At 70.1% G+C, this 57671-nt stretch carries 51 protein-coding genes and 1 tRNA gene; 38 read left to right on the top strand and 14 right to left on the bottom strand.

Going from position 1 to position 57671, the window contains the following annotated elements; all coding sequences use genetic code 11:
- The 7 genes from tmk to ricT all read left to right on the top strand — a co-directional run.
- The coding region (gene tmk / locus AB0K37_RS10580) for a dTMP kinase (RefSeq protein ID WP_363977919.1) at positions 1 to 1349 on the top strand (1349 nt) is incomplete at its 5' end.
- A gap of 19 nt (positions 1350 to 1368) precedes the next feature.
- Entirely contained in the window at positions 1369 to 2508 is a 1140-nt protein-coding gene (locus AB0K37_RS10585; RefSeq protein ID WP_363977922.1) for a DNA polymerase III subunit delta', read from the top strand.
- 134 nt (positions 2509 to 2642) lie between these two features.
- A complete protein-coding gene (locus tag AB0K37_RS10590) occupies positions 2643 to 4358 on the top strand; it encodes a S8 family serine peptidase (RefSeq protein WP_363977925.1) in 1716 nt (571 codons plus the stop codon).
- Between the two features lie 99 nt (positions 4359 to 4457).
- On the top strand, positions 4458 to 4937 hold the full coding sequence (locus tag AB0K37_RS10595; RefSeq protein ID WP_363977927.1) for a low molecular weight protein-tyrosine-phosphatase: 480 nt from the start codon (positions 4458 to 4460) through the stop codon (positions 4935 to 4937).
- Complete coding sequence (locus AB0K37_RS10600) at positions 4924 to 5778, top strand: fructosamine kinase family protein (RefSeq protein WP_363977930.1); 855 nt, start codon at positions 4924 to 4926, stop codon at positions 5776 to 5778. The genes AB0K37_RS10595 and AB0K37_RS10600 overlap by 14 nt, the downstream gene beginning before the upstream one ends.
- Positions 5779 to 5881: 103 nt before the next feature.
- On the top strand, positions 5882 to 6865 hold the full coding sequence (locus tag AB0K37_RS10605; RefSeq protein ID WP_363977933.1) for a hypothetical protein: 984 nt from the start codon (positions 5882 to 5884) through the stop codon (positions 6863 to 6865).
- A gap of 49 nt (positions 6866 to 6914) precedes the next feature.
- Positions 6915 to 7748, top strand: a complete 834-nt coding sequence (gene ricT, locus AB0K37_RS10610) for a regulatory iron-sulfur-containing complex subunit RicT (protein WP_363978052.1) — start codon at positions 6915 to 6917, stop codon at positions 7746 to 7748.
- Between the two features lie 131 nt (positions 7749 to 7879).
- On the opposite strand, the gene AB0K37_RS10615 is transcribed toward ricT, so the two are convergent.
- Positions 7880 to 9025 (bottom strand): hypothetical protein, encoded by a 1146-nt coding sequence (locus AB0K37_RS10615; protein WP_363977936.1) that lies wholly within the window; start codon positions 9023 to 9025, stop codon positions 7880 to 7882.
- A gap of 236 nt (positions 9026 to 9261) precedes the next feature.
- Between AB0K37_RS10615 and AB0K37_RS10620 the strand changes: the two genes are divergently transcribed.
- Positions 9262 to 9936 carry a S1 family peptidase gene (locus tag AB0K37_RS10620; protein ID WP_363977939.1) on the top strand — a complete coding sequence of 225 codons (675 nt, stop codon included), beginning with the start codon at positions 9262 to 9264 and terminating at the stop codon, positions 9934 to 9936.
- Here AB0K37_RS10620 and AB0K37_RS10625 read toward each other — a convergent pair.
- Positions 9933 to 11330, bottom strand: a complete 1398-nt coding sequence (locus AB0K37_RS10625) for an MFS transporter (RefSeq protein WP_363977942.1) — start codon at positions 11328 to 11330, stop codon at positions 9933 to 9935. The two genes, AB0K37_RS10620 and AB0K37_RS10625, sit on opposite strands and share 4 nt — an antisense overlap.
- A gap of 136 nt (positions 11331 to 11466) precedes the next feature.
- On the opposite strand from AB0K37_RS10625, the gene AB0K37_RS10630 reads away from it, so the two are divergent.
- Entirely contained in the window at positions 11467 to 12294 is an 828-nt protein-coding gene (locus AB0K37_RS10630) for a GNAT family N-acetyltransferase (RefSeq protein ID WP_363977946.1), read from the top strand.
- A gap of 2 nt (positions 12295 to 12296) precedes the next feature.
- Here the strand turns inward: AB0K37_RS10630 and AB0K37_RS10635 are convergent, their stop codons facing one another.
- From AB0K37_RS10635 to AB0K37_RS10645, 3 genes are all read right to left on the bottom strand, one after another.
- Positions 12297 to 13379: an acyl-CoA desaturase gene (locus AB0K37_RS10635; RefSeq protein ID WP_363977949.1), complete on the bottom strand. Its 1083-nt coding sequence runs from the start codon at positions 13377 to 13379 to the stop codon at positions 12297 to 12299.
- A gap of 10 nt (positions 13380 to 13389) precedes the next feature.
- Positions 13390 to 14481, bottom strand: coding sequence for a ferredoxin reductase (locus AB0K37_RS10640; protein WP_363977952.1), 1092 nt, complete (start codon positions 14479 to 14481; stop codon positions 13390 to 13392).
- A gap of 225 nt (positions 14482 to 14706) precedes the next feature.
- Positions 14707 to 15441 carry a DUF427 domain-containing protein gene (locus tag AB0K37_RS10645; RefSeq protein ID WP_363977955.1) on the bottom strand — a complete coding sequence of 245 codons (735 nt, stop codon included), beginning with the start codon at positions 15439 to 15441 and terminating at the stop codon, positions 14707 to 14709.
- 92 nt (positions 15442 to 15533) lie between these two features.
- On the opposite strand from AB0K37_RS10645, the gene AB0K37_RS10650 reads away from it, so the two are divergent.
- From AB0K37_RS10650 to AB0K37_RS10665, 4 genes are all read left to right on the top strand, one after another.
- Positions 15534 to 16673 carry an efflux RND transporter periplasmic adaptor subunit gene (locus AB0K37_RS10650; protein ID WP_363977958.1) on the top strand — a complete coding sequence of 380 codons (1140 nt, stop codon included), beginning with the start codon at positions 15534 to 15536 and terminating at the stop codon, positions 16671 to 16673.
- A complete protein-coding gene (locus AB0K37_RS10655) occupies positions 16670 to 17428 on the top strand; it encodes an ABC transporter ATP-binding protein (protein ID WP_363977961.1) in 759 nt (252 codons plus the stop codon). Before AB0K37_RS10650 ends, AB0K37_RS10655 begins: the two co-directional genes overlap by 4 nt.
- A complete protein-coding gene (locus AB0K37_RS10660; RefSeq protein ID WP_363977964.1) occupies positions 17425 to 18666 on the top strand; it encodes an ABC transporter permease in 1242 nt (413 codons plus the stop codon). The genes AB0K37_RS10655 and AB0K37_RS10660 overlap by 4 nt, the downstream gene beginning before the upstream one ends.
- 1049 nt (positions 18667 to 19715) lie before the next feature.
- Positions 19716 to 19925 (top strand): hypothetical protein, encoded by a 210-nt coding sequence (locus AB0K37_RS10665; protein WP_363977967.1) that lies wholly within the window; start codon positions 19716 to 19718, stop codon positions 19923 to 19925.
- A 995-nt stretch (positions 19926 to 20920) separates the two neighbouring features.
- On the opposite strand, the gene AB0K37_RS10670 is transcribed toward AB0K37_RS10665, so the two are convergent.
- A complete protein-coding gene (locus AB0K37_RS10670; RefSeq protein ID WP_363977970.1) occupies positions 20921 to 22408 on the bottom strand; it encodes an MDR family MFS transporter in 1488 nt (495 codons plus the stop codon).
- A 106-nt stretch (positions 22409 to 22514) separates the two neighbouring features.
- Here AB0K37_RS10670 and AB0K37_RS10675 point away from each other — a divergent pair, with 106 nt between their 5' ends.
- From AB0K37_RS10675 to AB0K37_RS10685, 3 genes are all read left to right on the top strand, one after another.
- Positions 22515 to 23207, top strand: coding sequence for a TetR/AcrR family transcriptional regulator (locus AB0K37_RS10675; RefSeq protein ID WP_363977973.1), 693 nt, complete (start codon positions 22515 to 22517; stop codon positions 23205 to 23207).
- Between the two features lie 92 nt (positions 23208 to 23299).
- Positions 23300 to 24781, top strand: coding sequence for an alpha/beta hydrolase (locus tag AB0K37_RS10680; RefSeq protein WP_363977975.1), 1482 nt, complete (start codon positions 23300 to 23302; stop codon positions 24779 to 24781).
- A gap of 64 nt (positions 24782 to 24845) precedes the next feature.
- Positions 24846 to 24921, top strand: a tRNA-Thr gene (locus tag AB0K37_RS10685).
- A 152-nt stretch (positions 24922 to 25073) separates the two neighbouring features.
- On the opposite strand, the gene AB0K37_RS10690 is transcribed toward AB0K37_RS10685, so the two are convergent.
- Positions 25074 to 26381: an IS256 family transposase gene (locus AB0K37_RS10690; RefSeq protein ID WP_363977978.1), complete on the bottom strand. Its 1308-nt coding sequence runs from the start codon at positions 26379 to 26381 to the stop codon at positions 25074 to 25076.
- A complete protein-coding gene (locus AB0K37_RS10695; RefSeq protein ID WP_363978055.1) occupies positions 26368 to 26817 on the bottom strand; it encodes a tyrosine-type recombinase/integrase in 450 nt (149 codons plus the stop codon). Before AB0K37_RS10695 ends, AB0K37_RS10690 begins: the two co-directional genes overlap by 14 nt.
- Between AB0K37_RS10695 and AB0K37_RS10700 the strand changes: the two genes are divergently transcribed.
- The 3 genes from AB0K37_RS10700 (at position 26714) to AB0K37_RS10710 (ending at position 28800) form a co-directional block, all read left to right on the top strand.
- Entirely contained in the window at positions 26714 to 26938 is a 225-nt protein-coding gene (locus tag AB0K37_RS10700) for a hypothetical protein (protein ID WP_363978067.1), read from the top strand. The genes AB0K37_RS10695 and AB0K37_RS10700 overlap by 104 nt on opposite strands.
- An 827-nt stretch (positions 26939 to 27765) precedes the next feature.
- Complete coding sequence (locus AB0K37_RS10705) at positions 27766 to 28170, top strand: VOC family protein (protein ID WP_363977981.1); 405 nt, start codon at positions 27766 to 27768, stop codon at positions 28168 to 28170.
- A gap of 96 nt (positions 28171 to 28266) precedes the next feature.
- Entirely contained in the window at positions 28267 to 28800 is a 534-nt protein-coding gene (locus tag AB0K37_RS10710) for a DinB family protein (RefSeq protein WP_363977984.1), read from the top strand.
- A 221-nt stretch (positions 28801 to 29021) separates the two neighbouring features.
- Here the strand turns inward: AB0K37_RS10710 and AB0K37_RS10715 are convergent, their stop codons facing one another.
- On the bottom strand, positions 29022 to 29396 hold the full coding sequence (locus AB0K37_RS10715; protein ID WP_363977987.1) for a MarR family transcriptional regulator: 375 nt from the start codon (positions 29394 to 29396) through the stop codon (positions 29022 to 29024).
- 102 nt (positions 29397 to 29498) lie between these two features.
- Here AB0K37_RS10715 and AB0K37_RS10720 point away from each other — a divergent pair, with 102 nt between their 5' ends.
- Positions 29499 to 30950, top strand: a complete 1452-nt coding sequence (locus AB0K37_RS10720) for an MFS transporter (RefSeq protein ID WP_363977990.1) — start codon at positions 29499 to 29501, stop codon at positions 30948 to 30950.
- Positions 30951 to 31293: 343 nt separating this feature from the next.
- On the opposite strand, the gene AB0K37_RS10725 is transcribed toward AB0K37_RS10720, so the two are convergent.
- Together AB0K37_RS10725 and AB0K37_RS10730 are read right to left on the bottom strand one after the other, a co-directional pair.
- Positions 31294 to 33717 (bottom strand): VIT domain-containing protein, encoded by a 2424-nt coding sequence (locus AB0K37_RS10725; RefSeq protein ID WP_363977993.1) that lies wholly within the window; start codon positions 33715 to 33717, stop codon positions 31294 to 31296.
- Positions 33714 to 34505, bottom strand: a complete 792-nt coding sequence (locus AB0K37_RS10730) for a MerR family transcriptional regulator (protein WP_363977996.1) — start codon at positions 34503 to 34505, stop codon at positions 33714 to 33716. Before AB0K37_RS10730 ends, AB0K37_RS10725 begins: the two co-directional genes overlap by 4 nt.
- A gap of 550 nt (positions 34506 to 35055) precedes the next feature.
- Here AB0K37_RS10730 and AB0K37_RS10735 point away from each other — a divergent pair.
- Positions 35056 to 36564, top strand: coding sequence for a sigma-70 family RNA polymerase sigma factor (locus AB0K37_RS10735; protein WP_363977999.1), 1509 nt, complete (start codon positions 35056 to 35058; stop codon positions 36562 to 36564).
- A gap of 132 nt (positions 36565 to 36696) precedes the next feature.
- Positions 36697 to 37956 carry an NlpC/P60 family protein gene (locus AB0K37_RS10740; RefSeq protein ID WP_363978058.1) on the top strand — a complete coding sequence of 420 codons (1260 nt, stop codon included), beginning with the start codon at positions 36697 to 36699 and terminating at the stop codon, positions 37954 to 37956.
- A 147-nt stretch (positions 37957 to 38103) separates the two neighbouring features.
- Here the strand turns inward: AB0K37_RS10740 and AB0K37_RS10745 are convergent, their stop codons facing one another.
- Positions 38104 to 38595: an inorganic diphosphatase gene (locus tag AB0K37_RS10745; RefSeq protein ID WP_179837865.1), complete on the bottom strand. Its 492-nt coding sequence runs from the start codon at positions 38593 to 38595 to the stop codon at positions 38104 to 38106.
- A gap of 218 nt (positions 38596 to 38813) precedes the next feature.
- Here AB0K37_RS10745 and dacB point away from each other — a divergent pair, with 218 nt between their 5' ends.
- The 11 genes from dacB (at position 38814) to AB0K37_RS10800 (ending at position 49175) form a co-directional block, all read left to right on the top strand.
- Positions 38814 to 40133 (top strand): D-alanyl-D-alanine carboxypeptidase/D-alanyl-D-alanine-endopeptidase, encoded by a 1320-nt coding sequence (dacB, locus tag AB0K37_RS10750; protein WP_363978002.1) that lies wholly within the window; start codon positions 38814 to 38816, stop codon positions 40131 to 40133.
- A gap of 140 nt (positions 40134 to 40273) precedes the next feature.
- Positions 40274 to 41383, top strand: a complete 1110-nt coding sequence (locus tag AB0K37_RS10755; protein ID WP_363978061.1) for a zinc-dependent metalloprotease — start codon at positions 40274 to 40276, stop codon at positions 41381 to 41383.
- A 66-nt stretch (positions 41384 to 41449) separates the two neighbouring features.
- A complete protein-coding gene (gene tilS, locus AB0K37_RS10760; protein WP_363978005.1) occupies positions 41450 to 42448 on the top strand; it encodes a tRNA lysidine(34) synthetase TilS in 999 nt (332 codons plus the stop codon).
- A 122-nt stretch (positions 42449 to 42570) separates the two neighbouring features.
- On the top strand, positions 42571 to 43134 hold the full coding sequence (gene hpt, locus AB0K37_RS10765; protein ID WP_363978008.1) for a hypoxanthine phosphoribosyltransferase: 564 nt from the start codon (positions 42571 to 42573) through the stop codon (positions 43132 to 43134).
- A gap of 380 nt (positions 43135 to 43514) precedes the next feature.
- Positions 43515 to 45518, top strand: coding sequence for an ATP-dependent zinc metalloprotease FtsH (gene ftsH, locus AB0K37_RS10770; RefSeq protein ID WP_345179752.1), 2004 nt, complete (start codon positions 43515 to 43517; stop codon positions 45516 to 45518).
- Between the two features lie 59 nt (positions 45519 to 45577).
- Complete coding sequence (gene folE / locus AB0K37_RS10775) at positions 45578 to 46156, top strand: GTP cyclohydrolase I FolE (protein ID WP_218906783.1); 579 nt, start codon at positions 45578 to 45580, stop codon at positions 46154 to 46156.
- 158 nt (positions 46157 to 46314) lie between these two features.
- Positions 46315 to 47286, top strand: coding sequence for a dihydropteroate synthase (gene folP, locus AB0K37_RS10780; RefSeq protein WP_363978013.1), 972 nt, complete (start codon positions 46315 to 46317; stop codon positions 47284 to 47286).
- On the top strand, positions 47283 to 47720 hold the full coding sequence (locus tag AB0K37_RS10785) for a nuclear transport factor 2 family protein (protein ID WP_363978016.1): 438 nt from the start codon (positions 47283 to 47285) through the stop codon (positions 47718 to 47720). Before folP ends, AB0K37_RS10785 begins: the two co-directional genes overlap by 4 nt.
- Positions 47717 to 48082: a dihydroneopterin aldolase gene (gene folB / locus AB0K37_RS10790; protein ID WP_345179757.1), complete on the top strand. Its 366-nt coding sequence runs from the start codon at positions 47717 to 47719 to the stop codon at positions 48080 to 48082. The genes AB0K37_RS10785 and folB overlap by 4 nt, the downstream gene beginning before the upstream one ends.
- Positions 48079 to 48666: a 2-amino-4-hydroxy-6-hydroxymethyldihydropteridine diphosphokinase gene (folK, locus tag AB0K37_RS10795; protein ID WP_363978019.1), complete on the top strand. Its 588-nt coding sequence runs from the start codon at positions 48079 to 48081 to the stop codon at positions 48664 to 48666. Before folB ends, folK begins: the two co-directional genes overlap by 4 nt.
- A complete protein-coding gene (locus AB0K37_RS10800) occupies positions 48663 to 49175 on the top strand; it encodes a DUF3180 domain-containing protein (protein ID WP_363978022.1) in 513 nt (170 codons plus the stop codon). The genes folK and AB0K37_RS10800 overlap by 4 nt, the downstream gene beginning before the upstream one ends.
- Positions 49176 to 49223: 48 nt before the next feature.
- On the opposite strand, the gene AB0K37_RS10805 is transcribed toward AB0K37_RS10800, so the two are convergent.
- Positions 49224 to 50372 (bottom strand): NADH-quinone oxidoreductase subunit D, encoded by a 1149-nt coding sequence (locus tag AB0K37_RS10805; protein WP_363978025.1) that lies wholly within the window; start codon positions 50370 to 50372, stop codon positions 49224 to 49226.
- 361 nt (positions 50373 to 50733) lie between these two features.
- Here AB0K37_RS10805 and AB0K37_RS10810 point away from each other — a divergent pair, with 361 nt between their 5' ends.
- The 3 genes from AB0K37_RS10810 to AB0K37_RS10820 all read left to right on the top strand — a co-directional run bounded on the left by AB0K37_RS10810 (position 50734) and on the right by AB0K37_RS10820 (position 54289).
- A complete protein-coding gene (locus tag AB0K37_RS10810) occupies positions 50734 to 51123 on the top strand; it encodes a PH domain-containing protein (RefSeq protein WP_363978028.1) in 390 nt (129 codons plus the stop codon).
- Positions 51124 to 51494: 371 nt separating this feature from the next.
- Complete coding sequence (locus AB0K37_RS10815) at positions 51495 to 52640, top strand: PH domain-containing protein (protein WP_363978031.1); 1146 nt, start codon at positions 51495 to 51497, stop codon at positions 52638 to 52640.
- A 440-nt stretch (positions 52641 to 53080) separates the two neighbouring features.
- Entirely contained in the window at positions 53081 to 54289 is a 1209-nt protein-coding gene (locus tag AB0K37_RS10820; protein ID WP_363978034.1) for a cytochrome P450, read from the top strand.
- A 289-nt stretch (positions 54290 to 54578) separates the two neighbouring features.
- Here AB0K37_RS10820 and AB0K37_RS10825 read toward each other — a convergent pair whose 3' ends face one another.
- Complete coding sequence (locus tag AB0K37_RS10825) at positions 54579 to 55595, bottom strand: SAM-dependent methyltransferase (protein WP_363978037.1); 1017 nt, start codon at positions 55593 to 55595, stop codon at positions 54579 to 54581.
- A gap of 110 nt (positions 55596 to 55705) precedes the next feature.
- On the opposite strand from AB0K37_RS10825, the gene AB0K37_RS10830 reads away from it, so the two are divergent.
- Positions 55706 to 56875: a sensor histidine kinase gene (locus AB0K37_RS10830; protein ID WP_363978040.1), complete on the top strand. Its 1170-nt coding sequence runs from the start codon at positions 55706 to 55708 to the stop codon at positions 56873 to 56875.
- 73 nt (positions 56876 to 56948) lie between these two features.
- Positions 56949 to 57638, top strand: a complete 690-nt coding sequence (locus AB0K37_RS10835; RefSeq protein ID WP_363978043.1) for a response regulator transcription factor — start codon at positions 56949 to 56951, stop codon at positions 57636 to 57638.
- Positions 57639 to 57671 lie beyond the last annotated feature (33 nt).

A 57671-nucleotide genomic window follows, 5' to 3' on the forward strand; every position in this document is an offset into this window, starting at 1 on the left:
CCGCGCGCGGCGCCGGCCCGGCGATCGCGGCGGCGTCCCTCGCGGCGGGCGCGGTCGTGGCGGTGGCCCGCGTCCACGCCGGCGAGCTGGGCGGCGGCGACGCCGGGTACGGCTCCGTCCTGACCGCGCTCACGGTGGGGCTCGGTTTCGGGCTGTTCCTCGGACCGCGCGTGCTCGTCCCGTTCAGCCGCCGCCGCCTGCTCGGCCTCGCGGTGATCGCCGCCGCGCTCGCGCTGGTCGTGCTCGCCCTCGTCCAGAACCTCGTCGTCGTGGTGTTCGCGACGGCGTTCCTCGGCGTCTTCGCCGGGGCCGCGTGGTCGACCGCGAAGATGGCGGCGCACGACCCCGAGGCGCCGGAGGGCGCCCGCCCGGCGGCGTACCTGCGGTCGGTCGCGCTCATCACCGCGCTGCTCTCGTTCGCCGTCGTCCCGCTGATCGCGGCGGCGGCCGGATCCCACCGCCTCGACCTCGGCGGCGGCGTCTACGACGCCTACGGGACCGGCGTCGCCCTGCTGGCCGCGGCCGTCCTCGCCCTGGCGGCCGGGCTGCTGGCGTACCGGCGGCTGGACGACCGGCGCGGCATCCCGCTCGTCCCCGACCTGCGCGCCGCCCTGCACGGCGAGATCTACACGCCGCCGGAGCAGGCCGCCGCGGCCCCGCAGCCCGTCCACCGCAACCGCGGCGTGTTCATCGCCTTCGAGGGCGGGGAGGGCGCGGGCAAGACGACGCAGGCGCGGCTCGCCGCGATCTGGCTCCGCGACCACGGCTACGACGTGGTGACCACGCACGAGCCGGGCGCGACCAAGATCGGGATGCGGCTGCGCGCGATGCTGCTGGACCGCGACACCACCGGCCTGTCCGACCGCGCCGAGACCCTGCTGTACGCCGCCGACCGCGCCGACCACGTGGCCAACGTGATCAAGCCGGCGGTGGACCGCGGCGTGATCGTGGTCAGCGACCGCTACGTCGACTCGTCCCTGGCCTACCAGGGCTTCGGGCGGGGGCTCCCGGTGGAGGACATCGCCCGCGTCAACGCCTGGGCGACCGGCGGCCTCGTCCCCGACCTGACCGTCCTGCTGGAGATCCCGCCGGAGGCCGGCCTGCGGCGGCTGCCGGCGCCCGCCGACCGCATCGAGTCGGAGTCGCAGGAGTTCCACGAGCGGGTCCGCGAGGGCTTCCGCGCCCTCGCCGAGGCCGACCCGGACCGCTACCTGGTCCTGGACGCGAGCCGGCCGCAGGGCGAGCTGAGCCGGGAGATCCAGTACCGCATCCGGGAGATCCTGCCCGACCCCGTCCCGCTCGGCACCGAGGACGCCACGAGCACGTTCCCGGTCATCACCGACTTCTGAGCCCGCTAGCCTCTGTTCCATGAGCGTGTGGGACGACCTGGTGGGGCAGGAGCCCGTCATCGCGCAGCTGTCCTCGGCGGCGGAGCGGACGGGCGGGCTCGCGCACGCGTGGCTGTTCACCGGGCCGCCCGGGTCCGGGCGCGTGGCCGCGGCGCGGGCGTTCGCCGCCGCGCTGCAGTGCACGGAGACGCCGCGCGGGTGCGGGCACTGCGCGTCCTGCCACCAGGTGCTCCAGGGGACGCACGCCGACGTCGAGGTCGTCCGGCCGCAGGGGCTGTCGTTCGGCATCAGGGACGCCCGCGCGCTGGTGCTGCGGGCCTCGTCGTCGCCGAGCGGGAGCGGCCGCCAGATCGTGCTGTTCGAGGACGCCGACCGGGCCACCGAGGGCGCCGCGAACGCGCTGCTGAAGGCGATCGAGGAGCCGCCGCCGCGGACGGTGTGGCTGCTGTGCACGCCGTCGCCGGAGGACCTGCTCGTCACGATCAGGTCGCGCTGCCGGCTGGTGACCCTGCAGACGCCCCCGATCGCGGCGATCGCCGACTTCCTCGTGCAGCGCGACGGCGTCGAGCGCGAGACCGCCGAGGTGGTGGCGCGGGCGGCGCAGGGGCACATCAGCCGGGCGCGCCGGCTCGCCTCCGATCCGCGGATGCGGCGGGTGCGCGAGCAGGTGGTGGCGGTGCCGCGCCGGCTGACCGGGGTGAGCGCGGCGGTCGCGGCGGCGGAGACGCTGGTGAACGCGGCGAAGGCGGAGCGGGACGCGCAGACGGCCGAGCTGAACGACGCGGAGACCTCCGCCCTGCGCAAGGCGCTCGGCGAGAGCGAGAAGGGGCGGATGCCACGCGGGACGGCGGGCGCCCTCAAGGAGCTGGAGGACCGGCAGAAGTCGCGGGCGACGCGGATCCTGCGCGACGCCCTGGACCGGACTCTGCTCGACCTCGCGTCCTACTACCGGGACGTCCTGACGCTGCAACTGGGGGCGGGGAGCGAGCTGGTCAACATCGAGCTCGGCCCCGAACTCCGGTCGGCCGCGGGGGACGGACGCCCGGAGGACACCCTCCGGCGCCTCGATGCGATCATGGACTGCAGGGAGCGGTTGGCGGCGAACGTCAATCCGCAGCTGGCGTTCGAGGCGCTGACCTTGGCGTTGCGTAACGGGTGATACGGGCGGGGCTTACACAACTTGTCCCCATTCGTTACATTTCCGTACGCGACTCTCAATGAGCGCCCCCGTAACGTTCGCTGGCTGATCGACCGAAATCCGGTTGGTTAACCCCCACAGCCAGGAGGTCTGCCTTGCGGCGAGCCTTGATTTCCGCCGCGTGCGCCGTCACCACCGTGACGGCCCTCGCGTTCCCAGCATCCGCGGCTCCGGGCCAAGCACAGGCGAAGGGCGAGGTCTCGGAGTACGTCGTCCTCTACAAGGAGGGCGCGTCCCTCGGGCAGGCCCACCAGGCCGTCTCCGCCGCCGGCGGCAAGGTCGTGCACGAGAACCGCGACGTGGGCGTTGCGACCGTCACGTCCCAGAACCCCGAGTTCATCCACGCCGTGATGAACCAGCGGGCGCTGGACGGCGTCGCGCACAACCGGATCATCGGTGAGGCTCCCAAGACCGAGAAGAAGGCCCCGAAGGTCGAGAAGCTGACCGGGGCCGTCCACGGCGCCAAGAACCAGGCCGCCCCCACGGGCAAGCCGTCCAAGGACACCGAGCCCTTGGCCGACCTGCAGTGGGACATGAAGCAGATGCACGCCACCGCGGACGGCTCCTACAAGAAGGAGCCGGGTGACCGGCGCGTGCTGGTCGGCGTCCTCGACACCGGCGTGGACGGCGACCACCCGGACATCGCGCCGAACTTCAACCGCAAGCTCAGCCGCAACTTCACCCGCGACATCCCGACCGACGCCAACGGCAACGAGGTCGACGGGCCCTGCGAGTTCACGTCGTGCGTCGACCCCAACGACTGGGACGACAACGACCACGGCACGCACGTCGCGTCCACGATCGCCTCGCCCCGCAACGGCCTCGGCATGGCGGGCGTCGCGCCGAACGTGTCGATCGTGAACCTGCGCGTCGGGCAGGACTCCGGCTACTTCTTCCTCCAGCCGACCGTCGACGGCCTGACCTACGCGGCCAAGCACGGCATCGACGTCGTCAACATGTCGTACTACATCGACCCGTGGCTGTGGAACTGCGGCAACAACCCCGCCGACAGCCCCGAGGACCAGCTGGAGCAGCGGACGATCATCAAGGCGGCGCAGCGCGCCCTGGACTTCGCGCACGACCGCGGCGTCACGCTGATCTCCGCGGCGGGCAACGACCTCGTCGACTACACCAAGACGAACGCGGACGGCAGCAGCCCCGACTTCCCGTCCACGCCGGGCGAGGAGCCGCACGACCGCACCGTCCCGGCGAGCTGCGTGTCGATGCCGTCCGAGGGTGAGAACGTCATCCCGGTCTCGGCCACCGGCCCGAGCGGCCGCAAGTCGTACTACAGCAGCTTCGGCAACGGCTACGTCGCGGTGGCGGCGCCCGGCGGCGACAAGGTCGACAACGCCGCGCAGCGTCCGGACGACAAGGGCGGCATCTGGGCGGCCTACCCCGAGCGGCTCGCGAAGGAGCGCGGCGAGCTGAACGCCGACGGCACGCCGAAGGTGTCGTACATCATCCGCAGCTGCAAGGGCGACAAGTGCGCCTACTACCAGTCGATCCAGGGCACCTCGATGGCGTCCCCGCACGCGGTCGGCGTCGCGGCGCTCATCGTCAGCAAGTACGGGCACCGGGACCGCAGCGGCGGCCTGACCATGGACCCGCGTCTCGTCGAGCAGGTGCTGCGCGGCACCGCGACCCCCAAGGAATGCCCGAGCCCGGCGACGGTCGAGTACGTCTGGTACACCCAGGTGAACGGCCAGTGGGTGAAGCACACCTCCACCCAGACCTGTGAAGGCTCGAAGGGCCAGAACGGGTTCTTCGGCAGCGGCGTCGTGGACGCGCTGAACGCCGTCTCGCGCTGACCCCTCCAGAACCACCCCAGGACGCGACCCCCGGCTCCGGCCGGGGGTCGCGTTCTTTTCCGCGTCCTGCGGTCCCGGACCCTCGTGCATGATGGGGGGATGCCGTACCGAGTCACCTTCGTCTGCACGGGCAACATCTGCCGCTCCCCGATCGCCGAGTGGGTTCTGCGCCACCACGTCGAGAAGGAGGGCCTGGACGTCGAGGTGGACAGTTCGGGCACCGGCGGCTGGCACGTCGGCGACGGGGCCGACCAGCGGACGGTCGCGGCGCTGGAACGCGCCGGCTACCGGTCGGCGCACATCGCGCGGCAGTTCGACGCCGCCTGGTTCAACGGCTACGACATGATCATCGCGATGGACGCGAGCCACGAGAAGGCGCTGCGCTCGATGGCGCCGACCTGGCAGGCGCGCGGGAGCATCCGGCGGCTGCGCGAGTTCGACCCGGACGCGGGCGACGACCTCGACGTCCCCGACCCCTACTACGGCGGCCGCGCCGACTTCGACCTCGTCCTGGAGCAGGTGGAGGCGGCTATGCCGGGCCTGCTCAAGGAGATCCGCTCGGCGCTTGAAGACCACTGAGCGCGTGCGGCTGGAAGGGCTGCTCGGAACCGAGGTCGAGGACGTCCACGACCTCGGCTCCAGCCATTCCTGGACCTTGCACAGGGCTTCCCTGGCCGACGGCCGCGAGGTCTTCGTGAAGGCGGCCCAGGACCAGGCGGGCGTGTTCGCGGCAGAGGCGGCCGGGCTGCGCTGGCTGGGGGAGGCGGGCCCCGGGACTCCCGTCCCCGAGGTCGTGGCGGCGGACGACCAGATGCTCGTCCTGCCGTGGCTGCCCTCGGCTCCACCGTCCCGCGAAGCGGCCGAACGTCTCGGACGGGAACTGGCGGCCCTGCACACCGGGAACCGTCCCGGCGCCTACGGCGCGCCCTGGGACGGTTTCATCGCCGACCTTCCCTTGGACAACACATCGGACGACCGCTCCTGGCCCGCCTGGTACGCCGAACGCCGCCTCGAACCGTTCCTGCGCCTCGGGGCCAGGCATCTCTCGTCCGGTGACGTCCGCCTTGTGGAGCGCGTCATGGCGGACATCGAGACGCTCGCCGGGCCGCCGGAGCCGCCTTCCCGCATCCACGGGGACCTGTGGTCGGGGAACGTCCTGTGGACGGGCGAGCGGGCGCTGCTCATCGACCCGGCCGCGCACGGCGGGCACCGCGAGACCGACCTCGCCATGATGGCGCTGTTCGGGACACCGCACCTCGACACCGTGCTCGGCGCCTACGATGAGGCCGCGCCCCTGGCTGACGGGTGGCGTTCCCGCGTCCCGTTGCACCAGTTGCATCCGCTGCTGGTCCATGTGGCGCTGTTCGGCGGGTCGTACCGGGCGTCCATGGTGGAGGCGGCCCGCGCGTCCCTCGGCTGAGGCGGCTCACGACTTGGTAACTCCGCGTTCATGGGTTTTTGTCGCGATCCATATGCGGTAGAAACGACGGGCGATCCGGCAGGAAGGTTAGGTAGGCAACCCCATGGACGACGGCAGGCGCGAGGACCCGGGTAACCGTCTCGGCTCGTGGAAGGGTCTCGTCCCTCTCGGCGTGGCCGCCACGGCCGCGCTGCTCATCGGCGGGGGCGTGGACATGGTGCACCGCCACCAGCGCGCCGCCGACAAGGAGCACGAGGCCAAGCCCGCCGCCAAGGCCGAGAAGACCGGACCGCAGTTCGTCGTCGGCGTCACCCAGAAGGGCGCCTCCCTCCTCGTCCGGGACGTGCGCACAGGCACGAACGTGGGGCTGCCCGTCGCCGCCCCGCAGGGCCGCCGCTTCCACCGCGTCGCGGCGCTGAAGGACGGCTCGTACATCCTCGCCACACCCGGTCCCCGTGACGTCACCTTCCAGCGCCTCCGCTTGGGCGACGGACGTCCCAAGGACCTCAAGCCCATTCCGAAGGCGATCGTCCTTGGCGTCTCCACGGTCTGGTCGGACCTCGCCGTGACCCCGGACGGCACACAGTTCGCCTACGTCACCTACAAGGGCGCGAGCGCGCGCGTGGACGTCGTCGCTCCGGAGACCGGTGTCCACAAGGTGTGGACGACCAAGCTGCGTGCCCGCGTCGGGAGCCTCTCCTGGTCCGGCACCACACTGTCCTTTGTCTGGAGCCCGGTCGGCACGGGGAAGCACCAGGTCCGCACAATCGACACCAGCGGCGCCGCGGGTGACCTCAAGTCGAGCAAGGCCGTCATGCCCCTGCCCAAGGGCAGTTTCAACGCTGTCATGAGCCGGGACGGCACTTCCCTTATCGCGGCCATAGCGAAGAACTCCGAAGTGACCCTTCAGACCTTCACGCTGCAGGGAAACCCCGCCAAGACCCTGTGGACCCAGAAGGTGAAGGGCGCCCCCACCGGCCTCGACATAGCCCACAACGGTCACGGCGTCATCGTGACCGCAGGCGACCTGTATGCGCAGGGCGTCCCGACCGTTCCGGCAGGGGATCTCGCCGACGCCGCCTGGTGAGACCTAGAGTGGGGCGCATAAAACCGGGCGAACGGAGCGAAACGTGGGCATGATGATGGCCGTCAGCTTCACCCGTTACGGCCGCCTGTTCTACCTCGATCCGGGCCCGCACAGCCCCAAGGTCGGCGACAAGGTCCTCGTCCCCACCGACTCCGGCCCCGAGGTCGCCGAGTGCGTGTGGGCCCCGCAGTGGGTGTCCGAGGACGTCGACGGCCTCCCCGAGTGCGCCGGCCCCGCCACCGACGAGCACCTCGCCCGCGACGAGGCCAACCGGCGCCGCCGCGCCGAGGGCCGCTCCATCGCCAAGCGCCTCATCCGCAAGCACGACCTCCCGATGAAGGTCATCGGCGTCGACTACCTCGACGCCGACAACATCTTCAAGATCTACTTCACCGCCCCGCACCGCGTCGACTTCCGCGCCCTCGTCCGCGACCTGGCCCGCGGCATCAAGGCCCGCGTCGAACTGCGCCAGGTCGGCCCCCGCGACGAGGCCCGCCTCCAGGGCGGCATCGGCCCCTGCGGCCGCGACCTGTGCTGCGCCACCTTCCTCAAGGACTTCGAGCCCGTCTCCGTGCGCATGGCGAAGGAACAGGACCTCCCGGTCAACCCACTCCGCATAGCCGGCGCCTGCGGCCGCCTGATGTGCTGCCTCAAGTACGAGCACCCCCTCTACATGGAGTTCAAGGAGAAGGCGCCGCGCCTGGGGGCGCGGGTCAGCACCCCGGAGGGCGAGGGCCAGGTCATCGGCTACAACGTCCCCGGCGACCGCGTCACGGTGAAGGTGGGCTCGCGCCGCTGCTCCTGCCCGTCCGCCTCGGTCTGCTCCCCTCGCCAGCAACACGACGCCCACTACGCCCCCTCGAACCAGAGCGAGCCCGATTAGGAAAATGGCTTCTTGAAGTACTGCGCCCAGCCCGCCGACTGCCCGTTGAACCCGGGTTCGCGGGCGGCGTGGTCGGCGCCATGCCCGATCAGCGGCCGCGCGATCGACAGCTCGCCGGCCGCCGCCGCTCCTTATGGGGTGGAGAGAAGCGCGCCCTTTTCGTCGTCCATGCCTGCGGCGAGGAACCGAGTGGTGCCCGGTATGCGGGTGATGGCGCGGGCCTCGAAAAGGCTGAAGCCGGACGCTTGGATCCTGGTGCTGGTCCAAGTGCCCGTGGCGGTTCGGTGGGCGAGGGTCGATTCGGTGGCGTTGACGTCGGCGGAACCGATGAGCCAGACGCCGCCGTCCGCGTCGATGATCGGGGCGCCGAACGGACTGAACCGTCCTGCCTTCTTCATGGCGCTTTCGGCCGTCCAGCGGCGTCCGTCGGCGTCGCCGTGCAGGAGAAGGGACGACAGCTGGAGGTCGCCCGGGCCCAGCGGCTGGGTGCGGGTGCCGTCCATCTCGCTGGACGGGATGCCCCCGGCGCCCTCGGCGGTGATCCAGATGCCGGCGGCCGTGGCGGTGATCGTGCTGAGCCGGTACGTCGTGTCCTCGAAGCCCTTCCTCTTCCCGGCGGGCAGGACGCCGTCCAGCGGGACGGGCTTCCAGCCGGAGCCGTCCTGGTGGTACAGCTCGTTCTCGAAGGTGAGCGCCCAGATGTCACGGGCGGAGCGAGCGCTCGTGCGGGCGATCCGGAACGGCAGCTTCGTCTCCGACCATCCGTCCGCCGAACGGGTCCAGCCCGTCGCGGCGGCGTGCGAGCCCGTGCCGAAGACCCGGACGTCCCGCGGGGAGAAGACCTCCAGCGCCGTAACGGTGAATCCCGGAAGGCGGCGGTCGATCGTCCAGCGTTCGCCGTCCCAGTGAAGGACGGTCGAGCTCGACCCGCCGAGGGTGACCGCCCAGACATCGGACGCCGCGGACGCCCCCGCCGCCTTGACCGCGCCGATCCGCCCGCCCGGAAGGTCGACCTTGCTCCAGCGGCGGCCGTCCCAATGCCGGGCCGTCGGCCGCCACACCGTGTCATCCGAGCCGCGCCCGCCGAACGCCCACACGTCCTCCGGACCCGACGCGACGATCTGGGGATCGACCCGCAGCGACACGTCCTCGACCTCCACCCGCCACGGCGCGCCCCCGGCTTCCGCCCTCCATGGCGTCGGCTGGACGGCCGGGACTCCGCACCCCCCGAGGGCGAGCAGGGCCACAACGCCGGTTATCGGCAAACGAAATCTCATACGCCCTCCATCCCGAAACGGTCGACCCATCCTCCGCCCGCGGAGAGCCCGGCGGATGAGCACCCGTACCTAGGACGCGTGGCCTTCCGTACTCACCGTCGACCAGGGCATTCGCGGGTCTCGTCGTGATGTTGCTATACGGGCGCTGGCAACCTTGGCACCTTCCTCCCCTTGCCGGGGCGCTGTGTTTTTCACACCATTCCGGCAAGCCGCCGTTTCCCCGCAGGAGGTATTCCGTGAGACTGCGCGTCGCGATCTTGCTCGCGGGCATCGTCGCCGTCCTGACCGCCACAGGCACCAGCGCGTCCGCTTCGCCGGGGGACGTGCGTCCCGTCGCGGCGCCGGGCGCGGAAGGGGGGCGGGCGATCTACGGTGCCGGTGTGCGCTGCACGCTCGGGTTCAACGTGCGGCAGAACGGCACGTACTACTTCCTCACCGCGGGCGGCTGCGCCCAGGTCGGCATGCCGATCTACGCCGATCCGGCGATGACCGTCCAGCTCGGGACGGTCGTCTCGGTGACGAACGCCTCCGTCGCGCTCGTCCGGTACGTGGAGCCTTCGGTGGAACGGCCCGGCAGCGTCTACCTCTACCCCGGCTCGCAGGACATCACGACGGCGGGCCGGCCGGTGGTCGGACAGCGCGTCTGCCGCAGCGGGCCCACGACGGGCCTGCGCTGCGGCAGCGTGACGGCCATCAACGTGACCGTGAACTTCCCCGAGGGGACGATCACCGGGCTCGCGAGGACCTCCATATGCACGGAGCCCGGGGACGGTCCCGGGGCTCCGTATTTCTCGGGCAGTACCGCGGTGGGGCTGGGAATCGGTGGGGTCGGGGACTGCGCCAGCGGCGGGTCGTCCTACTTCCAGCCGATCTCTCCGGTGCTCAGCGCCTTCGGCGTCAGCGTGTACTAGCGCTTGGGGAGGAGCTGGGCGAGGGCCGCGGTGACGCCGCAGAAGGCCATGACCGGGAAGAGCGACGCCCGGAAGGCGTCGGCGACCTCGCCCAGCGCGCCGTAGAAGACGATCCCGACGAGCGCGACGCCGAGGGCGTTGCCGACCTGCTGCGCGGTGGAAAGGACGCCCGCGGCCGAGGCGGCGTGCCGGTCGGTCACACCGGCCAGGACCAGTGCCGACAGGGGCGCCAGGACGAACCCCATGCCCGCGCCCACGAGGGCCAGACCCGGGATGAGCCAGCCGATGGCGTGCCCGGTCTCGGCGAGCAGGAGGAGGCAGCCCGCCGCCTGCACCGCGGCGCCCAGCGCGAGGACCTGCCGTCCCAGGCGGGCGGCGATGGCCGTGGCGCGGGTGGACGCGGCGAAGTAGCCCGCGCCCAGCGCGACGAAGAGCAGGCCCGACTCCAGAGCGCTGAGACCGCGTCCCTGCTGGAGGTACAGGGCGAGATAGAGGAAGAAGGACGCCATCGCCAGGGTGTAGACGAGTGCCAGGCCGCTGCCGACGCGGAACGCGGGCTCGCGGAAGAGGCTGGGCGCGACCAGCGGGGCGCTGCTCCGGCGCTGGGAGAGGACGAAGGCGGCGAGCAGGACGGTCGACGCGGCGAGCGACGCCCACGTCCAGGCGGGCCAGCCCAGGCGGCGTCCCTCGATCAGCGGCAGGACGAGCGCGACGAGACCGAGGGTGACCAGGACGGTTCCCGTGACGTCGAGGCGGGTTCCCGTGGTGCGCGGCTGGGACGGGACGGTCCGGCGGATCAGCGCCAGCGTGACGACCCCGACCGGGACGTTGATCAGGAAGATGCTGCGCCATCCGGTGCCGAACAGGTTCGCCTGGATCAGCACGCCCCCGATGAGCTGCCCGAACACGCCGCCCAAGCCCATCGCGAGGCCGTATGCGGTGAACGCCTTGGCGCGCGCCTCCCCGGTGAACACGCCGTTGATGATCCCGAGAACCTGCGGCATCAGGAGCGCCGCCGCGAGCCCCTGCACCACTCTGGCGGCGATCAGCGTGCCGGAGGACGGGGCGAGGCCGCACGCGAGCGAGGCGGCCGTGAACACCGCGAGACCGACCGCGTACATCCGGCGGCGTCCGCCCAGGTCGCCGAGGCGGCCGCCGGTGATCAGCCCGCTGCCGAGCGCCAGCCCGAACCCGGCGACGACCCACTGGATCGCCGTCGCGCCGGCGCCCAGATCGGCCTGGATGTCGGGGATCGCCACGTTCACGATGAAGAAGTCGAGCGTGGTGATGAAGATGCCGGTGAGCAGGACGAGCAGGGCGGCGACGGACGCGGTGGGCGAGGCCGCGGCCTCGCGCGGGCGCCGGCCCGCCACTGGAGTCGCCGTGTGCGACATGGTCTCTCCTCAGATCGATCGTTATCCGCATCCAGACGATCTCGCCCGGGAGGTCGTGAAGGCGATGACCTGTGGGGTAATGCCGCGGCGTAATTGGGTTGTGCGGCCGGCGCCGGCCGATCTAGCGTCCCCTCCCATGGACTGGGACAGGCCCGCGCGGAAACTCGGGATCGACGACCTGGCCGCCTGCCAGCGGCTCGCCGAAGACCGCGATTGGGGGCGCGAGGACCGCAAGTGGCGGTTCCTCTTCTCGGTCGGCGACGTCTACGGCATCGACGACGGGGAGGGCGGTCTCGCCGCGGCGACGGTGTCGACCCCATACGGCGCGGACGTCGCCGCCATCAGCATGGTGCTGGTGGCGAAACGCTACGAACGGCGTGGTCTGGGCTCCCGCATCATGCGGCACGCCATGGACAACACCGACACGAAGAGCTTCAGCCTGACGGCCACCGAATACGGACGCCCGCTCTACGAGCGTCTGGGGTATCGCTCCGTCGGGCTCTGCACGACGTACACGGGCATGGGCAAGGGGCCGTCCAAGGGGGGTGTCTCCGTCCCAGCGGAGGCGGCGGACATGCCCGCCGTCCATGCACTCGACACCGAGGTCTTCGGCGCGGACCGTTCACGTCTGGTCGACGGACTGCCGTCGTTCTGCGAGACGTTCCATGTCGTCCGGGACGAGTCGGGCCTCAAGGGGTTCGGGGGCGTGTGGTGGAACGACGACAGGGCCGTCGTCGGCCCCGTCACCGCGCACGACACCGAGACCGCCCTCGCCCTCGTCGAAGAGATCGTCCCGGCGGGGCCGATCCGGCTGGACATCGACCACCGGCATCCGGAAGTGGTCGACTGGGCGCGGCGGAACGGCCTGCGACCCGCGTTCACCACGACGGTCATGGAGTACGGCGCGCCCATCGCGAACGACCCGTCCCGCCTCCACCTTCCCGTGGCGCAGGCCCTCGGCTGACCTCAGACGGCCTCGGGCCTCGCCGCGGACGGCCTCCCGCCGGGCAGCGCATAGCGGACGATCTTCTTCCAGGTGCCCGTGACCTGCCGCGACAGCGTGCCCGTGTGGTACGGGATGTCGTCCTTGTCGCACAGCGCGCGGACGCGCGGGGCGATCTCGCCGTACCGGTTGCTCGGCATGTCCGGAAACAGGTGGTGCTCGATCTGGTGGCTGAGGTTGCCGGTCATCAGGTGGAACAGCTCGCCGCCGGTGATGTTGGCGGAACCGCACAGCTGCCGGACGTACCACTCGCCCTTCGTCTCGCCGTCCAGCCGCTCCTCCTCGAACACCTCCACGTCGCCGGGGAAGTGCCCGCAGAAGATGATCATGTGGGCCCAGACGTTGCGGACCACGTTCGCGGTGGCGTTCGCGGCCAGCGTGGACAGGAACTGCGGGCCGCTGAGCAGCGGGAAAGCCAGATAGTCCTTGCCCCACTGGCGGCGGACCTTGCGGCCGATCGCGCGCAGCTTCTCCTTCGTCACCGCCTCGTCGGCCGTCCCGTCCCGGATCTTGTCGATCTCCAGGTCGTGCAGGGCCACCCCGTACTCGAAGAACATCGCCAGCAGCAGGTTGTAGAGCGGCTGCGCGAGGTGCGCCGGGGACCACTCCTGCTCGGGGGCGACGCGCAGGATGCCGTAGCCGACGTCGTTGTCCTTGCCGAGCACGTTCGTGAACGTGTGGTGGACGAAGTTGTGCGAGTGCTTCCACTGCTCGGCCGGCGAGACGTTGTCCCACTCCCAGGTCGTGGAATGGATCTTCGGGTCGCGCATCCAGTCCCACTGGCCGTGCATGACGTTGTGCCCGATCTCCATGTTCTCCAGGATCTTCGCGACGGCCAGCGTCGCGGTCCCGGCGATCCAGGCGGGCGGCAGCGCGGAGGCGAGCAGCAGCGCCCGGCCGCCGATCTCCAGTCCGCGCTGCCAGCGGATCACCCGCCGGATGTAGGACGCGTCGCGCTCGCCGAGACCGGACATGATCTCCTCGCGCAGCGCGTCCAGCTCGGCGGCGATGGTCTCGTAGTCCTCGGCCGTCAGATGGTCGGTCATGCCGCTCCTCTCACAGTTCGATCTCCACGGGCCCGGCGGCCGCCGAGACGCAGGTCTGGACGATCTCGCCCTCGTCGCCGTGCACCTCGCCGGTGCGCAGGTCGCGGACCTTGCCGGACGCCAGCCGCCCGACGCAGCCGCGGCAGATGCCCATCCGGCACCCGCTCGGCAGCAGCGCGCCGGCGTCCTCGCCCGCCGCCAGGAGGGGCGTGCCGCCGTCCGCGTCGGCCGTGACGCCGCTCCTGGTGAACGTGACGCGCCCGCCCTCGCCCCCGCCGGCGTCCAGGACGGTGCGGAAGCGCTCGACGCGCAGCCTCTCCCCGACGCCGGCGGCCCGCCAGTGCGCGGCGAGGTCGTCGAGCATGCCGCCCGGCCCGCACGCCCACGCCTCGCGCTCCGCCCAGTCGGGGCAGATGCCGGGGATGTCGGACGGTTTCAGCCGGCCGTCGGACGTCGTGTGCCGCTCGTGCAGCCGCACCCCCGGCATCCGGCGGAGCTCGTCGCCGAAGATGACGTCCCCGGCCGTCCGATCCGAGTGGACGAGCACGGCGTCGGACGCTCCGCCGAGATGCCGCAGCATCGCCATGACCGGCGTGATCCCGCTGCCGGCCGTCACGAACAGCAGCTTGGGCGGGACGGGCGAGGGCAGCGTGAACCCGCCCTCGGGCTGCGACAGGCGGACGACCGTCCCGGGCCGGATCTCGTTGACCAGGTGCGCCGAGACGAACCCGTCGCGCGCGGCCTTGACGGTGATCGTGATGCGGCCGTCGCGGCGGGGCGGCGACGACAGCGAGAACGTCCGCCAGTGCCGGACGCCGCCGACGTCCACACCGATCTTGATCCACTGGCCGGGCCGGTGGCCGTTCCACGCCCGACCCGGTTTGATCACCAGGGTCGCGGCGGACGGGGCCTCGTGCCGGACGGCCTCGATCCGTCCGCACGGCTCGTCCGCCGACCACAGCGGGTCGAGCAGCCCGAGGTAGTCCTCCGGCAGGAGCGGCGTCGTGAGGAGCCGGGCGGCCGCCGCGATCCGCCGTCCCGTGGTCGGGCGGCGCGGGCGGCGCGGATGGCGCGGTGCGATGGTCCGCGGTGCGATGGGCAAGGTTTCCTCCCCGAGGGCGCGCTAACTTACGCTCGCGTAACCTACGGTCGCGTAGGAATCGCGGGGGATTCAAGGCCTCGGCCACCAAAGCGACAGGCATCACACCATCGCATGATGTTCCATCCGATGATGTAATGCCTGCTGATAAAAGTCGACGGGGAAACTGTCGGCCGAGCACGACCGCCCGCCGGCGATCGGCCGTCCAGGCCGACGAAGGATCCGCGCTCAGAACTTGGTGTTCGGCCGCTCCTGCAGAACTCCGTCCACGAAGATGTCGAGCTTCTCGTTGTAGAAGCACACCAGCCCGGCGACCTTGCGGCTCTCCTCCAGCGGCGTCCGGTACGACCAGGCCAGATCCTCGTGCAGCGTGCCGTTCACCCGTACCGACCAGTACTCCGCGGTGCCCTTGTACGGGCAGTGCGACACGGTGTCGGTGTGTTCGAGCAGGTCCATCCGGACATGCGGCTTCGGCAGGTAGTAGCGCACGGGCAGTCCCGTCTCGAACAGCAGCCGCGGGCTGGACGACTCCGCGACCGTCACCCCGTCCACCTCGACCCGGACGTGCCGCGACGCCGCCAGCACGTCCACGCGCGTGTACGGGTCGCGAGGGTGGACGAAGACCTCCTCGTCCTCCTCGAACCAGGCGTCCATCGCATCCCAGTCGAGACGGACGAAGCCCGGCAGCTCGGTATAGCGGAGCGCGGCGCCCGGAGCCTGCGCGCCGTCCACCTTCACCGTGAAGGCCGTCGCGTCGCCCCTGCTCGGCGAACGGGTGCCCGGCCCGTCCTCGACGAGTTCGGCCCGCACGTCCGCCTCGGGGAAGTAGTAGGTCGGGTAGTAGGGGATCTCCCAGACCAGAGAAGGCCGTGTCGAGTCGGCCACCAGATGGCCGCCGAGGTAAGCCCTGACGCGCTTGCCGCTCTCCTCGATCCGGAGGCTGGTCTTCCGCGATGTGCCCATGCCTGGGCAACCTCACCTGTCCGGGCCCTATTTCATCGAATTCTCACCCTTGGCTCACGAACGCCACATGAGCTCTCAAGAGCCTCATCCGCATGAATCGGACACTCCTGGTCAACGGCGCGCTGGGCGCACTGCTCGTCGCCGGGGCCGGAACCGCGTACCTCGCCCTCGGCGACGGAGGCGACGGCGCCGCCGCGTCCACCCGCCTGACCCGCGTCATGCGCGGGACGGTGGTCTCGTCGGTGTCGGCGTCCGGCTCGGTGGAGAGCGCCCGGAGCCGTTCGCTGTCCTTCGGCGCCTCGGGGACGGTCGCGAAGATCTACGTCAAGGCGGGGCAGAAGGTGAGGACGGGCGACGTCCTCGCCCGCCTCGACCAGACAGAGGCGATCGAGAACGTCGACGCCGCCAAGGCGAACCTGGCGGTCGCCGCCGACGGGGACACCTCGTCCGAGAAGGGGTACGCCGGCTACGTCCAGGCGAAGAACTCCTACAACGCCGCCTTGCGGGCCTACCAGGGGACCGTCCTGAAGGCCCCGTTCGCCGGAACGGTGACCGCCGTCAACGGGACGGTGGGCGGCAGTTCGAGCGGTTCGTCCTCCTCGGGTTCGGGTTCCGGGTCGGGCGGCGGTTCCTCGTCGCCGACCTCGTCCTCCACCACGTCCTCGTCGTCGGGCTCGGGCTTCGTCGAGCTCGCCGACACCGCCCACCTCCAGGTCGAGGGCGAGTTCACCGAGGCCGACACCACCAAGCTCAAGGCCGGCCAGGCCGCCACGGTCACGTTCGACGCGCTCACCGGCGCGACCACCACCGGCAAGATCACCACGATCGGGGCGGCGCCGACGACCACCGACAACGTCGTGAAGTTCCCGGCCGTGATCGCGCTGGGCGACGTCCCGTCCGGGGTCCGGCTCGGCCAGACCGCCACGGTGGAGATCACCGTGGCGCGGGCGGAGAACGTCCTCTACGTGCCGAGCGCCGCGGTCAGGACGGCCGGCGGGCAGAGCACGGTCACGGTCGTCCGCGACGGCAGGCAGGTCCCCACCACGGTCGGGACCGGCGTCAGGGGCGACCAGGGAACCGAGATCAGCTCGGGCCTGAAGGAGGGCGACGAGGTCGCCGTGACCTCGACGTCCGGCAGCGGGAACACCGTCCAGCGCGGCTTCCCGGGCGGCGGACCGGGGCTCGGCGGCGCCCCCGGCGGCGGAGCGCCCGGCGGCGGAGGCCGCCGATGACCGCCCGCACCCCGCCCGTGCTCGACCTGCGCGACGTGACCAAGGTGTACGGGACGGGCGAAACGGCCGTCCACGCCCTGCGGGGCGTCTCGCTGACCGTGGAACGCGGCGACTTTGTGGCGATCATGGGCGCGTCGGGCTCGGGCAAGTCGACGCTGATGAACATCATCGGCTGCCTGGACGTGCCGAGCGCCGGCCGCTGCCTCCTCGACGGCATCGACGTCGCCGGCCTCGGCGAGCGCGACCTCGCGATCCTGCGCAACCGCCGCATCGGGTTCGTCTTCCAGTCGTTCAACCTGATCCCGCGGATGACGGCGCAGGCCAACGTCGAACTGCCCCTCGCCTACGGCGGGCTCAAGGGCGCCGACCGGCGGCGCCGCGCCCTCGCCGCCCTGCGCGAGGTCGGCCTCGCCGACCGCACCCGGCACGAGCCGAACGAGCTGTCGGGCGGCCAGCAGCAGCGCGTCGCCGTCGCCCGCGCCCTGGTCACCGCCCCGACGCTGCTCCTCGCGGACGAGCCGACCGGCGCGCTCGACAGCGCCTCCACCGCCGACATCCTCGGCGTCTTCGACCGGCTCGGCCGCACCGGCCGCACCATCGTCGTGATCACCCACGAGGACGACGTCGCCGCGCACGCCAGGCGGATCGTCCGCCTCGTGGACGGCCGCATCGTCGAGGACGTCCGCCGGGAGGCCCGGCGAGCCCCGACATCCGAGCCGCGCGCCGTGCCTCCGGAACCGAAGGAGGCAGGGTGAGCGCCCTGGAGATCCTGCGCTTCGCCGTCCGCGGCCTGTCGGCCAACAAGCTGCGCAGCTCCCTCACCACCCTCGGCATCCTGATCGGCGTCGGCGCCGTCATCCTGCTCGTCGCGGTCGGCAACGGCTCCTCCGAGCAGATCAAGAAGAGCATCCAGCGCCTCGGCGCCGACTCCCTCACCGTCACGCCGTCCACCACGGGCCGCGGCGGCTTCGGGATGACCGGCCAGGCCTCGGGCCCGCGCACCCAGGCCCGCGACCTCACCGCGGAGGACGCCGAAGCCCTCACCGCCGGCGGGGCCCCGTCCGTCAGGTCCGCCTCACCCGTCGTGACCAGCCAGTCCGTCACCGCGGGCTACGAGGGCACGAGCGCGACCATCGGCCAGTTCGTCGGGACGACCCCGTCCTACTTCGCGGCCGCGAACAAGACCCTCGCGTCCGGCACGGCGTTCACCGCCGAGGACGTCGCCGCCGCGCGCAAGACCGTGGTGCTCGGCAGCACGGTGGCGTCCGACCTGTTCGGACGCGTGAACCCGATCGGCAAGAAGATCGACGTGGGCGGGATCCGCTTCACCGTCGCGGGCGTCCTCAAGGCGACGGGCTCCTCCTCGTCGACCTTCTCCGACCCGGACAGCATCGCCGTCGCGCCGCTCCCGGCCGTCCAGGAGACCCTCACCGGGTACGGCGCCCTCGACCAGATCATCGTCCAGGCCACCGGCAGCGACACGGTCGGCGCCGCCGAGGCCGAGGTCACCCAGATCATCGGCCAGCGTCACGACGCGACCTCCCCGGGCGCCGCCGACTTCACGGTCTCCAGCCAGGCGAGCGTCCAGTCGGCGGTCAGCGAGTCGAGCCGGACCTTCACCGTCCTGCTCGGCGCCGTCGCCGCCATCAGCCTCCTGGTCGGCGGCATCGGCATCACCAACATCATGCTGGTCACCGTCACGGAACGGACCCGCGAGATCGGCATCCGCAAGGCCATCGGCGCCCCGCGCGGCGCGATCCTGGGCCAGTTCATCGCGGAGGCCACCGTCCTCAGCCTCACCGGCGGCCTCCTCGGCGTCCTCGCCGGCGTCATCGGCAGCCTCTTCACCATCGCGGGCGTCAAACCCGTCCTGGTCCCCTCGTCGATCGTCCTGGCCCTGGCCGTCTCCCTGGCGATCGGCCTGTTCTTCGGCAGCTACCCCGCCAACCGCGCCGCCAAGCTCCGCCCCATAGACGCCCTACGCCACAACTAACCAAGGACCCGAATGCCCCTAAATCCACCACCCCCAAAGCCCCAACGCTCCACCCCACCGCACTCGCCGCCGATGCGTCCAACCCCCTGCTGACACCAGCCGTGCAGTGACAAAGCGCCGCGAGCAAATGCGAGGACTTCCGGCGGCCTCCCGGAAGTCCTTGTGCGAGACATGCACGCGAACCCAATGGCCACGCGGTGTCGGTGCGCCGCGAGTGAGAGGCGAGACATGACTGAGAATCCGACGGTCGTGCGGTGATGTGCGCCGCGAGTGAGAGCCGAGACATGCATGAACCCAATGGTTATGCGGTGTATGTGCGCCCCGAGTGAAAGGCGAACATCATTGAGAATTCGATGGTCGTGGGGTGATGGAGCGCTTTGAGTGAGAGGCGAGAAATGCATGCGAATCCAATGGTCACGCGTGTCTGTGCGCCGTGAGCGAGAAGCGGGACATGATTGAGAATTCGATGGTCGTGGGGTGACTGAACGCTTTGAGTGAGAGCAAGACATGCATGCGAACTCAATGGTCACGCGGTGACAGTGCGCCCCGAGTGAAAGGTGCAGGACATGCCTGAGAATCCGACGGTCGTGCGGTGACGGAGCGCTGTGAGTAAGCGACGGGACATGCCCGAGAACCCGCCAGGGGACGCGGAACTGCTGGCGAGTTCGCCGTTCGATGGCGATCTCGACACCGAACTGCTGGCGCGGCCATCGCCGAGGTCTCTGCCAGGACCGACGCTCTACCTGGCGGCCGGGGTCCTCCTGGTCGCAGGCTTCCTGGGCGGCGTTCAGGCGCACAAGTGGTCCTCGGACAGCTCTTCTGGACCATCAGCCAGCAGCGTTTCCGGAGGACGCGCCAGGACCGGCGGCTACGGCGGACCTCCTAATGCCGCGGCCCCGCAAGGCGGCTACGGCGCCCCGGGTAACGGTGCGAACAGCGGGCCGGGCGGAGCACCGGGCATCGGACCCAGCAGCGCCCCAGGCAATGGGCCTGACAGTGCCGCCAACGGGACGGGGAACAGGCCGGGCGGCTCGGGAACCGCCGGGACGGTGACCAAGGTCGTCGGCGACACCCTGTACCTGCGCACCGCCTCCGGCGAGACCGTGAAGGTGAAGACCACCGGGACCACCAAGATCCGCATTGTTGAGAACGGCGGACTGCGTGACCTCGACGCGGGCACGGCCGTCGTCGTCCAGGGCTCCCCAGGCCGGGACGGCTCCCTGACCGCGGCCACCGTGAACGAGCGCTCCGGCCGTTGACCGCCTTGACCTGCGCCAGGTTCCAGGCGCGGAGATCCCGGTAGAGAGGAAGATCTTGATGGGCAACACGCGCGCGATGCGGATGCTCGGCATCCTGACCCCCGGCGGGGCGATCCTGCTGAGCACGGCCTGCGGAAACGGCGACACCGCCGCCGCGGGCCCGGACAAGACGGCCGTGGCCGACCCCATGGCATCGTTCCGCACCTGCCTTGAGAAGCAGGGCGTAGACCTCCCGGACGGCGGAAAGGGCCCCGGCGGCGCACCAACATCTGCCCGCCCGTCGAACCGTCCGAGCGGCTTGCCGGCCGGTGGCCCAGGCGGTCCGCAAGCCGGACGCCCCTCCAACGCCCCAACCGACCGACCAGGCGGCCCTCCGACCGGCAGCCGCCCCACGAGATCCGCAGCAGAGCAAAAGGCCATGCAAGCTTGCGCCTCCCTAGCGCCCCACCGAGGCACCCGCAAGAACCAAGGCACACCACCCGCACCCCCGAACAGCGGCAACTAACTCCCCACCTGCAAAACCGACCACCCCCAAATCCAAACCAGGCCGATAACCCCACCCAAGAGCCCGAGCCCCAACCCCACGGCCTTAACCAAACCCACCCCAACCAGGCCCGCCTCAGCGCGGCCCGTCCCAGGGCTGCGCGTCTCAGGGCGGCCGCTCCACAACGGCCCGTCCCAGAGTGACCACCTCGGACGGCCGTCCCAGGGCGGCGCGTCCCAGGGCCGCCTCGCTCAGAGCGGCCCGTCCCAGAGCAGCCTGTGTAGACCGGCCTGAGCCGACCGGTCCGTCTCAGATCTTCGGAGCGGCTCGTCTTAGAGCGGCCTGCTCCGACCGGCCTGTTCCAGACCGGCCGTATCAGGCGGCTTGTCTCAGAGCGGCCGGGGCCAGGCTGCGGCCTGGGTGGATTGGATCGAGTGATGCGGCGGTCTGACGGGTGCCGTGGAGTGCCCCGGGATCATCGGCTTCCTGCGACGAGACCGTCCGGGCCAGGTCAGGCCGCGGTGGGCGGGCTTTGTTGTTGTTTGCGCGGGATGGTGAGGACGGGGACCAAGGCCGCCAACAGGAACACCGCAGTCCACCAGAACGTGTCGGTGAAGGCGTTCGCCAGGAGGGATGGTGTCTCTGCTGTGCGGTGTCCGGCGGCCTCATCCAGGCTCCCGGACGCTCCGGGGATTTCGTGGCGAATCCCGATCTGCAGGATGACCGCCGTCACCGCCGTGCCGAACGAGCTGCCGATGCGGACCAGGATGTTCGCGCCGGTGGTCGCGGCGGGCACCGCTTCGCGGGGGAGGCCCTGGTAGGCCATCGCCATCAGGGGCGGTGCGATCATGCCGTGGCCGAGTCCGACGACGAGCATCGCGGCCATGATCGTGGCGCGTCCGGTGCCGGGGGAGAGGGTGGTGAAGGCCACCGTCCCGGCGAGCACGCAGAGGATGCCGCCGACCACGAGCCATCGTCCGCCGGAACGGTCGCCGAGCCGCCCCGACACCGACATGGTGGCCATCGCGCCGACCCCCATCGGGGCCAGCAGCCAGCCCGCGTCCAGAGCCGACTCCCCGCGGACGATCCCCGCGAACAGCGGAACGAGGATCATCAGGCCGAACATCGCGGCGCTGTAGAGGAACAACCCGCCGGTCGCGGCCGTGAAGGCCCGGGTGCCGAGACGGCGCAGGTCGATGAGGGCGCCGTCGCCTCTGCGGAACGCGTGGGCCGCGAACGCCGCGACGAGGACGCCGCCGGCGATCGCCGTGATGAGGAAGCGTCCGCTGGTGAGGTGCGCCCCGTTGCCCGCCTCCGACAGCGCGTACACCAGGGCCGCCAGGCCGGGAGACAGAAGCAGCATGCCGATGACGTCCAGCCGGGCGTCCGTGCTGCGCTCACCGTCGCGGGGCAGCATCCGCAGGGCAGCGACCAGCGCCAGCGCGCAGAACGGGACGTTCACGAAGAACATCCACCGCCAGCTCAGGTTGTCGACGATCACGCCGCCGAGCAGCGGGCCCAGGATCGGGGCCAGCATCGCGGGCACCGAGACGATGCTCATCACGCGGCCCATCCGGTCGGGCCCGGCCTCCCGGACGAGCATCGTCTGCCCGACGGGCATCAGCATGCCGCCGCCGAACCCTTGCAGGACGCGGAACACGATCAATGAGGGCACCGACCAGGCCAGCCCGCACAGCAGCGACCCGCCGATGAACAGGCCGAGCGAGACGAGCCACATCGTCCGGGCCCCGAACCGCCGCACCGCCCATGCGGTCAGCGGGATCGCCATCGAGAGGGCGAGGGTGTAGCCGGTCACGACCCACTGGATGGTCGCGATCGAGGTGTCGAAGTCCCGGCCGAGGGCGGTGATCGCGACGTTGACGATCGTGCTGTCGAGGACCGTCATGATCGCGCCGAGCACCACGACGACCGCGAGCTTGCGCAGGTGCGGATCGATGGGCGCCTTCTGGACGGACGGTGCGGTGCCTGCCGTGGTCATCCCCGTTCCCCCCTCTGGTTTCCGTACGCCGTATCGATAACACCATACAGCGTATCGCCAGTTCCGTACACCGTATCGATACGGCGTATCGCGTACGATCTCTGGTGTGGCGGCAACACCGAGGTCAGGCGATGTGTGGACGCGTCCGCGGGGCGGGCGCAAGCCGAAGCTGACACGCGAGGCGATCGTCGAAGCGGCGATCAGACTGGCGGACGCGGAGGGGCTGGAGGCGGTGTCCATCCGCCGCATCGCGAGCGAGTTGGGCGTCCGGGCGATGAGCCTCTACACGCACATCGACGCGAAAGAGGACCTCCTCGACCTGATGTACGACGTGGTTGCCGAAGAGGTGCTGGTCCAGGGGGAGTTGCCGGACGGCTGGCGCGAGGCGCTGACCGAGGTCGCACGAAGGGAGCGCGAGGCCGGGCTGCGGCACCCGTGGATGCTGCAACTCGCGGGACGTTCCCCGCGCATCGGGCCCAACGGGCTGCGCCACATCGAGCAGTCCCTGGCCGCCGCCGCCCGCCTCACCGACGACCCGGAAGGCATGCTGGCCATCGTCAAGACGATCGACCACTACATGCTGGGCTTCATCACGATGGAGCAGCAGGCCGCCGAGGGCTCCCCGCAGCGCGTCCAAACGACTCCCTTGGAGCAGACGTACGTACGGCTGCTGGTGGAACGAGGCGAGCTCCCTCACCTCAAGCCCTTCTTGGAGACGAGCTTCTGCAGCAGCGACAGCTTCGAGCTGGGCCTCAAGTGGCTGCTGGACGGCATCGAACACGAATACCGAGGGAAGTAGCCCTCGACCACCATGCCGACGTAGCGTAGGCGGCGGCGTACGTGCCGCTACGACGAGACGGGGACCGGGTGCGGGCAGCGAAACTCATCAGCGTGGCCACTGTGCTGGTCCTGGCGACGGCGACCGGCTGCGACAGCGGTGACAGGAACACGAGCCAGGCCGCAAGCGTCCCCACGGGCCTGGGGCAGTTCTATGGCCAGAAACCGTCCTGGAAGGGCTGTCGCAACGGGTTCGAGTGCGCGACCGTACAGGTCCCCTTGGACTACACCAAGCCGTCCGGCGAGAAGGTCGGCATCTCGCTCATCAGGCTTCCGGCCGAAGACAAGTCCGAGCGGATCGGTTCACTGCTCACCAACCCCGGGGGACCCGGCGGTTCCGGGGTTGACTTCGTTCGCCAGGCCGCCCGCACCTTCGGGAACGACCTGCGCCGCCGGTTCGACATCGTCGGCTTCGACCCGCGCGGGGTGGCATCCAGCGCGCCCGTCCGCTGCAACACCGGACCCCAGTTGGACGAGTTCTTCGCCACCGACGCGTCCCCAGACGACCCGAACGAGACCAACAAGCTGGGCAGCGAAAGCAAGGCCTTCGCGCAGCGTTGCAAGGCCAAGGCCGACTCGGAGCTTCCCTACGTAGGCACGGTCAACGCCGCCCGCGACATGGACGTCCTACGCGCCGCCCTGGGCGACCAGAAGCTCACCTACTACGGCGCCTCCTACGGCACGTACCTAGGCGCCTTCTATGCCGAGCAGTTCCCCAAGAACGTCCGCGCCCTCGTCCTGGACGGCGCCGTCGATCCGAAGCTGTCGTCCACCGACCTCCTGATCGAGCAGGCCAAGGGCTTCGAGACCGCCCTGCGTGCCTTCGCCGACGACTGCGTGAAGTCGGGTGGCTGCGCCTTCGGCAACACCCCGGACGCGGTCATCGGCAAGGTTTCCTCCTTCCTCACGTCCACGGACAAGAAGCCCCTCAGTAACACGCGCGACTCCCGCAAGGTCACCGAGTCCCTGGCCGTGATGGGTATCGCCCGGGCCCTCTACGTCAAGGAGTACTGGCCCGTCCTGCGCCAGGCGCTCACCCAGGCGACGCAGAAGGGCGACGGCACCCTCCTCCTAGCTCTCGCGGACGAGATGGTCGAACGCAAGGCCAACGGCACCTACAGCAACCAGACCGACGCCAACATGGCCGTCAACTGCGTCGACAAGCCCAACCCACCGGACCTCACCGCCTACGGCAAGGCAGCCGCGCAAGCCAAGAAGGTCGCTCCCCGCTTCGGGCCGTTCGTCGTCTGGGGCGGCCTCCCGTGCGTCTACTGGCCCGCCCAGACCGAACAAGCACCCCAACCCATCACCGCCAAGGGCGCCGCCCCCATCGTCGTCATCGGAACCATCCGCGACCCCGCGACGCCCTACAAGTGGGCCCAGAGCCTGGCCGGCCAGCTCTCCAGCGGCGTCCTCCTCACCTTCGACGGCGACGGCCACACCGCCTACCTCCAGGGCAACTCCTGCATCACCAAGGCCACCGACGACTACCTGATCAAGGCCGACCCGCCCAGGAACGGGACCACCTGCCGCTGAATAACCAGTGCACACCCACACCCCAACACCCGGTAGACTGCTTCCGCCATGCCCCGCATGGCACGCCGCCTTAGCTCAGTCGGCAGAGCGATTCACTCGTAATGAATAGGTCGTCGGTTCGATTCCGACAGGCGGCTCCATCTCAGAGGCCCCTTCCGATCCCGGAAGGGGCCTCTGTGCTAACAGCGGTCACTAGGCCGCTTCGTTCGTGACCCGTGCGAACACGTCCCCGCGACCCGCTCGGCCGAGCGGGGGTCTGTCCAGTTAACGGTGTAACTCGATCTTGCGGGGTCTAGTTGCGAGCGGCGGCCAGGCGGCCTTCGAAGGTGATCTCGAAGGCGTTGAGGGCCGCCTTCCATCGGGTCATCCATCGTTTGCGGCCGGTGCCGGTGGGGTCCAGGCTCATGACCGCGAGGTAGACGCACTTGAGCGCGGCCTGCTCGTTGGGGAAGTGGCCGCGGGCCTTGACCGCGCGGCGGATGCGGGCGTTTACCGATTCGATAGCGTTGGTGGAGCACACGACCTTGCGGATCTCGGGGTCGAACTGCAGGAACGGCACGAACTCGGCCCAGGCGTTCTCCCACAGCCTGATGATCGCCGGGTACTTGTTCCCCCAGGCCTCGGCGAACTCCAGCCACCGCTCCATCGCGGCCGGTTCGGTGGGTGCGGTGTAGACCGGCTTGAGCGCCTTGGCGATGGCGTCCCAGTCCTGGCGGGCGGCGTAGCGGAAGGAGTTGCGCAGCAGGTGCACGATGCAGGTCTGCACCAGGGCCTGCGGCCACACGTTTGCGACAGCGTCCGGAAGGCCGGTCAGCCCGTCGCAGACCACCATGCAGGCGTCGGCGACCCCGCGGTTCTTGAGCTCGGTGAGCACGTGCAGCCAGTACTTGGCGCCCTCGCCGCCGCCGTCGCCGGCCCACAGCCCCAGGATGTCGCGGGTGCCGTCCGCCGTCACCGCCAACGCGACATAGATGGGGCGGTTGGCGACCTGCCCGTCACGGATCTTGACCTGGATGGCGTCCAGGAAGATCACCGGATAGACCGGGTCCAGCGGCCGGTTCTGCCACTCGACCATGCCATCGATGACCTTGTCGGTGATGGTGGAGATGGTCTGCTTGGACACTGATGCGCCATACACCTCGGCCAGGTGCGCTGAGATCTCGCCGTGGGTCAGGCCCTTGGCGCTCAGCGACAGGACCATCTCATCCACCCCGGTCAGCCGCCGCTGCCGCTTGCGCACGATCTTCGGCTCGAAGCTGGCGTCCCGGTCGCGGGGCACCTGGATCTCCACCGGCCCGACCTCGGTGGTCACCGTCTTGGAGCGGTGCCCGTTGCGGGAGTTGCCGCCGTCCTTACCGCCCCGTTCGTGCCGGTCGTAGCCCAGGTGGTCGGTGATCTCACCCTCCAGAGCCGACTCCAGCACCTGCTTGGTCAGCTGCTGCAGCAGCCCGCCCTCACCGGTCAGATCCAGGCCCTGCTCGCGGGCCTGCGCGACCAGCTGCCCGACCAGGTCCTGATCGACCCGGCCCGCACCGCGGCTCTTGGAGGGCTTGTCGGCCTTGGCCACCGCGCCGTCCGCCTTCACTTCAGTTGTCGTCATCAGGTGTCACTCCTTGATCAGGAGTTACACCGAAAACCGTACAGTCCCCCGAGCGGACCACGTGCGTGTAGACCCGCGGCGTGATGGCCGGGTCAGCGTGCCCGAACCGAGCGGCGACGATGATGTGGATGGGCACACCCGCCAGCAAAAGAGTCGTCGCGTGGATGTGACGCAAGCCGTGGACTCCCGCATGGCCGCCACGCGAGCCTGGCGCTCCCGTGGGGAGCAGAGTTGTCGCGGGGCATGGCGCAGGTCGTGGGCTTGAGCGTGGGGGGAGCGGCGTCGTGCAGACCCGGCCCTCATGAGAGCCGTTGTAAGTAAAAGGGCTTTCGTTGGAGACCGCGACCGCGCGGACGCCCGCGGATGTGCTGATCGCGCTGGACGAGGGCCGCCACGCGCTCGCCTGCGTCGACGCCCGCCTCGCGGGTCGCCCGATGCCGCCGCGCCGTTCCCTGTGCTTCTTCGACCCGCGCCACGGCACGTCCGTCGACCGTCTCTCCTGGATCCCTGAGGGGGCGTCACCCGGATCATCGACGTGTGCGCCGCGGACGGGGTGAGGCTCAGCGAGGGCATGCCGCCCATTGCGACCGGCCGCCGCCCGCCACCGTCGCCCAAACCGCGCGCACCCGTGCACAGTTCTCAACCGCGCGACTCTCGGCACCAGCCCCTGCGCCGCGCGCTGCTAGAGAACCCGCCCCCTTCAAGACGTGCCCGTCAGGCGTGCGCAAGAGCCAGCACCCCCATCGTGAGCCACGCGTCCCGCAGGTGCTGGTCGTCCGCCTCTACGGCGGCGATCGGAAAGCGCCGTCAAGCTCCTCGAAGCCGGAAACGCACGGGTTCTGCTTCGAGCCCGAGGGCGCCGACGCCGTGTTGTGGTACCCCTCCCTGTACGCGAGGAGAAGCACGTCCACCTGCGGATCGAGTCAATGGGCCAGTGGTCCGCATGGCTGCAGTGCTTCTGGTACTAAGTCACGTGTAGCGCCGCTTCTCCTGTACAGCAGCGGCGTACCGCGACAGAGGCCCACGACCGCGCGCCCGACGAAACGTCAACCGACATTTGTAGCTCGGCGAGCGGTGGTGGAGCACGGAGTGCCGAAGATTCGGGCCGATCGCGCGTTTGTGGGTGAGGAGCAGGCAGGCAGCTCGGCTTCGTGACGTGGCTCCAAGTCAAAGGCTCCCTCTGCTCCCGGAAGGGCCTCTCCGCTACCTGCGAGCTGAGTCTCCGCGGAATGCTGGGGCTTCGGTGTGTTGCTGCGGCTGCCGCTGAAATGGTGATGTGGCACCCCTCGGCACGACATGCCTGTGTGAGCCTTGACCTGGTGCTGGACATCGGCTCGCTGGTGGACGTGGTGTGCCTTGTCCAAGGCGCATTAGTCTGCCGCGCATGCGCATGCTGCACCTCGGTCTGCGGGTCACCGACCTCGACCGCTCCCTCGTCTTCTATTCCGCGCTCGGGTACGCCGAGGTCGGCAGCGTGCCCGAAACGGATTTCGGCAGCCTCACCATGCTGCAACTGCCTGACGACCCGTTCGTCAGCCTTGAGCTCGTGCACGATCCCGCGAGACCGGTCGTCGACACCAGTGCCGTGAACCATCTGGTCATGCAGGTGGACGATCTCGATGCCGTGGTCGCCGATCTGGCTGCCAAGGGCGTCACGGCCGAGCCGCCGGCTGACCTGGGGTCGGGGCTCCGGACGTCATGGCTGACGGATCCTGACGGCTACCGGATCGAACTCGTGCAATGGCCGCCCGGCCACCCGGCAGGCATGACGAGGGCAGATTTCGTCTGACGCGACGGCGCACCGGGAGCGGAGGTTCTGAACGACGCCTCGCCCTGTGCCTGCTGAGAAGTCATGGGAGGCCGGACGCGCACTACTCTTCGGCGGATGCAGAACCCTCCAGGCCAGGTGCCCGCGCTCCTCGATGGTCCAGGCGTCGAGGTGACAGACGCCCGCGAGCTCTTGGTCGGATACTTGGATTGGTATCGCGAAGCGCTGATGCGCAAGCTCTCCGGGCTCTCCAACGAGCAGCTCCGCGAGCCGGTGGAGCCCTTGGGGTGGTCACCGCTCGGCCTGGTACAGCATCTGGGTTGGGTCGAACGCCGGTGGATACGTTGGGGATTCGCCGCCGAAGGCGTTCTCGCCTACCCACCCGGGGGCGACGAGGCTGAGTGGACCGTCCCTGTTGACCGGGCCACCGAACAGGTCATGGACGCTTATCGGCTGGAGGTCGCGCATACGCGCGCTCTGTTGGAGGGTGCCTCACTGCACGACCGGGCTCGTCTGGGCGGTCGTTTCCGGACGTCCGAACAAGCTCCCTCCCTTGGCAGGATCCTCTTCCACCTGCTCCAGGAGTACGCGCGCCATCTCGGCCATCTCGACGTCGCACGCGAGCTGTTGGACGGGACGACGGGCGAGTAGCTGCCGATGGACGCAGCCGTCGACAACGAAGGTGTGCGCTCGACGAGTCCACGATCGCAAGCGGCCTCCGCAGCATTCGAGACCGTCACGGCAGCGGGCCTTCGGACGACCCGCCGCGCCTGGGGACGGCGAAATCATTCCCGCAGATCGTCCTCATGGCCCCAACGGCCGCGCATCTGAAGCTACGGCCCGTCACATCAGCCGCGGTTGAAGGTCCCGGGTCAGTCGGTCAGGTGCTCCGCGAGGATCTTCAGGTGGGTGTCGCGGGCGTCGGCGTGGCAGCGGCGGCCGGCGTCGGTGATCTCCACGAAGACGCCGCGGCGGTCGGCCTCGCAGAGCCCGCGCTGGACGTAGCCGTGCTTCTCCAGACGGGCGACCGTCCGGGACAGGGCGCTCTGGCTGAGGTACATGGCCGCGGCGATGTCCTGCATGCGACGCTTCTCACAGTTCTGATCCACGAGGCGGTCGAGTGTCTCGTACTCGCTCATGCTCAGGCCGTGGACCTCCTGCAGGGCGCGGTCCAGAGCGCAGGCGACCGTGTTGTAGCAGGTCGCCAGCTTGCGCCAGCGGTCGACCAGGACAGACTCCGCCTCCATGCCGCGCATCTTACCATGCAAGTGCATCAGATGCACAGGCATTAAATTCGCCGGAACTTTGTGCGTGGACATTGGATGCATGTGCATGTACTGTCCTCCGACGTGACTATCACCGAGACCTCACCCGACTCCGCTGTCCGCGCGCCGGGCGCCGTGGGCGCGCCGGCCGAACAGACCTGGACTCCCCGGCTGTGGGGCGTCCTCGCCGTCCTGTGCGCCGTGTTGTTCCTCGACGGACTCGACGTCTCTATGGTGGGCGTCGCGCTGCCGTCGATCGGCGCTGAGCTGGGCCTTTCGACCACGTCACTGCAGTGGATCGTCAACGGCTACGTCCTCGGCTACGGCGGGCTGCTCCTGCTCGGCGGGCGCACCGCCGACCTTCTCGGCCGCCGCCGCGTGTTCCTCGCCGCTCTCGCCGTGTTCGCCGTTGCCTCGCTGGTGGGCGGTCTCGTCAACGACGGCACGCTGCTGATCGCCACGCGGTTCGTGAAGGGACTGGCCGCCGCGTTCACCGCGCCGACCGCGCTGTCCATCCTGACCACCACCTTCCACGAGGGTCCGGCGCGCAACCGGGCGCTGTCGGTCTTCTCCGTTTTCGGGGCGAGCGGCTACTCGTCCGGGTTGATCCTCGGCGGGTTGCTGACCAGCTTCGGGTGGCGCTGGACGTTCCTGACGCCCGTTCCCCTCGCCGTCCTCGCCCTTGTCGCCGGTATCGCGCTGATCCCGCGGGACCGGTCGGCGGCCGAAGGAGGGCACGACATTCTCGGTGCCGTGACGCTCACCGGGGGCATGCTGCTCGCGGTCTACACCGTGGTCTCGGCGCCCGAGCGCGGCTGGCTTGACCCGGTCACCCTGGGTTCCGTCGCCGTCGCGGCGGCCCTGCTGATCGCGTTCTTCGTCACCGAGAACAAGGTGCGCCACCCCCTGATCCGGCTCGGCATCCTGCGGATCGGCTCGATCGTCCGGGCCAACCTGAGCATCGTCGCCCTGTTCGGTTCCTACCTGAGCTTCCAGTTCATGATGACGCTCTACCTGCAGGACGTGCTGCGCTGGTCGCCGCTGAAGATGGCCCTGGCTCTGCTGCCGGCCGGGCTCCTCGTGGCGTTCGGCTCGCCGTTCGTCGGGCGCCTGATCGACCGGTACGGGACGCCGCGCCTGATCATCAGCTCGATGACCTCCCTGAGCCTCGGCTACGCCTGGTTCCTGGCCACCGCCGGCAACGCTCCGCACTACGTGTTCACGATCCTGCCCACGATGCTGCTGCTGGGCGGCGGGTTCGCGTTCGGCTTCAGCTCGATCATGGCGCAGGCCACGGACGGGATCGACGACTCCGAGCAGGGACTGGCCTCGGGCCTCGTCCAGACCTCGGGCCAGGTCGGCGCCGCCCTGGTCCTGGCCCTGGTCACCGCCCTGGTCGCGGGCGGGACGGCCGCCGGCGGCGACGGTTTCGGCGAGTTCCACCCCGGAGTCAACCTGGTCAGTGCCGTCGCCGTGGTCGGTCTGGCCCTGAACCTCATCCCGCTGCTCCGCCGCTACCGCCCCAAGCACACCTGACCGCCCTCCGCCAATGTGGGCCGGGCCGCGCTACCCACCGCGCGCCCGGCCCACGCCTTTTCCCGCGCGATCCACTCCAAGCCTCCCCAAGCTTTGGTGGCGATCGCGTTCCTGGGGGCGTTGGCGGACCCGCGGGCGACTGTGCACCTGGGGACAGGCAGTGTGGCTAAATCTGCGAAGTCCTGGGTGCTTGATGTGCCGTTAGGTGTGCGGAACCAGGGGAGACGCTGCGGCCGGTTGGGGTGCGGTGGCGTGGGTGGGTGCTGGCCTCGGGAGAGCTGAGTTGGTCGCGGCATGCGGGGTGGCGGGGGCGGCCTCCTGTCGGAGGCGCCCCCGCCTCGGGTTAGCTAGGGCGTTTCCAGAACGGGCGGCGGGGCGGGGATTCGCCGGTGAAGTCGGCTAGGACCTGGAGCGCCTGGGTCCACTGGTCGTTGACGGTGGGCTGGTCGGCGGTGGGCCGGAGACGGTGGAGGTCATCGCGAAGGTCGGCGAGGGGTTTGGTGTCCAAGGACAGGGTCTGCATGCGCTGGACGATCGACTCCAGGATGGGGAGAAGCTCGCTCAGCAGGTGCTGGACGCGCTCTTCCCGCGTGTCGGGGACCTGGCGCAGGCGACCCAGGACGTTGGCCAGTTCCTGCTGGAATCCCGCGAGGGGCGAGGGCGCAGGGCCTGCCGCTCGTCGGGCACGGCCGGCGGGGCGGCCGAAGGAGCGGGCGGGGGCCGGGGGCGGCGCGCCGTAGCCGGCAGGGGCGCCTTGCGGCATCGGGGGCGGGCCCGTGGGGGCGGCCGGCATAGGCGCCGGAGGCATGGCGGGGGGAAGGGGAGCTCCGCCTGCCGGCGGGGCGGCGCCTTCCATTCCCACGGAGAAGGCGGCCGGGGCCATTCGCGGGGCGGCCATCGGTGCGGCTCCCGCCCAGCCGCGGGGCACCTCCACCGGCTGGACGACCTGGTGCGGCGCCTCTCCTTCGGTCGCGACCCGGCTGTCCACGGCGACGAACGCGGTGAAGCGGCACAGGACGCCGAACCGGAGGGAGGTCGAGATGATGCGCTGTTCCAGGTCGCCGGGGCCACCGACCGTGTAGCGGTCCTCTAGGTCGCGCAGGTGTGCGCGGGCCCAGATCGATCGGGCGGCCGAACTCTTGGCGACGATGCCGGTGGCGTGCTGCTCCCAGGGCGTGCCGTCGGATGCCGTCCCCCGCACGGAGAGGGCGCCGGAGGCCGCGCCGCGGAACCGGCCCGCGATCTGGAGCGGCACGCCGGGGAACAGCGCGCCCAGCCGGGTGGGCGCCACGCTGCCGGGGACGATCTCCAGCCCGTCGGCGTGCAGGGAGAGGCCGGTGGCCACGGGGGCGGCGATCCGGTGGTGGATGTGCTCCATCGCCTCGTCGAGGCGGTCTTCGGACTCCACCAGTTCGCAGCGGCCCTGGCCGATCGAGGCGAGGCGGTTCAGGAAGCCGGCGTTGACGGCCTGGTCGATGCCGACGGTGTGCACGCGGATGCCGTGCAGCCGCGGTTCGAGATGGGCGAGGAGCTGGTCCTCGTTGCCGACCTGGCCGTCGGTGATGAGGACGAGGACCCGATCGCGGGCGGGGTCGGCGAGCAGGCGGCAGCCCTCGTCGAGCGGGGTGAGCATCTCCGTGCCGCCCCGCGCGCCCAGCGCCGCGAGGTGCTCGACGGCGCGGAACCGGTTGCGGTCGGTGCCGTCGACCAGTCTGGAGCCGAGGTCGCGCGGGCGCTCGATGACGCTGTCGAAGGACAGCACGGCGAACCGGTCCTCGGCGCGGAGGGTGTCGACGATGCGGGCGGCGGCGCGGCGGGCGGCGACCATCTTCCAGCCGTGCATGCTGCCGGAGCGGTCGAGGACGAGCACCACGTCGCGTGGACGGGGCCTCACCTCCCCGGAAGGCAGGACCGTGAGGCTGAACGTCCCCTCCTCGCCGGACTCGTCGGGGATGAGGGAGAGGGCCGCGCTTTCGTGAGGGGCGAAAGCGAGACGGAGGACGAAATCGCGGTCGAGTCGCTCGCCCGGTAGCAGGGTCAGGGTCGTCCGCTCGGCGTCGCCTGCCTCGGCGACCACGTGCAACGCCGACCGGATCTCCGTGAGAGGAAGCCCTGCCGGATCGATGTCGACGGTGATGGCCAGGCGCACCGGGTTGGGGAAGTGGGGCAGCAGGACGGGCGGACTGATCCGGGACGCGTCAGGCACGGCGTCGGTATCGTCGGCGGTTCCGGAGCCTGCGCGCTCGCCGTCGAGCGGAGCGCCGGGGATGTAGCGGGGGGCGACGACGAGAGGGAAGCGGAACGTCGCGCTGGACGCCGACTCGTGCGGCAGCGGCTGGTCGAGGGACAGCCTGATCGTGACCCGCTCACCCGGCAGGATGTTGCCCACCCGCATGGTGAACACGTCCGGGCGGTCCTCTTCCGCTATCGCCGCGCGTTGACCCGCGGCGATGGCGGTGTCGTAGTCCTGCCGGGCCTGGCCGCGCTCTTTCAGCTTCCCTTCGATGACCCGGTCCGCGGCCTCCATGCGCATCGCGGTGACGGCGGCGCGGTCGGGCAGAGGGAAGATGTAGGTGGCCTCCAGCGGCTCGTCGAAGGGGTTGCGGAAGCCTTGGACGACCTCGATGCCCGCGGCGAGGCCGGTGATGGACGCGTGCACGTCCACGGAGTCGAGCGGCAGGTTTCCCCTGCCGGTGCTGAGCGCGCCGAGCCCGTGGTCGGGTACCGGCGGCGCGGGCTCGGGTAGCGGCAGGATACGCACGGTCACTGGATCCTCCGGGGTGGGTCGGCGGGCTGGAAGTCGGGGCTTTCGGCGGGGGTCCGCGCCGGGGCGAGCAGGCCGCGGCGACGTAGTTCGTCGAGAAGCGGACGCGCGGCCGCCTCGATGGCGGCGACGTCGTCGCCGTTCAGGTCGGGGACCTCCAGAAGCACGGTGAGGCCGGGCGCGAGACGGACACCTTGGACGAGAGCGGGGCGGGGTTCGCCATAGCCGCTGAGATCGACGTCCGGCCGGAATGACACATCGGGGCGCGTGCTCCAGAAGTTGCCTCTCTCACCGCCCGCCGCGCTCGGGAGGGCTGGGGGAGGCAGGGCTCGGCTCTCCGGTCTTGCCGGGGAGTCGCGGTGGGGAGCCTGATCGGCCTCCCGAATGGCCGAGGGGTTCGAGCCGAGGTGTCCGGATGTTCGGCCGTGGGAAGCGTCGGACGCCGGCAGGTCGGCCGGTTGAGCGCCCGGCGGATGAGGAACAGCAGCGATCTTGGCGAGCTCCGCGTCGGTCGCGGCGGCGAGTTCGACCTGGATCTCGGCGATGGAGCGGCCCGAGGCCTGGCGCCGCTTCACCGCGACGAGCTGGAGGAGATGGCGGGGCCCGTACAGGGCGGTGCGGCCGCGGCGGCCGAGGGGCGGGTCGATCAGGCCGATCGTGGTGTACCAGCGGATCAGCCGCTCGTTGGGCAGATCGCGCACCCGGCCGCTGACCTGTGCGGACGCGCCCGCCGCGAGAGCCGCGGCGGCACGGTCCGCCAGTTCGGCGATCGTCCAGGTGTCGTCGTCCATGGATCGATGATGACACTGTCATGATGACAGTGTCAATCGCGATCGAGCAACGGGCGGTGTCGCAACGCCCCTCTCGGGCGGCCGCTTCGGCATGCCGGCCCGCGGACGGCTCGGCCTCGGCCTCGTGACGGGCGGCATCGCCGAACGTTGTGTTGGACGTGAAGCGGGCGCTTGGAGACGAACCCACGGCCAAATTGCCATTTGAAACGTCATAGTGGTGGCCATCGTCGGCCGACTCACCGTTTGGCTAGGCGTTTATGGCCGTCGCCGTAAGGGTGGCCTCGCCGATTGCAGAAATGGTCGCTCCGGGCGGGAGGTCCGAAATGTCTGGCTGTCACCCTCGGTGGCCCTCTGGTCGCTCATCGGGGTGACAGCCTGGTCATGAGAACTCGGTGAACCTTGCAGTATCTCGGGCGAAGCGCCCAAAGTCTATTAATAGCGACACGGTGTCCAATAGATCTGTTTATGGGGTAAGAGTGCTGTTCGGTATTGGGATGTGATCTCTTGAATACGCTGGTAACGAGCGTCTGCAGCCTTTACCTTTTCTGGCATGAGCGACCATCTCCTGGTCGAGACGCTGCGCGAGCGCGACCCCGGCGCCCCGGCCGCGGTCTACGACGCATACGCCGAGAGGCTCTACGCGTACTGCTGGTTTCAGCTGAGAGGACGCGACGCGGCACAGGTCGCCCTGCGGGACACCTTCATCGTGGCCGAGGCGCACATAGGCGAACTGCGCGAACACGACCGGTTCCGACCATGGCTCTACGCCATCGCCCGGTTGGAGTGCGCCCGCCGCATGCCGTCCAGGCACCAGGTGCCGGACGTGCCGGTCGCCAGTCACGACCAAGAGGACGTCGACCAGCGCCTCACGGCGTGGCATGCGGTGCAGTCGCTGCCGCCTCTCTCCCGAGAGATCCTGGAACTGCACGCCAGGCGCCAGTTGTCGGTCCCTGACCTCGCAGTCGTGTTCGGGTTGTCGGCGAGGGACGCGCAGATGGCACTCGACGACGCGCACGGCGAACTCGAAGCGGCTTTGACCGCAGAGATACTCGCGAACAAGGGACCCTACGGTTGCCCCGAGCGGGCTCTCCTCCTCCGTGAGCGCCGTGGTGAGCTCACCTACGACATCAGCAAGCGGCTGATGGAGCACGCGCGAGAGTGTTCCGCCTGTGGGGCTCTCCGTCCCCGAACCCTGTCGGCCGCCAAAGTCTTCGCGCTGCTCCCGGACGCGGTACCCGCGCCAGAGATGCGGCTCAGGGTGATGAACTGCTTCCTGGATCCGGAGCTGGTCGGCTACAGGCTCTTCGTGGCCACTCGTGTCACGGATTTCAGGTCCGATGGATTTCCCGTCCAGACCGCCTTCGGACGTCCCGAACGGGTGGCTCGCCAGGGTCGACGCTGGCGGTTTGGCCGTACCCGTAAGACCGCCCAGGAGGAGGGGGCGGCCACGCTCTACGCACAGGTCGGTCGTGCCTCTGCCGTGCTCATGGCCGTGGCGCTCCTGTCCGCGTCCGGGGTCGCTTCGATGTACGTCGTCAGTGCCCAGCGTGAGAACAGGGACGAACACGCCGGCCCGCGTCCGACAGCGATTCCCGGCACCTCCCAGAGGCCCGGATCGGGGCAGCGGATGCCTGCGCATCCACGCGCTTCCGACACCCTCGACGCCATCCCCTCGGCCACGTTTCCCTTGGGTGCGCGCAACTCTTCCGCTCCGCCGCCCGCTCTCTTAGGTATGTCCTCGCTGCTGGCGTTGTCGGGTGGGTCCTCGAAGTCCGCGCCCACAGGCGCGCTTGTGGTCTCTCCCCTATTCCTGGACCTGGCCGGAGGATCAAACGGCTCCATAGAGTTATGGGCAGAAGGCAACCCAGTGGCCTGGAGGGCGAGGAGCCGAGGCTCTCTCAAAGTCAGCCCGGCCTCTGGGCGCCTTGCAGCCGGGCAGAGCGTGACCGTCCATGTGCACGTCTCACGGGGGCAGAAGTCCCACGGAGAAAGCACAGTCGCGTTCCGCCCCGGCGGGCCCTTGGTCCACGTCACATGGCGCCCTGCGCTCAGCACCTGACGCCCGGCGCCTGACCTTCCTCCGTTGCGGACTGCCCTCGCGTGGCGTTTCTACCTGCCTTTTCCCGAGTCAACTACGCTTCGTAGCTGATCATTTGCGCTAGGCAGTACCGCGGGCGGGGAGGACGTGATCATGGCACCTGGCGCACCCGAGCTACGTCGCCGTCGCGTGGCCCTGCCTTCCGCCGGCAGGGCATTGCGGTTGGTCGCTCTCACCTCCGGCTTCGCGATCGGCATGAGCGTGCTGGTGCCGGGCGCGTCCGCCCGTCCGTCCGACCCACCCGGCCCTAGCGCCAAGGACGTCGAACGGAGCGAACGCGACGTCAGGGAGCGGGCGGCGGAGGTCGGGCGGACGAAGGCCATGCTCGCCCAAGCCGACGGCGAACTCGACAGGCTCGCCATCACCGCAGAGACCGCCGTGGAGCGCTACAACGGCGAACTCGTGCAACTACGGCACGCACAAGAGGCGTACAGGGACGTCCAAGGGAGGCTCGCCGAGGCGGACCGGAGAGTGGAGCAGGCCAGAGCCGAACTGGCGTCCTTCGCCGCGCAGGTCTACCGGGACAACACCGGCTACGACCCGATGTCCTCGGCCGTCGCGGGTGAAGGCGGACCCCAAGGCTTCATGGACCGCGCGGGCATGGTGAAGATGCTCGCCGAACGGCGGACCGCCATGTTCCGCCGGGTCGAGGCCTCCAAGACGGTCGCGGACGTCTTCCGCCGTCAGGCGAAGACCGCGCTGGACGAGCAAGGCGCAGCGACGAGGCGCGCCGACGAGGCCAAACGGCTCGCACAAGACGCTGTGGCCGCCCAACAGGAGGCCGTCCAGCGGATCGAGACGGATAAGCGCCGTCTGGAACGCAAGCTTGGCAAGGCCCAAGCGCATGCCGCGGAAGTCAAGCGCGCGCGGGAACGTGCGCGGGAGAAGGCGCAGACGCGCAAGTTCCGTTCGGATTTCCCCGTTCCGAAGGAGGTGCCACCCGAGGCGCGTGGTGCCATCGCGGTCGAGGCGGCGCTCAAGTGGCTCGGCACGCCCTACTCCTGGGGCGGAGGCGGCATGGACGGGCCGACCTATGGCATCGATCAGGGCGCCGGGACGGTCGGCTTCGACTGCTCAGGCCTGACCATGTATGCGTGGAACAAGGCGGGCGTGCGGCTCGACCACTGGACAGGCACCCAGTGGACGTCCGGACCGCACATTCCCATCAGCAGGCTGCGTGCAGGTGACCTGGTCTTCTTCGCGACCAATCGCTCCGATCCCGCCACGATCCACCACGTCGGGCTCTACCTCAGCGATGGCCGCATGGTGGAAGCGCCCTACACCGGTGCACGGGTGCGCATAGCGAGCATCCACCGGCACGACCTGATCGGTGCCACACGGCCCGCAGGCTGAAGGAGTCCAGCTCCCGTACAAAGCGAGAACCCTTCTGCAGGAGTCCTACAGAAGGGTTCGTCGCGAGCGTCGCGTGGGCGGCAGGGAGCGGGTCGGTGCCGTCCGCGACTCCGCACGGCCCGGCCGGCCGCACGGGCCGGAGACGGCTCAGTGGCCGCCCTGGTCGGAGGCGCGCTTGAAGGAACGCTCGATCTCCTGCTCGGCCTCCACGCGTCCCACCCAGCTGGCGCCTTCGACGGACTTGCCGGGCTCCAGGTCCTTGTAGACCTCGAAGAAGTGCTGGATCTCCAGCCGGTCGAACTCGGCGACGTGGTGGATGTCGCGCAGGTGCTCCATGCGGGGGTCGGTGGCGGGGACGCACAGGACCTTGTCGTCGCCGCCGGCCTCGTCGGTCATGCGGAACATGCCCACGGCGCGGCAGCGGATGAGGCAGCCGGGGAACGTCGGTTCCTGGAGCAGGACCAGGGCGTCGAGGGGGTCGCCGTCCTCGCCGAGGGTGTCCTCGACGAAGCCGTAGTCGGCCGGATACTGCGTGGAGGTGAAGAGCATGCGGTCGAGCCGGATGCGGCCGCTCTCGTGGTCCACCTCGTACTTGTTCCGCTGGCCCTTCGGGATCTCAATCGTGACGTCGAAATCCAAGATGTCCTCCGCTCCCTGCGCGCTCGCAGTGAATAGTCTTTCGGGAGCCTGTGGGCGAGGCCGGCACCACAGGTGAGTGTTCCCCTGTATAAGGATGTCGCACGTTGGTGAGTGCTGAGTGGGAGAGGGGCGGTCACGTGCCTGGACGGGGCCGGGCCCTCGCAGTCCTGTCGCTGTCCCTCCTTAACGTTTTCGCCGTCGTCGCAGGTCTGGCAGTGGTGAAACTCACACCCGACCGCCGCCTGTCGCCGCAACCGCCCAGCGTGGCGGCGCGCGACCTGGTGCGGATCGCGCCGTCGTCCGCCGCGATCCCCGCCGCGGAGCCCGGGTCGGGCCGTCCGCCCGACCCGTCCGCCCTGGCGGGGCGGCTCTCCGCACTGATCGGGGGACCGCAGGCGAAGATCAACGCGGTGGTCGTCGACGCGGAGACCCGGCGGCCGCTGTACGAGCTGCGCGCCGGGCAGCCCGCCACCCCGGCCTCGACGACGAAGCTGGCGACGTCGGTGGCGGCGCTGGCCTCGGCCGGGCCGGACCACCGGATCACCACCCGGGTCGTGCGCGGCGCCGGCGACGGGATCATTCTGGTCGGAGGCGGGGATCCTACCCTGACGGCGTTGCCGCCGCGTGCCGGGGCCGGACACCCGCCCTATGCGTCGCTTGCGGATCTGGCCCGCCAGACGGCTACAGCCCTGAAGGCGTCTGGCACGGCCCAGGTGCGCGTGGACTACGACGCGTCCGCCTATCAGGGGCCCCGTACGGCTGCGGGTTGGAAACCCAACTATCTCCCCGACGGCGAGGTGGCGCCTGTCAGCGCCTTGACCGTCGATGAGGGACGTGTGGCGCCATCGGACCCGTCCAGGAAGACACGGGTTTCGGACCCGCCTTCCGCTGCGGCCAGGGAGTTCGCGCGTCTGCTGTCCAAGAACGGGGTCAGTGCCAGGGCCGGACGTTCGACGATCGCAGAGAAGGCGGCTGCGCAACTCGGTGCCGTCCAGTCGCCGCCGTTGTCCGCGCTCGTGGAGCATCTGCTGACCGACAGCGACAACGACGTGGCCGAGGCGGTGGCCCGCCAGGTGGCCATCAATCTGGGACGTCCCGCGACATTCGCCGATGCCGCACAGGCCGTCCGGCAGGTTCTCGCCGGGCTGGGCGTGGCCGAGGGAGTCTCGGTCAACGACGGCAGTGGGTTGTCGCCGCTCAACCGCATCTCGCCCATCGCGCTGGCCCGGATCGTCTCTCTCGCCGCGGGCGGGGACCATCCGAAGCTGCACCCGGTCATCACCGGCCTGCCCATCGCGGGGTTCTCCGGGACGCTGAGCCCGCCCCGCTACACCGTCACGGCCAGCCAGGCGGGCGCGGGGATGGTGCGCGCCAAGACAGGCACCTTGGCGGGCGTCAGCACCCTGGCCGGACTCGCCTACGACGCGGACGGGCGCCTGCTCGCCTTCGCGTTCATGGCAGGAGACGGCAAGGGGCCGGTCGACCCCGGCAAACTCGACCAGCTCGCCGCCGCGGTGGCCACCTGCGGATGTGGTTGATCTGAGGCCCCACACCCGAGCCGCGGCGCGGGTGTGGGGGCGCCCGTACGGGAGATAACCAGAACGGTTGTGCGTTGAACGACCATGCAGGGCGCTCCGGCGCCGCGTTCCGAACGTACGGTGGTTACATGAGCGCCTCAATGATCGACTGGAACCTGGCGGTCCAGGCCGGCACCCGGCTCGTCAGGCCGGGGCCGCAGGTCACCCATGCCGAGGCCCGTGAGGTCGTCAAGGAGCTGCGCGCCCTCTCGAAGATCGCCCACGGGCACGTCCGGGACTTCACCGGGATGGCGTCCGAGCTCGACCCCGACCCGGCGACGATCGTGGACAGGCCCGGCTGGATCCGTGCCAACGTGGACGGTTTCCGGGTGGTGCTGGAACCGCTCATGGAGCAGATGTCCGCGAAGGGGAACGGCGGACCCCTCGGCGGCGCGGGCAACGTCGTCGTCCAGGCGGTCGGTTCTCGCGTCACGGGCATGCAGGTCGGCGCGATCCTGGCGTATATGGCGAGCCGCGTTCTGGGGCAGTACGAGTTGTTCCTGCCGCCGGACCCGTCCGGGCGTGCGCCGACAGGGCGGCTGACTCTGGTCGCGCCCAACATCGTCCATGTGGAGCAGGAGCTCGGTGTGGAGTCGCGTGACTTCCGCCTCTGGGTCTGCTTGCACGAGGAGACGCACCGCGCCCAGTTCACCGGCGTCCCCTGGCTGCGCGAGTACGTCCAGGACCAGATGACCAAGTTCCTCCTCGCGTCCGACCTCGACCCCGGCATGATGCTGGACCGGATCCGGGACGCGGCCGAGGCCGTCGCCGACGCCGTGCGCGGTGGTGACTCCAACCTCATCGACGCGATCCAGACGCCTGAGCAGCGGGAGATCCTCGACCGCCTCACCGCCGTGATGACGCTTGTCGAAGGGCACGGCGACTACGTCATGGACGCGGTGGGCCCCGAGGTCGTGCCGTCCGTCCAGCACATCCGGTCGCGGTTCCAGGGACGGCGCTCGGGCGGTTCCAAGCTCGACAAGACGATCCGGCGCCTGCTCGGCATCGACCTGAAGATGAAGCAGTACGCGGAGGGGTCGCGGTTCGTGCGGAGGGTCGTCACCGAAGTCGGCATGAGCGGCTTCAACCAGGTCTGGCAGTCGCCGGAGACGCTCCCGAGCCACGACGAAATCAAGGAACCCACGCTGTGGATGAGCAGGGTCGTCGGCACACGCGCCATCGATGCTCCGCCGAAGGCCAACGAGGCCTGACCTACAGCGAACTTGAGGCCGTGCCTGCCTTGGGCGTGCGACGCCGTGTGATGGTAGACGTTTGCCATGGGCCCTGATCCGGCTGTGGCGGCGGTACGTCTCGCGGTGCGCCGGGTGCTCGCCGACGTGCCTGAGGGCGCGATGGTGCTGGCCGCGTGCAGCGGGGGCGCTGATTCGCTGGCGCTCGCTGGGGCGTTGGCCTTCGAAGCGCCCAGGGCAGGGCGTCGGGCCGGAGGCATCACTATCGACCATGGCTTGCAGGACGGCTCAGACAAGCGTGCCGACGAGGTGGTCCGAACCCTGGTCGGCCTTGGTCTCGACCCAGCGGGATCTGTCGCGGTCACTGTCGACGGACCGGGCGGCCCAGAGAATGCTGCCCGCGACGCCCGATACACGGCCCTGGACGGTGCCGCCCATCGGTTTGGCGCTTCGGGTGTCCTGCTTGGTCACACGCAAGACGACCAGGCCGAAACCGTCCTGCTAGGGCTGGCGCGTGGTTCGGGGGCCCGCTCGCTGGCCGGCATGTCCGCCACTTTCAGGCGCTCCAGTGGCGTCCTCTATCTGAGGCCCCTGCTGGGGTTGGATCGCGCCACCACGCGCCGCGCCTGCAAAGCCATGGGCCTGGACCCTTGGGACGACCCCCACAACATCGACCGTTCCTTCGCGCGCGTGCGCGTCCGGCACGAGGCCCTTCCCGCTCTGGAGGAGGCGCTCGGCCCAGGAGTGGCCGAAGCGCTGGCACGGACGGCGAGGATGCTGCGCGACGACGCCGACGCCCTAGACGAGATGGGTGCTCGCGCCTACTCCGACTTGGAGGCCTCCGAAGAGGGTGACAACGTGGCGGTCCGCCTGGAAGGGCTCGAAGGGCTGCCCAGAGCCGTCCGCACCAGGGTGCTGCGGATGGCGGCGGTCAGGGCCGGCAGCCCACCGGGTACGCTCGCGGCGGTCCATATCGATGCAGTGGATCGGCTGGTCACGGCCTGGCACGGCCAGCGGCACGTGGATCTGCCCGGGGGGCTGCGCGCCTTCAGGAGGTCTGGGAAGCTGCTGTTCGGCCCGGTTTGACGTCGCGGCGTGTGCGAACCGTCACGCGCCGCGTCGCCGTGCACTGCCTGAACGGCGCGCGGCGGTGTCCGTCCGACGTCCGTCCCACCGGACGGGCGAGGTCTGAGCTATGAGGTGGGGTTGTGGACGAGAAGGACCTGGGCAACGACCTGGCGAAGGTGCTGATTTCCGAGGACGACCTGCAGGCCAAGGTGCGCGAGCTCGCCGCGCAGATCGACGCCGACTACGCGGGCAGGGACCTGCTGCTCGTCGGGGTCCTCAAGGGCGCCGTCATGATCATGGCCGACCTGGCGCGGGCGCTGCACTCGCCCGCCTCCATGGACTGGATGGCCGTTTCGTCCTACGGCTCGGGCACGAAGTCCTCCGGCGTCGTCCGCATCTTGAAGGACCTCGACACCGACATCCTCGACCGGCACGTCCTGATCGTGGAGGACATCGTCGACTCGGGCCTGACGCTGTCGTGGCTGGTGAGCAACCTGCGCTCGCGCAACCCCGCCTCGCTGGAGATCTGCGCGCTGCTGCGCAAGCCGGAGGCCGTCACGACCGACCTCGACGTGAAGTACATCGGCTTTGACATCCCGAACGAGTTCGTCATCGGCTACGGGCTCGACTATGCGGAGCGGTACCGGAACCTGCCCTTTGTCGGAACCCTGGCTCCGCACGTGTACGGCGGGGACGGAGCCTGAGCGTCCAGGAGGGGGCCGGCGGGCGGTGGGGATGCCCTGATCGCCCGGACATGTCCACAGCGGCCGGAGGCGCACCAACGCCCCCAGGGAACAAGGGACCGTGACGAATCGTTGCAAAGGTCGTTGACGGGTATAGGCCAGGGATGCGGGAGAAACGGCGTCGGCTGCGTCTCCTGCGCCTGCGGTGTACCGTCGGTGTCCCGGACCCCGGGTTCGGGAAGCCATATGAGGGAAGCCGCCACGGTGAGACCGGAGCCCCGGGCGACGGGCCTTCCCGTGGGTCGCATTGTTGGTCGCAGTGGCGTCCGTCCCCCGGGACGGGCGAGGATCGCACACAGAGTTGGTCAGGAGGGACGGGCCCCTACGGGGTAACCGGATAAATGGACGTGAAGCGCTATTTTCGCGGGCCGCTGCTGTGGATCCTGCTGTTCGGCCTCTTGGTCGCCCTCGTCATGTGGGGCGTCAACCCCGGCCGTTCGTTCGAGAAGGTCGACACATCCAAGGTCGTCCAGGAGATCAACGCGGGCCAGGTGAAGTCCGCCAAGATCATTGACAAGGACCAGCGGATCGAGCTGACGCTCACCAACGGCAAGCAGCAGCAGGCCTCCTGGGTCGAGGGCCAGGGCCTCCAGCTGCAGCAGCAGCTTCAGAACCAGGCCAACGCCGGCAAACTGTCCGGCGGCTACAACGTTGATGTCCCGAAGCAGAGCTTCTTCCTGAACCTGCTGTTCAGCCTGCTTCCCATCGTGGTCATCGTGCTGATCTTCCTGTTCATCATGAACCAGATGCAGGGCGGCGGCTCGCGGGTGATGAACTTCGGCAAGTCCAAGGCCAAGCTCATCACCAAGGACACCCCGAAGACCACCTTCGCCGACGTGGCCGGGGCCGACGAGGCCCTGGAGGAGCTGGAAGAGATCAAGGACTTCCTGCAGAACCCGGCGAAGTTCCAGTCCATCGGCGCCAAGATCCCCAAGGGCGTGCTGCTGTACGGCCCGCCCGGCACCGGCAAGACGCTGCTGGCGCGCGCCGTCGCCGGCGAGGCGGGCGTGCCGTTCTACTCGATCTCCGGCTCGGACTTCGTCGAGATGTTCGTCGGCGTGGGCGCGTCCCGGGTCCGCGACCTGTTCGAGCAGGCCAAGACCAACGCCCCCTCGATCATCTTCATCGACGAGATCGACGCCGTCGGCCGGCACCGCGGCGCGGGCCTCGGCGGCGGCCACGACGAGCGCGAGCAGACCCTCAACCAGCTGCTGGTCGAGATGGACGGCTTCGACGTCAAGGGCGGCGTGATCCTGATCGCCGCGACGAACCGTCCCGACATCCTCGACCCGGCGCTGCTGCGTCCCGGCCGCTTCGACCGCCAGGTCACCGTGGACCGCCCCGACCTGGAGGGCCGCAAGGGCATCCTGCGCGTGCACGGCCGCGGCAAGCCGTTCGCGCAGGACGTCGACCTCGACGTGATCGCGCGCCGCACGCCCGGCTTCACCGGCGCCGACCTGGCCAACGTGATCAACGAGGCGGCGCTGCTCACCGCGCGGTTCGACCGCAAGCTGATCGACATGGACACCCTGGAGGAGTCCATCGACCGCGTCATGGCCGGGCCGGAGCGCAAGACCCGGGTGATGTCGGAGAAGGAAAAGAAGATCATCGCCTACCACGAGGGCGGGCACGCGCTGGTGGCGCACGCGCTGCCGAACTCCGACCCGGTGCACAAGGTGACGATCCTTCCGCGCGGACGGGCCCTGGGGTACACCATGACCCTCCCGATGGAGGACAAGTTCCTCACGACCCGTTCGGAGATGACCGACCAGCTCGCCATGCTGCTGGGCGGCCGCACCGCCGAGGAACTGGTCTTCCACGAGCCGACCACCGGCGCGGCCAACGACATCGAGAAGGCCAGCTCCATCGCCCGCAACATGGTGACCGAGTACGGCATGAGCGAGCGCCTCGGCGCGCGCAAGTTCGGCACCGGGCAGGGCGAGGTATTCCTCGGCCGCGACATGGGCCACGAGCGGGACTACTCCGAGGACATCGCCTCCGCGATCGACGACGAGGTCCGGCGCTACATCGAGGGCGCGCACGACACCGCGTGGGAGATCCTCGTCGAGTACCGGGACGTCCTGGACGAGCTCGTCGTGAACCTGATGGAGAAGGAGACGCTGTCCAAGCAGCAGGTGCTGGAGATCTTCGCGCCGATCCAGAAGCGGCCGCACCAGAACTCCTACACCGGCTACGGCAAGCGCCTCCCGTCCGACCGTCCGCCGGTGCTCACGCCCAAGGAGCTCGCCCTGCTCGGTCCGCAGGACGTCGCCGACCTGACCAAGAACAACGGCCAGAGCGGCGTCACCTCTGAGGCCGTCGATCCGGCCCCGGGCGAGAGCTGACGGCCTTGGCGATCCCGTACGACGAGGCGCCGCTCGAGAACGACCCGCCGGGCGAGACACTGCACGGCGGGCGTTTCGACCACGCGCGCATCGAGAAGGCCGTGCGCGAGATCCTGATCGGCATCGGGGAGGACCCCGACCGCGACGGGCTGCGCGACACCCCTGCCAGGGTGGCGCGCGCGTACGCCGAACAGTTCGCGGGCCTGCGCCAGAAGCCCGAGGACGCGCTGACCACGGTGTTCGACGCCGACCATGAGGAAATGGTCCTGGTGAAGGACATCGAGGTGTACTCCGTTTGCGAGCACCACCTGGTGCCTTTCCACGGGGTCGCGCACGTGGGCTACACGCCCAACAAGAAGGGCCAGATCACTGGTCTGTCGAAGCTGGCCCGGCTGGTGGACGTGTACGCCCGCCGGCCGCAGGTGCAGGAGCGCCTCACCAGCCAGGTGGCCGACGCGATGATGACGGTGCTGGAGCCCCGCGGCGCCATCGTGGTGATCGAGGCCGAGCATCTGTGCATGACGATGCGCGGGGTGCGGAAGCCGGGCGCGAAGACGGTGACGTCGGCGGTGCGCGGCGACTTCCGCGACCATGCCGAGACGCGGTCCGAGGCGATGAGCCTGATTCTCGGCCGCTGACGGGTGCTCGGGCCCACCCGAGTCCGCCTGAACGTCTGAACGGGCCTCAGCGTCAAGCTGAGGCCCGTTCTGCTGCTTCCGGAGAGGGTATGCCGGACGGATGGGGCGGGTGGAGCGCCGCTCCGGCGGGTCGATCGCAAGGCATAGGGTTGGGTGACATGACCAGTGCCGCCGTTCCGGGGCTGCCCGAGCCAGGGCGGTGCCTCGTCATGGGCGTGGTCAACGTGACGCCCGACTCCTTCTCCGACGGCGGCGCCTGGTTCGACCCGGAGAAAGCGGTCCGTCACGGGCTCGATCTCGTGAGCGAGGGCGCCGACATCGTGGACGTGGGCGGCGAGTCGACGCGTCCTGGTGCGCAGCGTGTGTCCCAGGAAGAGGAACTGCGCCGCGTGGTTCCGGTCATTGAGGCGCTCGTGGCCGAGAACGTCCCCGTGAGCGTCGACACCATGCGCGCCGAGGTCGCCGAGGCCGCGGTCGGCGCGGGCGCGCGGCTGGTGAACGACGTGAGCGGCGGCCTGGCCGACCCCGACATGCCGCGCGTGGTGGCCGCCGCGGGCGTGCCCTACGTGGTGATGCACTGGCGCGGCCACAGCCATGACATGTACAACCGCGCCATCTACACGGACGTGGTTCGTGAGGTGCGCGACGAACTGCTGCACAGGGTCGACGCCGTTCTGGGGGAGGGCGTCGATCCATCGATGATCGTGCTCGACCCCGGGCTGGGCTTCGCCAAGAACCCGGAGACAGGGCACAACTGGTCGCTGCTTGCCCATCTCGACGCGTTCACTGGTCTCGGCTATCCCGTCCTGGTGGGCGCGTCCCGCAAGGGGTTCCTGACGCGGCTCCTGGCGGAACCGGACGGGACGCGTCGTCCGTTCGGCGAATGCGATGACGCGACCGTGGCCATCACGTCTCTCGTGGCCGCTGCCGGGGCATGGTGCGTAAGGGTGCACAGGGTCCGGCCCAACGCGGACGCGGTACGGGTGGCGGCCGCGATGCGCGCGGCGCGTCTGGTCGGTCCCGACAGCGTCAGCCAGGAAAGCCCAAGCAAGGGCAGTGCTATCAAGGACAGCGCTACCAAGGACACTAACGACGACGCCAGTAACGACGACGGGAGTCCTCGCCTATGAGCCGTGCCGTGAACCGCGCCGACGTGGACGAGGTCCATGCCGAGTTCTACGCCGCGTTCGAGGCCGGCGACTTCGACCGCATGTCGGCGGTCTGGGCAGATGGCCAGTACGCCGACGGCGTCTCCTGCGTCCACCCCGGCTGGACGATGCTGCGGGGACGAGAGGCTGTGCTGCGCTCGTGGGCGCTCATCATGGCCAACACGTCCTACATCCAGTTCGTGCTCACCGACGTGGAGACGGACGTGTACGGCGACCACGCCGTGGTGACGTGCAAGGAGAACATCCTGACCGCCGACGAGGACACCGAAGCAGGGTTCCTCGCCGGTGGAAGCATCGTGGCTACGAACGTGTTCGTACGGGCGGACGGGGAGTGGCGGCTTCTGCTTCACCACGGTTCCCCCGTCCTCAACGTCGTGGATGCAGAGGAAGAATGACTCTCGACCGCATCGAGTTGCGCGGGCTTCGGGCGCGGGGGCGCCACGGATGCCTGCCTGCCGAGCGCGACCTGGGGCAAGTGTTCGTCGTGGACGCCGTCCTCGGCCTCGACACGCGCCCCGCCGCGGAAGGCGACGACCTCTCGCGTACCGTCGACTACGGAACGCTCGCCGGCCGGCTCGTCGCCGCCGTGGAGGGGGAGCCCCTGAACCTCCTGGAAACGCTGGCCGACCGGCTGGCGAAGATATGTCTGGAAGATCGACTGGTGTCCGAGGTCGAGATCACCGTCCACAAGCCGAGCGCCCCGATCCCGCACCCCTTCGCCGACGTCGCCGTGAAGATCACGAGGAGTCGCCCATGACAGCGTCCGACCGCATGCCCGACCGCACCGCCACCGGGGGGCACATGCTGGTCCAGCACCGCGTCGTGTTCTCGATCGGCAGCAACCTCGGGGACCGGCTGGACAACATCCAGGAGGCGGTCGACGCCCTGTTCGACGCACCAGGACTGAGTTTCGTGGCGTTCTCCCCGGTCTACGAGACCGCCCCCTACGCGCCGCCCGGGGAGAGCATCCCGGAGCAGGGCGACTTCCTGAACATCGTGCTCATCGCCGACACGCGACTGCCCCCGGAGAACCTGCTGGAGCGGGTCCTGAACATCGAGACCTCGATGCGCCGCGAACGCCTGGTCCGCTGGGGCCCCCGCACCCTCGACATCGACATCGTGACGTTCGGGGACATCACGTCCGACGACCCCGACCTGACGCTCCCGCACCCGCGCGCGCACGAGCGCGCGTTCGTCCTCGTCCCCTGGGCCGACATCGAGCCCGACGTGCTGCTGCCCGGGCACGGCCGCGTGGGAGACCTGGCCGAGGCCAAGCAGGCGGAGGGCGGCCCGTCGGCCTGCCGCCGGCGTGACGACCTGGTTCTGCAGCAGCCTGCATGAAGCCGTCCCGCCCCCTGTTCCTCGTCGCCCTCGTGGTCGTCATAGGGGTCATCACCTGGGCGGTGCTGCGTTCTGCCTACCTGTCGCTGCCCCCGCTTCCGTGGACCGCGGTGCCGACGCTGCTGCTGCTCGCCCTCGGTGAGGCCTTCACCGGGCTGAACGTGCTGCGCCGCATCCGCCGCAAGCCCTCCAGCGGACGCTCGGCGGACTCCGCCCGCAAGCCGGCGCAGAAGCCGCTGGATCCCCTGGCCGTGGCGCGCCTGGCGGCCCTGGGGAAGGCCAGCGCGCATTCCGCGGCGGTCATCGCGGGCGTGTTCGGCGGGTTCGCCGTCAGCCTCTCCGCGTCGCTGGAGAAGTCGACGCCCCGCCACGACTTCTTCGTGAGCGGCGGCACCTTCCTCGCGGCCGTCGTGCTGGTGGCGGCGGCGTTCTTCCTGGAGTACGCCTGCCGGGTTCCCAAGGGACCGGACGACGAGCACCGCGACCAGCCCGGCGCGTCCCGGGCCTGAGGGGCGCGTCGGGGCGCTTGCGGTGCCGGGCGACTTGCGGGCTTGGCGCTACTTGTCGATGTCGCCGACGACGAAGAACATCGAGCCCAGAATGGCGATCATGTCGGCGACCAGGTTGCCGGGCAGCAGCTCCGCGAGCACCTGGATGTTGTTGAACGACGCGGACCGCAGTTTCATCCGCCACGGTGTCTTCTCGCCCCGCGACACCAGGTAGTAGCCGTTGATGCCCAGCGGATTCTCCGTCCAGGCGTAGGTGTGCCCCTCCGGGACCTTCAGAACCTTCGGCAGCCGCTGGTTGATGGGGCCGGGCGGGAGCTCGGCGAGGCGGTCGAGGCAGGCGTCCGCAAGGTCGAGGGACGCGTGCACCTGGTCGAGCAGGCATTCGAAGCGGGCCAGGCAGTCGCCCTCCGACCGGGTGACCACGCGGACGTCCAGTTCGCCGTAGGCGAGGTAGGGCTCGTCCCGGCGCAGGTCGAAGTCCACGCCGGACGCGCGCGCGATGGGCCCGGACACCCCGTACTGCAGGATCTGCTCCTGCGTGAGGACGCCGACGCCCCTGGTACGGGCCCGGAAGATTTCGTTGCCCATGATGAGGTCGTCGATGTCGCCCATGCGGGCGCGCACCTCGGAGACCGCCGCCCGCGCGCGCGCCGTCCAACCGGCGGGCAGCTCGTCCTTCAGCCCGCCGACACGGTTGAACATGTAGTGCATGCGTCCACCGGAGATCTCCTCCATGACGCGTTGCAGGACCTCGCGCTCGCGGAACGCGTAGAAGATCGGGGTGATGGCGCCCACTTCCAGCGGGTAGGAGCCGAGGAACATCAGGTGGTTGAGGATCCGGTTCAGCTCTGCCAGCAGCGTCCTCGCCCACACCGCGCGTAGGGGGACCTCCATGCCGAGCATGCGTTCGACGGCGAGAACGACGCCGAGTTCGCTGGAGAACGCCGACAGCCAGTCGTGCCGGTTCGCCAGGACGATGATCTGCCGGAAGTCGCGGACCTCGAACAGCTTCTCCGCTCCCCGGTGCATGTAGCCCACGATGGGCTCGGCCGCCGAGATGCGTTCGCCGTCCAAGGTGAGCTTCAGCCGGAGCACGCCGTGCGTGGACGGGTGCTGGGGGCCGATGTTCAGGGTCATGTCCTCGGTGGCGAGCTCCTTGGCGCCCGCACCGATCCCGACGATCCGTTCGGTGGTCATGGTCGCGCCTCCGCCACTCCGATCACTGCTTCATGGTCCCATGGCGAGCGGTAGTCGTTATCCGGTTGACTAGGGGGCAATGAACGCGAGCCACGGCGAACCGCCGTTCGATCCCGCCGCGCATCCTGGACAGCAGGGCGCGGTGCGTCCGCCCGTGCCGCCCGGTCCGGGCCACGGCGGTCAGCCCCCTGGTCAGGGTCAGACAGGGGCACCATACCCGCCGCAGCAGGGGCCGCATCAGGGGCCGCCCGTCTACCAGGCGGACCAGGCCTTCGCGCCTGGTGCCGGCCTTCGCTGGTCGCCCATCTCCAAACGCCATGCCTGGCACAGGCTTCTCACCGCGGTCCTGTGGGCGATCCCCGTGGGCGGCGTAGGCGCTTTCATCGTGTGGAGGAACGGCACCGTGGTCGCGGCGTCCATGTGGGTCGTCGCCGTCGTCCTCGGGGTCATCCTCACCTGGGTGGTCGCGGAGCTGGATCGCAGGGCTTACGGCTATGCCGAGCGTGGCGACGACCTCATCGTGACCCATGGCGTCCTCGTCCGGCGGCTCATCGTGGTCCCGTACGGGCGGATGCAGTTCGTGGACGTCACGGCGGGGCTTCTGGAGCGGTGGATGGGTGTCGCCACCGTCCGGATGCACACCGCCGCCGCGGCTACGGACGCGACGATTCCCGGACTGCCCACTGCGGAGGCCGCGCTCCTGCGTGACCGTCTCGCGCAGAAGGGCGAGGAGCGGGGCATGGGCCTATGAGCGGCCCCTACGGCCCATATGGCCCGCCTGGACGATCCGGCCCGCCTGGCCCGCCTGGACAACCAGGCCCGCCCGGCCCTCCTGGACCCCCAGGCCCCTACGGTCGCCCTGCGGGGCCGCCGTACCCGCCGCCCCGTCCTGGATTCAGCCCGCCCCGTCCGCCGTACGCGTACGGACCGCCGCAGCCGCAACGCCCGCCGATCCGCTTCTCGGAGGGCACGCACAGGCTCCACTGGGCGACGGCCCCGCTTCGCGCGTTCGTCTTCCTCATCATCTACTTCGTCCTACTCGGCTTCCCTCTCCTGCTGACCCAGACCAGCAGTGGCATCACCTTGGCGATCACGCCGGAGGTGATCCTGAGGTTCATCCTCGTGAGCATCCCCATGGGACTGATCGCAGTAGGAACCGGGCTGTGGACCTGGCTTGCACTGCGGTTCCGTGTCGACAACGACGACCTCGTCGTCGAAACCGGCATCCTCCGGAAGAACGCGCGCCGCATCCCGCTTTCGCGGATCCAGGCCATCGACGTCGTGCGCCCGCTGGTGACGCGGGTGTTCGCGCTTTCTGAAGTGCGCGTGGAGCTGGCAGGGGGCGAGCAGAGCGAAATCGCCCTCCGCTACCTGGGTCGGCAGTCGGCGCAACAGCTGCGTGCCGAACTCCTCGCCCGCGCGGCCGGGCTTCCGGGCCACACTCCGGAAGCGCCCGAACGGCACCTGTGGCGCGTCCCGTTCGGCACTCTGCTGGGGTCGCTCATCGTGCGGCTGCCCGTCCTGGGGACGGTGCTGCTGTTCCTCGCGTCGCTCATCTTCCTCGTGATGTACGCGGAGGGCGGCATCCTGGCCGTCACCATCCCGGTCCTCCTCGGCCTCATCCGAGCCGTGATCGCACCTCTGGTCATGTACGCCAACTTCACGATCGCGATGTCGCCGGACGGGATCCGCCTGCGCTACGGCCTGCTGGAGACCCGGATGCAGACGCTTCCGCCGGGCCGCGTCCAGGCGGTCAGCATCGTCGAACCGGTGATCTGGCGGAGCCTGGGCTGGGCCCGGGTCGAAGTCACCGTCGCCGGATACGCGGGCGAGCGCCAAGCCCTCTCGTCGACCCTTCTCCCCGTCGCGCCACGCCATGTCGCCCTGCATCTCGTGTCGCAGGTCTTCCCGGGGACACAGGTGGACGCGGTCGCTCTAGTTCCCGCGTCGTCCAAGACCGTGTCGATAGAGCACGCGGATGGCGCCGGCACCGACGACGTGGTCTTCGTGACCCGGCACGGATGGCCCTGCCGCCGCACGGACGTTATCGCCCACGCGCGCGCGCAGAGCGTCAGGCTGACCGTGAACCCCTTCCAGCGCCTGCTGGGCCTGGCGACCGTCCACGTGGACGCGCCTCCGGGGCCGGTCCAGGTGGCCGCGGCGGACCGCGAGCTGGGCGAGGCCCGCGCGATCGTGGAGTCCACCGCGAGCCGGGCCCTCGCCGCCCGCCGCGCCGGTGGCGGCGACCCCACCCACTGGGCCCGCTGACGACTTATCCACAGGAACGCGTTCTCCTTCCGCGCCCCTCGGCGTCCTCCGACGATGGAACACGTCGGCCCGCCCGAGGGGGGAGGGCGGGCCGACCCCGCCAGTGAGCGAACGCGATCACGTGGAAGGAGGCGCCCCGATGGGACTTCGCAGGCGCTTGATCACCAGCCCCGGCCCGATCATCCAGGTCGTCCGGAGCGGCTGGAACCGCCCGGGCCGTCGCTCGCCGATCGGCCGCATCATCCGCTGGTGCCGAGAAGTTTCTCGAAGGCACAAGGCCCGCTGCCCCGCCTCAGGCATGGAGGCGATGCCGGAGAGCCGCGCCCGCGCCCGACCGGGCCGCGGCATAGGGGGCGCGGCTACGCGGAAGAGGGCCGTCACCCGTGCTCGGTCGCTCGGCTCCGCTCCAGTCGACCGCGAACGGCACATATCGTCGGGTCATGAGCGACCTGGCCTACGACCCCTGGTCCGCCGAGTTCGTGGCGGACCCGTATCCGGTGTTCGAGCGGCTCCGCGCCGAGCAACCGGTGTTCTTCCACGAGCCCACCGGCCAGTGGGTGATCAGCCGCTACGAGGACGTCGACGGGCTGCTGCGCGACCGGCGCCTCGGGCGGTCGTACCTGCACATCGCGAGCCACGAGGAGTTCGGGCAGGAGCCGGAGCCCGACTTCCTCAAACCCTTCTGGGACCTGATCCGTGCCGGGATGCTCGACGTGGAGCCGCCCACCCACACGCGGTTGCGGCGTCTGGTGTCCAAGGCGTTCACGGCCCGCATGGTGGAGGGCCTGCGTCCGATGATCCGGCGCCTAGCCGAGGAGCTCGCGTCGGGGCTCGCCGACAGGGGCGGCGGCGACCTGCTCGCCGAGATCGCCGAACCGCTGCCGGTGAACGTGATCGCCGAGATGCTGGGCGTCCCCGTCGAGGACCGGCACCTGCTGCGCCCCTGGTCGGCCGACATCTGCGGCATGTACGAGCTGAACCCGCCAGAGGAGGTCCAGCGGACCGCCGTCCGCGCGGCCGTGGAGTTCTCCGACTACCTTCGCGAGCTGGCCCGCGCCCGGCGGGGCGAGCCGGGTGACGACCTCATCACCGCCCTGGCCCACGTCGTGGACGAGGGCGACCGGCTCACCGAGGACGAGCTGATCGGCACCTGCGTCCTGCTCCTCAACGCGGGCCACGAGGCCACGGTGAACGCGACGGGCAACGGCTGGTGGACGCTGTTCCGCAACCCCGGCCAGCTGGAACGCCTCCGCTCCGACCCGTCGCTCGTGCCCACCGCGGTCGAGGAACTGCTGCGCTACGACACCCCGGCGCCCATGTTCGAACGGTGGGTGCTGGAGGACATCCGGGCCGCCGGCGTCGACATTCCGCGTGGCGCCGAGGTCGCCCTCCAGTTCGCATCCGCCAACCGCGACCCGGAGGTGTTCGTTGACCCGAACCGGCTCGACCTGGGTCGCGACCCGAACCCGCACATCACCTTCGGCCTCGGCATCCACTACTGCCTGGGCGCCCCCCTGGCCCGCATAGAGCTGACCGAGTCATTCGGCGCGCTCCTGCGCGCAGCCCCCGCCCTGCACCTCACCACCGAACCAGAGTGGAAGCCCGGCTACGTCCTACGAGGCCTGACCGCCCTACACGTAGAGCGCTAACCAATCTAGGTACGCGGACACCCAAGCCGCCCGGGAGCCGGGCTGTGTGAGTTGTGGCGGTATCGACATGCTGCGCTTGGTGGTGGTCCGCATCTCTTCGCCGAGGGTCGGAGGCGTGGCGCCGACTCGTGCGGGGGGCGGTGCTGAGTGTTGGCCAGCGGCGTGACGTCGACTGCGGCGGTCGCGGGGTTGTGTGGTTCGGCGACCAGGGGGTTTGGTAGTCGATGGCTTTCGGGGGCGGCCGGTTCGGGATGGGGGCGCCCTTTGCGGGTGGGTTTGGGCCCCGGCGCTAGATGAGGTGGGTCAAGGGGGTTGGGATGGGGATGTTGATGGTTTGGGTTAGCCAGCCGAAGCCGCCTAGGCCTGCGGGGTCGGTCAGTTCGGCGTCTTCGCCTGCGTGGCAGAGGGCGGCCATGTAGGCGCGCGGGTCTTGGTGGGCCAGGTCGAGGGGCGGGCGGGTTCCCGAGAGGCCCAGGGCGCGGAGGGCCTCGCGCTGGGTCGTCAGGAGGCTGGAGGTCGCGCCGGCACGGCGGCCGGCGACCAGGCAGGCGTCGAGTGCGACATGGGCGGTGACGTCGCACGATCCGTCCGGGACGGCGGGGACGGTCGCGCCGTCGCGGTAGCCGGTCAGCGTCCCGTAGACGGGGCGGGACTCGCGGGAGTGCGAGTAGTCGACGGCGAGCGCGAGCCCGGCGGACAGGCGGCCGATCACGGAGGCCCAGGCGGCGCAGCGCGGGTGCCCGATCTCGGCGCGGTCGCCGGGTTCGGCGAGCGGCCACCACAGTTCCAGCCAGCCGGTGTCTTCGGCGGACGGCGGCGGCCCCGGCCGCTCGGTGCCGCTGACAGGGTCGACCAGCACGGTCCGGACGCCCTCGGGGGTGCGTTCCACCACGTCCAGCGGCACGTTGTCGAGCCACTCGTTCGCGACGGCGAGGCCGGTGATGCGGGCGGGCAGATCGGCGCGCCAGACGATCCGGGGCGGGACGTCGGCGGGACGCGGCGCGAGCTCCACCGCCGTCGGGACGAGCCTGGCGTCCAGGTCCGGCGGCACGCAGGCCAGGATGTTGCCGAGCAGGCGGCCGGAGCCGGCGCCGATGTCGACCACGTCCAGCCGGTCGGGGTGGCCGAGCAGGGCGTCGACCTCGACCAGCAGGCGGGCGATGGCGGCGGCGAACCGCGGCGACGCGTGCACCGAGGTGCGGAAGTGCTCGGCGGGGCGTTCGCGCCGGTAGAAACCGTCCTCCCCGTAGAGGGCCCGCTCCATCGCGGTGCGCCACGTCAGCCATCCGGAAACCAGCGACTCCACGCCTGCGACGTTACCGTGGGTGGCGGGTCCGGACGGGCCATCCTTGCGGCGGACGCGGGTCCGACCTGCGGCTGATCCCGGAGTGACCTGCGGGTACGTACGCTGTCGGCATGGTGGCGAGCGCATGGGAGTGGCTGCGGGGCAAGAAGCCGCTCGTCGACGCCTTCTTCGCGCTGCCGGTCGTGTTCTTCTCGGTGCCGTCGCTGCTGGTGGGGCCGAGCGGGATCGGCGCCGGGTTCTACGTGCTGCTGACCGTCGCGCTGACGGCGCCGCTGGTGCTGCGCAGGACGTTCCCCCGGACGGTCTTCGCCGTCGTCGCGCTGGTCTCCTGCGTCCAGTGCGTGCTAGGGCAGATTCCGGTGCCGGCGAACGTGGCGGTCCTGATGGGGCTCTACACGGTCGCGGCCGGGTGCACGTTCCGCTGGGGGCTCGCGGCGGCCTTGATCGGCGAGGTGGGGGCGGTCATGGTCACCTACCGCTACCCGAGCGGCGCCAATGACCGGAAGTTCACGTTCGTCATGATGACGGTGCTGGTGGCGGGCGTGTACGTCCTCGGCCTGCACATGCGGACGCGCCGGGCGTACCTGCGTTCGGTGGAGGAGCGGGCCGAGCGGCTGGAGCGCGAGCGTGACAACGAGGTCAAGGTGGCGATGGCGGCCGAGCGTGCCCGTATCGCCCGTGAGCTGCACGATGTGGTGGCCCACAACGTCAGCGTGATCGTGGTGCAGGCGGACGGCGCGTCCTACGCCATCGACACCGACGTGGGGCGGGCTCGGCAGGCGCTCGACACGATCTCCTCGACGGGGCGGCTGGCGCTCGCGGAGATGCGGCGGCTCCTCGGCGTGCTGCGCGAGAACGACGACGCGGGCGCGTACGCGCCGCAGCCCGGCGTGGCGCAACTGGACGAGCTGGTCGAACAGGTCCGCGCGGCCGGGCTTTCGGTGGAGTTCGAGGTGGACGGTGATCCCGAGGCCATGTCGGAGGGGCGCCAGCTCACCGTCTACCGGATCGTCCAGGAGGCGCTGACCAACACGCTCAAGCATGGTGGCCCGCGGGTGAGCGTGTCGGTGCGGTTGCTCTACTCCGGCGACGCGCTGGAGATCCGGGTGGTCGACGACGGCCGCGGCGCGGCCGCGCCCGACGACGGCCGCGGCCACGGGCTGGCGGGGATGCGCGAACGCGTCGCCGTGTACGGCGGCACGGTCACCGCCGCCCCGCGCACCGGTGGCGGTTTCGAAGTGGCGGCGGTCCTCCCGGTGCGCGAGGAGGTCGCCGCGTGACCGGCGGCGGGCGTGACCAGGGCTTGCGGCGTCTCTCGCCGGGTGTGCGGGGAGTCGCGGACAGGGAGGTGGCATGACGGACGTGGCGGCGCCCATCCGGGTGGTGCTCGTGGACGATCAGGAGCTGGTGCGGGCCGGGTTCAGGATGGTGCTGGACGCGCAGCCCGACATCGAGGTCGCCGGGGAGGCCGGGGACGGGTTGCAGGCGCTGGATCTGCTGCGGGGCACGCGGGCGGACGTGGTGCTGATGGACGTCCGGATGCCGCGGATGGACGGGATCGAGGCGACGCGGCAGGTGGTGGCGCGGTCCGGGCCGAAGGTCGTCATCCTGACCACGTTCGACCTGGACGAGTACGCGTTCGCCGCGATCAAGGCGGGCGCGGGCGGGTTCCTGCTGAAGGACGCGGGGCCGGCGCAGCTCATCGAGGCGATCAAGGCGGTGCACTCGGGGGACGCGGTGGTGGCGCCGAGCACGACCAAGCGTCTGCTGGACCGGTTCGCGGTGCATCTGCCGGATGCCGAGGCGAAGGCGGTCGGGGCGCTGGAGAGCCTGACCGACCGGGAGAACGAGGTGCTGAGGCTCGTCGCGCGCGGTATGTCGAACGCGGAGATCGCCGGACGGCTCTACGTCTCGGAGGCCACGGTGAAGACCCACATGGGGCGGATCCTGATGAAGCTCGGCCTGCGGGACCGGGTGCAGGCCGTCGTGTTCGCTTACGAGACAGGTCTGGTTAAAAGCGGTCAAAGCGGCCCATCTACGTAAGGCCTTGATCATTCCATGATCATCATTTGGCGC

Source organism: Actinomadura sp. NPDC049753 (assembly GCF_040674655.1).
GTDB lineage: Bacteria > Actinomycetota > Actinomycetes > Streptosporangiales > Streptosporangiaceae > Spirillospora > Spirillospora verrucosospora.

Coding starts and splice junctions, on each gene's coding strand:
- ricT (WP_363978052.1), top strand. CDS start 6,915: ATGATGATGGCCGTCAGCTTCACCCGTTACGGCCGCCTGTTCTACCTC.
- AB0K37_RS10740 (WP_363978058.1), top strand. CDS start 36,697: ATGGCACCTGGCGCACCCGAGCTACGTCGCCGTCGCGTGGCCCTGCCT.
- AB0K37_RS10730 (WP_363977996.1), bottom strand. CDS start 34,505: ATGGACGACGACACCTGGACGATCGCCGAACTGGCGGACCGTGCCGCC.
- AB0K37_RS10755 (WP_363978061.1), top strand. CDS start 40,274: ATGATCGACTGGAACCTGGCGGTCCAGGCCGGCACCCGGCTCGTCAGG.
- AB0K37_RS10820 (WP_363978034.1), top strand. CDS start 53,081: ATGAGCGACCTGGCCTACGACCCCTGGTCCGCCGAGTTCGTGGCGGAC.
- AB0K37_RS10630 (WP_363977946.1), top strand. CDS start 11,467: ATGGACTGGGACAGGCCCGCGCGGAAACTCGGGATCGACGACCTGGCC.
- AB0K37_RS10670 (WP_363977970.1), bottom strand. CDS start 22,408: ATGACCACGGCAGGCACCGCACCGTCCGTCCAGAAGGCGCCCATCGAT.
- AB0K37_RS10785 (WP_363978016.1), top strand. CDS start 47,283: ATGAGCCGTGCCGTGAACCGCGCCGACGTGGACGAGGTCCATGCCGAG.
- AB0K37_RS10635 (WP_363977949.1), bottom strand. CDS start 13,379: ATGACCGACCATCTGACGGCCGAGGACTACGAGACCATCGCCGCCGAG.
- AB0K37_RS10605 (WP_363977933.1), top strand. CDS start 5,882: ATGGACGACGGCAGGCGCGAGGACCCGGGTAACCGTCTCGGCTCGTGG.
- AB0K37_RS10655 (WP_363977961.1), top strand. CDS start 16,670: ATGACCGCCCGCACCCCGCCCGTGCTCGACCTGCGCGACGTGACCAAG.
- AB0K37_RS10650 (WP_363977958.1), top strand. CDS start 15,534: ATGAATCGGACACTCCTGGTCAACGGCGCGCTGGGCGCACTGCTCGTC.
- AB0K37_RS10595 (WP_363977927.1), top strand. CDS start 4,458: ATGCCGTACCGAGTCACCTTCGTCTGCACGGGCAACATCTGCCGCTCC.
- AB0K37_RS10830 (WP_363978040.1), top strand. CDS start 55,706: ATGGTGGCGAGCGCATGGGAGTGGCTGCGGGGCAAGAAGCCGCTCGTC.
- AB0K37_RS10710 (WP_363977984.1), top strand. CDS start 28,267: ATGCAGAACCCTCCAGGCCAGGTGCCCGCGCTCCTCGATGGTCCAGGC.
- AB0K37_RS10615 (WP_363977936.1), bottom strand. CDS start 9,025: ATGAGATTTCGTTTGCCGATAACCGGCGTTGTGGCCCTGCTCGCCCTC.
- AB0K37_RS10835 (WP_363978043.1), top strand. CDS start 56,949: ATGACGGACGTGGCGGCGCCCATCCGGGTGGTGCTCGTGGACGATCAG.
- AB0K37_RS10625 (WP_363977942.1), bottom strand. CDS start 11,330: ATGTCGCACACGGCGACTCCAGTGGCGGGCCGGCGCCCGCGCGAGGCC.
- AB0K37_RS10735 (WP_363977999.1), top strand. CDS start 35,056: ATGAGCGACCATCTCCTGGTCGAGACGCTGCGCGAGCGCGACCCCGGC.
- AB0K37_RS10585 (WP_363977922.1), top strand. CDS start 1,369: ATGAGCGTGTGGGACGACCTGGTGGGGCAGGAGCCCGTCATCGCGCAG.
- AB0K37_RS10690 (WP_363977978.1), bottom strand. CDS start 26,381: ATGACGACAACTGAAGTGAAGGCGGACGGCGCGGTGGCCAAGGCCGAC.
- AB0K37_RS10715 (WP_363977987.1), bottom strand. CDS start 29,396: ATGGAGGCGGAGTCTGTCCTGGTCGACCGCTGGCGCAAGCTGGCGACC.
- AB0K37_RS10805 (WP_363978025.1), bottom strand. CDS start 50,372: ATGACCACCGAACGGATCGTCGGGATCGGTGCGGGCGCCAAGGAGCTC.
- folB (WP_345179757.1), top strand. CDS start 47,717: ATGACTCTCGACCGCATCGAGTTGCGCGGGCTTCGGGCGCGGGGGCGC.
- ftsH (WP_345179752.1), top strand. CDS start 43,515: ATGGACGTGAAGCGCTATTTTCGCGGGCCGCTGCTGTGGATCCTGCTG.
- tilS (WP_363978005.1), top strand. CDS start 41,450: ATGGGCCCTGATCCGGCTGTGGCGGCGGTACGTCTCGCGGTGCGCCGG.
- folP (WP_363978013.1), top strand. CDS start 46,315: ATGACCAGTGCCGCCGTTCCGGGGCTGCCCGAGCCAGGGCGGTGCCTC.
- AB0K37_RS10645 (WP_363977955.1), bottom strand. CDS start 15,441: ATGGGCACATCGCGGAAGACCAGCCTCCGGATCGAGGAGAGCGGCAAG.
- AB0K37_RS10705 (WP_363977981.1), top strand. CDS start 27,766: ATGCGCATGCTGCACCTCGGTCTGCGGGTCACCGACCTCGACCGCTCC.
- folK (WP_363978019.1), top strand. CDS start 48,079: ATGACAGCGTCCGACCGCATGCCCGACCGCACCGCCACCGGGGGGCAC.
- AB0K37_RS10800 (WP_363978022.1), top strand. CDS start 48,663: ATGAAGCCGTCCCGCCCCCTGTTCCTCGTCGCCCTCGTGGTCGTCATA.